We start from the raw sequence: 55,607 nt of genomic DNA, 5'->3' as shown, positions 1-55,607 counted from the left end.
AGCCCGCGCCGAGCCCCGCCGCGCCGCCCGTGCTCTTCAACTGCCCGGCGCCGCCGTCCGGTTTGCCGGAGCCGGCGAAGATCCCCTCCACGCCGGTCGTCACGCCGTCGTCGTGGGAGGTGGCCTGCTGCGCGACGGCCGCGGTGATGTACTCCATGTCCCGGCCGTCGCCCGCCGGGCCGTCGTAACCGCCGTCGCCGAGGCGGTTGATCCTGAACACCGCCCAGTACGGGGTTCTCCGGCCGTCGAACAGCTCGACGGTGACGCCGCCGTCCATGGCGCCGGAGAGCAGACCGGTGCTGCCGTCGCGGTCCAGGACGCGCAGCAGCCGTTGCACGTTGTCGTTGCGGTCGGCCAGTTGCCGCCGGGGCAGCAGGGCGTCGGCGAGGTCCTGCCGGCCGCTCTCCGTGAGACGGGTGCGCAGCCGCGCCAGCAGCGGTACGAAGTTCGGCAGCTCCTCGACCATGCCGAAGCCGAGGGGGAGGGCACGGGCGAAGGAGGGCCCGCTGCGCGGCGCGGCGGAGGTGGAGGTGGAGGTGGCGGAATCGGCGGCGGACTTGGACGGGGGGTGGGTGGCGGACTTGGGCGTGGGGTCGGCGGTGGACGTCGATGTGGGGTCGGTCGCGGACTTGGGCGTGGGGTCGGTGGCGGATCTGCTCGACTCGGCCGGGCCCCTTGCGGAGTCGGTCGCGTCCTTGGCCGACTCGGTCGCCGGCCTCGCGGTCTCGGCCGGAGCCGTGGTGCCCGCCGCCCTTTCCCGAGCCTCGCGTTCCGCCCCGGCCCGCGAGCTTTCGGGCCCTCGGAAGCCTTCGGCCGCCCGCGCGCCCTCCGTCGTCCGTGAACCCTCCGCTGCCCGCGCGCCCTCCGCTGCCCGTGCGCCCTCCGCTGTCCGTGTCTTCTCTCCCGGGTGTTGCCCCGGTCGGGAGGGAGGTGTCATCAGGGGCGGTTCCGGGTCGAGTCCCAGCTGTCTGCGGATCGGTGCCGGAAGCTGCGCCTCCGTCAGCCACACCGCCGCCTCGGCCGGCAGGGTGCGGGCGGCCGTCGCCACGTAGGGGCCGCCGCCGGTGACCTTGACCTCGGCGACCATGGTGACCAGCAGGTCGCACTGGACCAGGTAGAGCGGTGCCTTCTTCGGGGTGTGGGCGTTGCGCTCGACCGTCCCGGCGAGGGCCGTGGACCGGGTGTCGCCGGCGCTGGTGGTGCGGCTCCCGGAGAGGCCCTGGCCGAGCCGCCAGTCGGCGGCGTTCTCGGAGCCGGTGGCACCGAACTGCCAGGTGCTGGTGGTGCCCTGGCCCTCCTGGCCGGCCGCCTGGTGACCGCCGAGCACGAAGGTCTCGGTGCCCGGTCCCGCGCCCCGGTGCAGGAACTTCGGGTTGGTCAGGGTGAGCCGGGTGCCCACGGCCCCGTTCAGCGCGGCGAGCCGCCGCGGGTACCGCAGGTTCTTCACGACCCACCCGGAGGACGCGGCCTGGCGCAGCGCCGCCGTGATCGCCTGCGGCGCGAACCGCTCCTCGACGGCCTGCCGCGGCGCGAGCCCTTCCGCGGCCAGCGCGGGGTCCTCGCGGACGCCCTTGTTGCGGGCGGCGGCCCGGGACAGCAGCTGGAAGGCGAGGTCGCGGACGGCCTGCCCGTCACCGACCGTCTCCACCAGCTGCCAGTCCCGCAGCGGCTGCCCGACGGACGGCCGGGGCACCAGCGTGGCCAGGTCGCCGATGCCCTCGGCGGTGACGGCGTGCTCGGGCCGCGGCGCCTGTGCCCGGCGCCGGTCGCGCACCGCGTCCCGGCGCTGCCTGCCCTCGTCGTCGAGGGTGAACTCGGTCGGGGTGACCAGCCGTACGTCCTGTTCGTCCAGGCGCAGTCCCGCCATCGGGGCCGCCTCCGGAGCGTCCTGGCCCGGGGAGCCGGGGACCAGGGCGCGGCCGAGCTTGCGCTGCCGGGAGGTCATGGTGACGTCGACGTCCAGGCGCAGGGCGGCGCCGAAGGTGGCGGCCTTCTCGGAGCCGTTGGTGAGGACGTCGGTGCGGGTGGTGGGACCGGCCTGGTTGCGGCGGGTGCCGGTGTGGTGCTTCTCGTAGCGGGCCGAGCCGGTCAGGGCGCCGGGGATGATTCTGGCCTGGCCGAGCACCAGACCGCCGATGGAACGCGAACTGCTGCGCCCGCTCTGGGTGTTGCCGGTGACTCCGGCGTGGCTGCGCACCAGCCAGTTGTCGGTGTCGCCGAGGTAGCCGGTCTCGCGGAGGTGCCCCCGGACGCGGAGCTGTACGTCGTGCGCGTGCAGGGTGGTCTTGCGGCGCAGCCGTACCCGGATGCCGGTCGTGGTCAGCTGGTCCTTGTTGACACGCAGGTTGGTCTCGGACAACGCGGCCATCAGCTCCCGGTGGTTGCGCCGCTGGAGCGCGGCCTCCTCCTTGCCCGGCGCCGACGTCACCGCGTCCGTCCCGAAGGCGGACAGGTAGCCGGCCAGCCGGGGGTCGGTCGCGAACAGCTCCCGTACGGCCCGGATCAGGGGGCCGGTGTCGAGTTGGCTGAGGGTGACGCTGGAGCCCATGGCGCCGAAGGGGAGGTGGCGTTCGACGTCGGTCTCGGTCCCGTTCTCGTCGGTCCGCCTGGGCTTCTCGATGAACTCGCCGGCCTCGACGCCGGGCGGCAGCGGCAGCCCGAGCGACCGCGCCTCGTCCGCGCGCAGGCTCATCCACACCCGCATCGAGTGCCGGGCCACCCGGGTGCCGGGGTGCAGGACCATCTCGGCCGAGCGCGGCCCCGTACCCTCCGCGGTGATCTGCACGCTCGCGAGGTAGAGCACCTTGTCGCCGCGCACCTCCGCGCCCTGGCGGCTGGACACGGTCTGTTCGGCCACGGTGAACCGTGCCTTGCGGGCCGCCGCGACCGGCATGGCCGTGCCCCGCAGGACGGCGGCGTTCCCGGCCGCGCCGACGCCGACAGCAGGGCCGAGGCCGCCCGTGACCGCCCGTCCCTTGCCCGCGCTCTCGGTGACGGTGTGCTGGGTCTGCTGGTGGGTGCGCAGCTGGGTGCCGCCGGTGCCCCAGGCGGGCGACATCCCGGTGATCGCGGCGTGCATGCGGTAACTGCCCGTCGTGCTGCCGTCCTTGGACGACAGGTCCTCGCCGGTCACGCCGTCCCGCAGCAGCCGGGGCAGGTCCTCCAGGACGGTCGCGGTGGCCGTCGCCTCGTGGAGCCGGGCGCGGCCGGGGGCGCCGGGGGCGGTGAGCGAGGGGTGCAGCACGGAGGCGACCGCGTCGAAGAGCCCCCCGCCGCCCTGGTGCGGGGCGCCGGTGCCGGTGACCGCGACCGGGGCCAGGGAGTCGGCGAGCGAGACGCGCCGGGCGGTGTCCGCCCCGACGGCGGCCGGGGCCGCGGGCGCCGGGGTGTCCGCCGGGACGAGGTGCTCGGTGGGCACCCGCTGGGTGAGGGTGCCGGAGCCGTGGAAGGTCTGGACGCGCTCGGCGCCGTGCTTCTTGATCCGCACGCCGTAGCGCACCTTGCGGGGTGCCTCGACGGAGCCCTTGTCGCTGCGCAGCACCCGGGGTTCGGCCACGTTCCGCTGGCCGCGCGACTCCCGCGAGGACTGCCAGGGCTGCGCGTTCGCCATCCCGGCACCGCCCAGCCACAGCCCCGGTACGACGGGTGCGAGCCCGAAGGCCATGCCGCCCAGGCCCTTGCTCGACCCGCCGGTCGCGGTGGTCGCGACGGTGGCGGCCGTGTTGTGCTGGACGTCGACCTTGGTGTCCTTGCCCTCGGCCTCGTCGACGGCGGCGAGCGGCGCCCCGTCCGGGTCCGGCACGGTCTTCGCGAGCAGGTTCCCGGGGTGGAAGACGGGCGGCCGGTCGCCGGGGGCGCGGGAGACGGTGACGGTGACGTCGTACCACTCCTTGCCCGTCCTGCCCTGGACCGCGACGGCGCGGCCCTGTCCGTAGTACGCCTCGGGGCGGCCGGCCAGGTCGGCGGCGAGGGCGGCGACCTCGCCGTCGGCGTGGCCGACGACGGCGGCCACGGCGTTGCGCACGAACTCGTGCCCGGTCAGCCCGTAGGCCGTGGACAGTCCGGCGGCCTGGAACTCCATGAGGTACGGCGGCAGGACCAGGCCCGGTGCCGTGTGCTCCTCCTCGATGGGGGCGGGCGGCGCTGACCGGCCGCGTCCCGGCGCCGGACGGGAGACGCCCTTGCCCTTGCCGGTGCCCGTGCCGCCGCGCAGCGCCCGCGTGGTGGCGGTGTTCCCCGCCTTGCCCTGGAGGGCGAGCACGGCGTGTTCCACGGGGCCGGTGGGCCGGGCGCCGACCGGTGCCCGGGAAGGCTCGGGAGAGGCGTCTTTTCCGTTGTCGCCTGCCTGGCGCTGCGTCCGCACGGAGTCAACGTATGCACGGCGGGGACGGCCGCGACGGCTTCCGCCGACTCCGGCCCCAGTTGTCACTCACGCCTCAGCGAGCGGTCAACTCCCGTACACGCAACGGTCGTTCAGCAGCACCGCCGTCGCTCAGGGGAGCCTCGGGAAGCGGGCCTGGAGGGTCCAGACCGCCGGGTTGTCGGCGAGGTCCTCGTGCAGGTCGGTCAGGTCGGCGAGCAGGTCGTGCAGGAAGTCCCGGGCCTCCCGGCGCAGTTCGGCGTGGGAGAAGGTGAGGGGCGGCTCCTCGGCGGGCATCCAGTCGGCCTCGATGTCCACCCAGCCGAAGCGGCGCTCGAAGAGCATGCGGTCGGTGGACTCGGTGAAGTCGAGTTCCGCGTGCTGGGGCCGGGCGGCCCGGGACCCCGCCGGATCCCTGTCCAGCCGTTCCACGATGTCGCACAGCGCCCACGCGAAGTCGAGCACCGGCACCCATCCCCAGGCTGTGGACACCTCCCGGTCCGCCTTGGTGTCGGCGAGGTAGACGTCCCCGCAGAACAGGTCGTGGCGCAGCGCGTGGACGTCCACCCGCCGGTAGTCGGTCTGGGGCGGGTCCGGGAAGCGGTTGGAGAGGGCGTAGCCGATGTCGAGCACGTAGCCGATGGTGTCACGGCCGGAACCATCCGCCTCATCGGCCTGAGGGAACGGCCCCGGCCTCATTAGGATCGCTCGCGTGTCCACACGTGTACGCGTTTTCTCGGTCGCCGCAGGCGCGCTCGCGCTCTCCCTCGCCCTCACGCTCACCGCGAGCGGCGGAGTCCACGGCACCCCCGGTGGCGCGGGCCTCCACGACCCGTACTTCCCGAAGGCGGGGAACGGTGGCTACGACGTGCGCCACTACGGCCTCACCCTCGCCTACGACCCGGGAACCCGGCACCTCACCGGCACCGCCGTCATCACCGCCCGCGCCACCCAGGACCTGACCGCCTTCGACCTCGACCTGAAGGGGCTGGACGTCGACACGGTCACCGTCGGGGGCAAGAAGGCCCGCTGGAACCGCGCCGGCCAGGAGCTGACGATCCGCCCGCACGGCGACCTGAAGAAGGGCGCGACCTTTTCCACCGCCGTGCGCTACTCGGGCAGCCCGGAGACGATCACCGACCCCGACGGTTCCAAGGAGGGCTGGCTGCGCACCGCGGACGGCGCGCTGGCCCTCGGCGAACCCGTCGGCTCCATGGCCTGGTTCCCCGACAACGACCTTCCCTCGGACAAGGCGTCGTACGACATCACGATCACCGTGCCCAAGGGCCTCCAGGCCGTCTCCAACGGCGAGTTGAAGAGCGAGACGACCGACGGCGACCGGACCGCCTTCGTCTGGCACTGCGCGGAGCCGATGGCGAGCTACCTCGCCACGGTCGCCATCGGCCACTTCACGATCACCCGGTCCACCACCTCGGACGGTCTGCCGGTGTACGTCGCCGTGGACCCCACGCAGGCCGCCGCGAGCAAGAGCGTGGTCGCGAGGATCCCCGAGATCATCGAGTGGGAGCAGCACACCTTCGGCCCCTACCCCTTCTCCTCCACCGGCGCGATCGTCGACCGGCCGGGCGACGCCGGGTACGCCCTGGAGACCCAGAACCGGCCCGTCTTCCCCGGCGCTCCGGAACTCCACACCCTCGTCCACGAACTCTCCCACCAGTGGTACGGCGACTCCGTCACCCCGAAGAACTGGCGGGACATGTGGCTCAACGAGGGCTTCGCGACCTACGCCGGGTGGCTGTGGCAGGAGGACCACGGCGGCCAGACCGCGCAGCAGATATTCGACGGGGTCTACGCGACCTCCAAGGACGACGCGACCCTCTGGGGCTTCCCCCCGGCGAAGCCGCCGGGCGCCGCCCACATCTCGGGGCGGCCGGTGTACGAACGGGGCGCGATGGTCCTGCACAAGATCCGGCAGACGGTCGGCGACGACAGGTTCTACGCCATCCTCCGGGGCTGGGCGGCCGCCCACCGCCACGGCAACGCGGACACCGCCGAGTTCACCGCGTACGTGGAGAAGATGGCGCCGGGCAAGAACTTCGACGCGATCTGGAAGGACTGGCTGTACGGCGACGGCAAGCCGGCGCATCCCTAGGGCCCCCGGCGGTCAGCCGTCCACGTCGCCCAGTTCTCGGCGCAGGACGGTGCACGGGCGGCCGTGTTGCCGGTCCGGGCGGTGATCGATCACCTCGTAGCCGAGGGCGGTCCAGAAGGCGAGGCCGTCCGGGTTGTTCTCCAGCACGGCGAGCCGGACCGCCGTACGGCCGGCTTCCCGGAAGCGGTCCTCGACGGCGGTCGCGATTCGGCGGCCGTGCCCCTGCCCCCGCACGCCCGCGTCCACCATCAGCAGCCCGATCCACGGGTCCGGGTCGGCCGGGTCCGGATGCCGGGCGAGGGTGACGGCGACCCCGACCAGCCGCCCCTCGCTGCGGGCGAGCAGCACCTCCGCGTCGGGATGCGCCAGCTCGTCCGCCAGCGCCCGCGCCACCTGCTCGGGCCGCACGTCGTCCGGGTCCGGGAAGTCCCCGCTGAGCGCGTGGAAGGCGCGGTTCGAGGCGTACAGGGCGGTGATCTCGGTGAGCACCGGTCCCGGGATGTCGTCACCGGGCCGCACGCCCAGAGGCTGGAGGATCATGCGGGCAACCTATCCCCGCCCCTGCGGTGATGCGACGCTGAACGCCATCGGCTGAGCCGCCCTGCGCACTAGTGAGCCCAGGGCGGTGCGAGGGTGTTGCCGTCAGCCAGTTCGGCGGTGAGCCCGACGCGTGTGGTGACCCACATGTGGGCGGGCTGATCGGTGGTGTTGACGACCGCCAGTTCGGAGCCTGCAGGTGCCACCGCCGCGTCACCTTCGCGGAGTTCGGCGCTCTCACCGTCGATGGTGAGCCGGAGGCGACCGGAGAGGACGTAGAAGGTCTCCTCGTCGCTGATCGTGTGGGTCGGCCCCACCATTGCGGCCGGGACCTCGACGCGCCAGGCGGCAAGGTCCCGGCTGCCGGTGTCCGGGCGGACGTAGGAAACGAAACGGCCACCGTGAACCTCGTGTACGACGGCCTCGTCACTACGGATGAACGGCATGTCCCAGCCTCCCTATAGACAAGTTGCTTGTCTAGATAGACAAGCAACTTGACGAGTTATAGTCAAGCCCATGGACGACGCCCTGGCCTTCTCCGCGCTCGTGCTGGCACTCTCCGGACAGCTGGTGCAGGAAATCCACACCAGCGTGTCCCAGCAGGGATTCGAGGACCTACGACCCGCACACGGCTTCGCCTTCGCCCGCATCTCCGGAGGCGGCGCCACGACGGCCGACCTGGCCGAGCACCTGGGAGTGACCAAGCAGGCCGCCGCCCAGCTGGTCGAGGAGCTGGTCCGAAAGGGATACGTGGAGCGGCATCCACACCCGCACGATGCCCGCGCCCGCCTCCTGGGACTGACCGAGACCGGCTGGGCCGCCACGCGCGCCGCAGACCAGGCGGCCCGGGCTGCCGTCGCACCGTGGCGAGAAGTACTGGGTCAGGCGCGCTTCAGCGAACTCGTCGCCGACCTGACACGCCTTGCACCGCCGGGACCGATCCGCCCAGCCTGGTGAGCCGATGACCCACCGCCCTGGAGACACCGGTCGTGAACGAACCTGCCCGGTCAGAGCGCTAGGGTCGGTCGGCATGGAGACCACGGGGACCGTCCGTCGCCAGGCGGCGGAGCGCAAGCACGACACTCTCGAACGGCTCGCGACCGAGCGGGACGTATGGGTGTCGACGGCTCATCCCGAGCACGGGCCTCACCAGGTGCCGCTGTGGTTCCTGTGGGACGGGCGAGCGGTGTGGATGTGCACGGGCGCGACGTCCGTGACCGCGCGCAACCTCCGCGAGGAGCCGCGCGTGCGCCTGGCGCTCCCGGACAGCTTCGATGTGGTGCTCATCGAGGGTGTGACGGAATGCTTCCCGGACCGGGAGGTCCCGGCGGCCGCGGCGGACGCGTTCACCGAGAAGTTCGGCTGGGACCCACGCACGGAAGAGGGCTCCTTCCTGTACATACGCGTGACCCCGGGAACGGTGCGTGCCTGGCGCGGTGAGCCGGAACTGCGCGGGAGAGTCATCATGCGCGCCGGGACGTGGCTGGCATGACGGGCGTCATTCGCCGTAGCGGGGCAGGTTGTCCGTCGCGATGGTCCACCCGCCGATGGTGACGTCCTCGCCGACTCCTCGTCGTCCCGCTCCTCGGTTCCCCACGCGTCCAGCATCCGTGGCGGTCTTCGTGCGCCGGGCGGGCCGGTCGGGGGTCTCGGTCGTGGCGGTCCGGTGCCCGGGCTTGTTGCAGGAGACCGTGCGGGTGACGATCCGCCCGTCGGAGATCCGCTCCCGCTCGCGCCGCAGGTAGCCCTCCGCCTCCAGTTCCCGCAGGGCCGCGCCGATACGGTCCCTCCCCTCCGGGAAGCGCAGCGCCAGGCTCTTGATGTCGACCTGGGCGCCCTTGGGGAGCGACTGGATGTGCACCCCGAGGCCGATCGCGAGCGCCGAGAGGGTGGGGTGCTGGGCGAGGTGGTTGCCGATCACCACGAAGTGCGAGGTGTGGCGGGCGTTGTCGTGCAGGAGACCGCCTGACCCCCGGTTCGGGTGCTTCCTGGCGGCAACGCGGGACTCGGCGCACGAGGGCGCGCTAGGGTTTTCGGTATCCATCGGGAAGGGGATCGACTTCCTGGGTGGTCAGGCCCTCGCACTGGGATTGCCGTCCCGGCGGGGGCCGAAGTTTTTCTGCGGTTGGTGCGCTGAGCGTAGGGCAGGCAACCCACCTCAAATCCAGCTGAGTTGGGCATATTCACTCGCGGGAGTGAGTCTGCGCGACGGGCGGGAGGGGTGGGGTTTGGTGGGAGTTCTTTCTCCCGTCGTTCTTTGGTGGTGACGTCCCGTGCACCCGGGGTCCGCGTTTCCGGGCTACGGCGCCATCTCGATCTCGGCCCACACCGTCTTGCGCGGCGACAGCCCCGGTGTCACGCCCCACTTGTCGGCGAGTGCGTCCACGAGGACGAGGCCCCGGCCCGACTCGGCGTCGGGTGCGGAGTGTTGGGGCTGTGGCTGGAGGTCACCTCGCGTGTCCGTGACCTCGATGCGCAGGGTGCTTCCCACGACGTAGAGGAGGAGGCCGAAGTCGCGGCCTGGCACCCGCCCGTGCGTCGCCGCGTTCGCCGCCAGCTCCGCCACGATCTGCGTCGCCGGGTCCAGGGGCAGTCCCCACATGCGGAGTTGCTCGGCGGTCAGCAGGCGCGCCAGGCGTGCGCCCCGTGGAGTGGGGGAGAGGCGCAGGCTCATGTTCCGGAGGGGGGTGGAGATTTCGTCGTTCACGTCACCCAGCGTGGCCGCCCGTGCGTACCGTGAACAGTGATCGAAGCGCTACGTACGGTGACTGTCCGGCGCTTGTCCAGTGCTGTCTGGGCTGTCGGAGGGAGGGGTGGGCGGGATGACCGTGGACGGTGAGGTGGCCGAGCCGGGGTGGGAGGTCGACCCGGACGACGACTGGGGGGTGGCCGTCATCGCCACCGTCGGGCGTCAACTGAAGCTGCGGCGCGAGGCGGTGGGGATGCGCGCTGCTGAGTTCGGGGAGGCCGTCGGCTACGGGGAGGACATGGTCTACAAAGTGGAGGGCGGGAAGCGGATCCCCCGGCAGGAGTACCTGAACCGGGCGGACGAGGTCCTGGGGGCCGGTGGGCTGATCGCGGCGACCTGGGAGGACGTGAAGAGGGTCCGGTATCCCAAGAAGGTGCGGGAGCTGGCAAGGCTGGAGGGGCAAGCCATTGAGATCGGGTTGTATGAGAGCAACATCATCGCCGGGCTGCTCCAGACGCCTGAACACGCACGAGCGGTGATCTCGGCCGCTCAGCCACCCTACTCGCCGGACGACGTGGAGCGCATGGTGACAGCCCGCGTGGCCCGACAGTCGGTCTTCGATCGCGACCCGGCTCCGTCCATCCACTTCGTGCTGGAAGAGGCGCCGTTGCGTCGTCCCATCGGAGGGACGATGGTGTGGCGACGACAGCTTGAACGCCTGTTGGAAATGGGGCGGTTGCACAACGTCACGCTTCAAGTGATGCCGTTGAACTCCGAGGTCCACTCCGGTCTGGACGGACGGATCGAGGTGCTGAAGTTCCCGGACGGCACGGCTGTTGGGCGCTCCGACGGGGCGTTCAACGGCCGAGCGACATCCGACCCGAAACAGCTCCGCATCCTTGAGTTGCGGTATGGCACCATCCGGGCGCAGGCTCTCTCACCACGGGAGTCGCTGGCCCTGATCGAGCAACTACTGGGAGAGACATGATCCGCAAGGCCCCTCCCGGGGACGCCCCCGAACTTGCCTGGTTCAAGAGCAGCTTCAGCGGTGGCAACGACGGCGAGTCCTGCGTGGAAGTCGCCCTCGCCTGGTTCAAGAGCAGCTATAGCAGTGGCAACGACGGCGAATCCTGCCTAGAAATAGCCCCCACCCCCACCACCATCCACATCCGCGACTCCAAGTACCCCCACACACCCCCGCCCGCCGCCCCCGGTCCCCGGCTCGCCCTCGCCCCCTCCGCCTGGGCGGCCTTCGTGTCCTACGCGTCGGCGCACTGATCCGGCGCCGGATCCCCCGGCCGCACCCACACGGCCGGGGGTTGGCGTCCGTCAGACGTTCACGCCGAAGTCCTGGGCGATGCCGACCAGGCCGGAGGCGTAACCCTGGCCCACCGCGCGGAACTTCCACTCCGCGCCGTTGCGGTACAGCTCGCCGAAGACCATGGCCGTCTCCGTCGCCGCGTCCTCGGAGAGGTCGTAGCGGGCGATCTCCGCGCCGCCCGCCTGGTTGACGATGCGGATGTAGGCGTTGCGGACCTGGCCGAAGTTCTGGCTGCGGTTCTCGGCGTCGTAGATCGAGACCGGGAAGACGATCTTGTCGATGTCGGCGGGCAGGGCCGCCAGGTTGACGTTGATCGCCTCGTCGTCGCCGGCGCCCTCACCCGTGCGGTTGTCGCCGGTGTGGACGATCGAGTTGTCCGGGGTGTTCTTGTTGTTGAAGAACACGAAGTGGGCGTCGGAGTAGACCTTGCCCTGCGCGTTGACCGCGATGGCCGAGGCGTCGAGGTCGAAGTCCGTGCCGGTGGTGGTGCGGACGTCCCAGCCGAGGCCCACGGTGACGGCGGTCAGGCCCGGAGCCTCCTTGGTGAGCGAGACGTTGCCACCCTTGGAGAGGCTTACAGCCATGGTCGGGGGTCCTTTCCCTCGTATGCGTACGGCCGTGCGGCGTACGCGCTTGAAGCTACAGCTACCGGTATGAACGCCACGAGGGGTACCGAAGGTTCCAGCTTCCTTTACCTTCTTTGCCAAACGGTTGATGAACTTATTCGCGTGACGTGCGCCGGGCAGGCGCGCGACCATGGGGGCATGTCCGGTCCTTACGTCATCCGCGGCTCCGTCTCGCTCCCCGAGGCCGAGCTCAACTGGCGTTTCTCGCGCTCCTCCGGGCCCGGCGGGCAGCACGTCAACACCAGCGACTCGCAGGTGGAGCTGCGCTTCGACCTGGCGAACACCGCGGCGCTGCCGCAGGTGTGGAAGGAACGGGCGCTGGCGAAGCTGGCGGGGCGGCTCGTGGACGGTGTCGTGACCGTGCGCGCCTCCGAGCACCGCTCCCAGTGGCGCAACCGCGAGACCGCGGCCGTACGCCTGGCCGCCCTCCTCGCCGAGGCCACCGCACCCCCGCCCAAGCCCCGCAGGCCGACCCGCATCCCGCGCGGTATCAACGAACGCCGGCTGCGCGAGAAGAAGCAGCGCTCGGAGACCAAACGGGGGCGGACGGGCCGCGACTGGTAAGCGCGGAAAACCCGACCGCGCGGTCTGTGCCGACGATCACACGGCGGGCGTTCCGGTTCCGCCGGGTCTCCCGTGTGCCGTCGCCAATTCGCAGAAGTCACTTCTGTAAGACGGTGTTCGGCGGTCGGCCGGGGGAATTCCGGAAAACAGACCGCGCGGTTTCATCCCAACTGGCGATACCGGCCCCGGAAATACATCAGCGGTCCGCCTTCCGCGCTCGGGAGTTCCGCGCCGAGGACGCGGCCGATGACGAGGGTGTGGTCGCCCGCGACGACCCGTTGTTCGGTGCGGCACTCCAGGGTCGCCAGCGCGCCGCCGACCAGCGGGGCGCCGGTGACCTCGCCGCGGACGTACGGGATGTCCTCGAAGAGCAGCCGGTCGCTGATGCGGCCCTTCATCGCGAAGCGGCCGGCGATGTGCCGCTGGCTCTCGGTGAGCACGGAGACCGCCCACAGTGGCTGCTCGTCGAGGATGTCGTCCATACGGGCCCCGGTACGCAGGCTGACCAGCACCAACGGCGGATCCAGCGACACCGAGAGGAACGCGGTCGCCGTCATGCCGACGTCCTCGCCCACCGGTGCCATCGGGTCGTCCGGGTCCAGCGGCGGCTCCTGCGCGGTCACCAGGACCACACCGGCGGCCAGCCGGGACATCGCGGCCTTGAACGCTTCGTTGCTCACCCCCACAGCATGCCCGGTGGCTTCTGCGGCGGCGGGAGAGGGAGTCTTCAGCACGCCGGAAACGCTAATGTCGGTCCCCGCGCGACGGCATCGGCCATCGGCCCGAGCCGGGTCCTAGGACCATGGGCCGACAAAGGCTGTGTTCGGTAAACACACAGGGAAAACGCAGAAACTCCACGCAATTGCTCACCTTTCCCTGTGACTTGAGTCACAAGGGGCATTAATTGTTGACCCTGTGTACCGAGTGGGCAGCGCGCTGTGATTCAGTGGCGGGGAAAAGTAGCGCCGAAGCAGACCCTTGATTCGCTGCGAGGTCTCGGGGGGAGGGCGAGCATGGAGACCGAGTCGGAACCCTACGTCCGTCTTGCGTCCCTGCGACAGCTGCACCAGGTCATGGCCGACATGAACACGGCCCGCAGCCTGGCGGACACACTGCAGACCGTCGCGGACGGCGTCATATCCGCTCTTGGCTACGAGATGGCGTGCGTCAACCTCGTGCGCCCCGACGGCGACCTCGTCGTCGCCGCCTTCTCCGGCAACCCGGCTGCCGAGGCCCTGATCACCGGCCGGGTCGGCTCCCGCGACTCCTGGGACCGGCGGCTCGGGATGGGTGAGAAGTGGGGCGACCTCGTCTTCATACCGCACACCGAGGGCTGGGTCCTCGACGACGACGACGTCCCGCAGTGGTACACCGACGGCCCCGCCCCCCGGTTCGAGGACGAGTGGCACCCGTCGGACCGGCTCTTCGCCCCGATGTACACGCCCGGCATATCGGGCAGCTCCTGCGGCGAACTGCTCGGCGTGATCTCCGTGGACCGCCCGCGCAACGGCCGCCACCCCGGCGCCTGGGGCCGCGAGGCCCTCCAGATGTACGCCTTCCAGGCCGCCATCGCGATCAGCAACGCGCGTCTGCGTGCGAACATGCAGCGGGCCCTGGTCCGGCTGGAGCGCGAGCAGCAGGCCCTGCGCGCCAGCGAGGAATCCTTCCGGCAGGCCTTCGAGTACGCCCCCTCGGGCATGGCGATAGCCGAGATGGGCGGCGACCAGCACGGCCGGATACTGCGCTCCAACGACGCCCTGTGCCGCCTCCTGGGCCGCCCCGCCTCCGCGATGCGCCGCTACTCCTTCTCCGACCTGGTCCACCCCGAGGACATCGGCACCCTGCTGCGCACCTCGGCCGAGGGCGGCCGCGCGGAACTGCGCCTGGGCCGCCGCGACGGCACGTACGTCTGGGTGTCCCTGCGCAACAGCGTGGTCGCCGACGCGGCCGACGGCCCCCGCTTCCTGCTCACCCACGTCGAGGACATAGAGGAACGCAAGCGCCGCGAGCTCCAGCTCGCCCACCGCGCCTCCCACGACGCCCTCACCGGCCTGCCGAACTCCGCCGAGCTGCGCTCCCGCCTCACCGCCCGGCTCTGCCGCCGCAGCGGGGAGCCGGAGTCCCTGGACGCGGCCTACGGCCACCCCGCCTACGACGTCAACGGCCACGGCTTCGACTTCGCCGGCGCGACGGGCAGCTCCTCGTCGTCGTACGACGGGTTCGACCACCACGTGCACACCGTCGCCCCCGACGAGAGCCGCGACGACGGCGCCAAGGGGCTCGCGGTGCTCTTCTGCGACCTCGACGGCTTCAAGTCGATCAATGACCGGTTCGGGCACAACGCGGGTGACGCGGTCCTCATCGAGGTCGCCCGGCGCCTCAGCAGGGGTGTCCGCGACGGCGACACCGTGGCCCGGCTCGGCGGCGACGAGTTCGTGATCCTCGCCGACGGACTCGGCCAGGCCGACGCCCAGGACCTCGCCGTACGCCTGCGCAACGAGATCATCCAGCCGATCCGCGCAGAGGGCCGGGCGGTCCGGGTGGGCGCCAGCTTCGGCATCGGCTGGGCGCACTGCGGCATGACGGCGGACGAAGTCCTGAAATCCGCGGACGAGCGGATGTACGTAGAGAAACGATCTCGTCCCAAAGCGCATCGGCGTGCCGGATGATGCGCAGGTCAGCTCGCTGATGCGGTCTGGGTCACCCGTTTGGCTCAGTGAGACCGGGTAGGCTCGACACTCAATACCTGTACCGCATCCGCCCGCACCTGTTGAGGAGTACCAAGGGATGACGCCCGGCGACAACGGCGCGAGCACGCCCGAGGACGACGACCCGTTCGGCTACCTCTACGCCGACGGCCAGGCCCGAGGGGCCCAGCCGCCGTCCGGCTCCGGTGGTTACGGCTACCCGAACGCCGTCAGCAGAGTGCGTCCGGTCGGCGAGCGCACGTACGGCGGGCAGCAGCAGGCGCCGCAGTACGGCGGCCAGACCATCCCGCAGCAGCCGGGGGCAGGGGGCTACGGCCAGCAGCCCACCGCGGCCTACCAGGCCCCGGAGACCTTCCCGGGCGGCGCCCCGGCCTCCCGCCAGGCCCCGCCCGCCCCGGCCCGCGGCCGCGGGCCGAACACCAAGGGCCTCCTCATCGGCGCGATCGCGGTCGTGGCCGCGGTGGTCATAGGCATCAGCGTCGCCATGCTCAACGGCAACGGTGACAAGGACAAGACCAACACCGGCGCCTCCACGACGCCGACCCAGAGCGAGAGCGCGTCCCCGAGCCCGTCCAGCTCCAGCTCGGTGTCGGCGTCCGGTGACATCGCGCCGGTCGACGCCAAGGCCTTCCGGCTGGACGGAGGCGCGAGCCTCGCCTCGGACGTCAAGGGGGCGAGGGCCGAAGGCGGCATCTACGTCACGAACCTCAACCAGACGGGCGCCGGCGTCACCTGGACGGTCAACGGCATTCCGTCGGACGGCCTGTACACCGTCTTCGCGCACTACAGCGCCGTACAGGACGGCAAGATGACGCTGTCCATCAACGGCAAGGCGTTCGGCAGCAAGTTCAGCCTGGACAACTACACGCACCAGAGCGACCCGACCAAGGCCTGGACGACGAGCTACGCCTGGCCGACGCTCACCAAGGGCACCAACACGATCTCCCTGTCCTGCCAGAGCGGCGACAGCTGCGACGTCCTGCTGGACCAGCTGTGGGTGCAGCAGGGCAAGCACACGAACAAGGGCTAAGGGGCCGTCGCCCCACCGGTCACCGTGACCTGGCCCAGTAGTTTCTCGTAGGTCCCGTGGTCGAACTCGCCCGCCGTCGGGGCGCGTACCGTCGCCGCTGACAAGGCCACCGCGCGGGTCAGGCGGGTCGGCCAGGGGAGTTGTTCCACCTGGGCCGACAGGAGGGCGGCGACCGTCGCGTCGCCCGCTCCCGTCGGGTTGCCGTGTTCTCGGGTGGGTGGGAGGGCGCGCCAGCAGCCCTCCGGGGTGAGCGCGAGAAGACCCTGGGGGCCCAGGGAGGCGACCACCGCGCGGGCGCCGCGGCGGCGGGCGTCCTGGGTGGCGCGGGACGGGTCGTGGGAGCCGGTGAGTTCGGCCAGTTCGTATGCGTTCGGCTTGACCAGGTCGGGCCGGGCCGCCACCCCGCGCCGCAGGGCTTCGCCGCTGGTGTCGAGGAGGACGGGGACGCCGGCGGACCGGGCGGTTCTTATCAGCGTGGCGTACGCCCCCACCGGCACCCCCGGTGGCAGGCTCCCGCACAGCGCCACCGCCGAGGCCCCGCGCAGCAGTTCCTCGTAGTGGTCGAGGAAGGCACCCCACTCGGCGGGCGCTATCTGCGGACCCGGCTCGTTCAACTGGGTCGTGTCGCCCGTCCGTTCGTCCACGACGGCGACCGTCCGGCGGGTCGCCCCGGCCACCGGCAGCAGCGCCTCCCGTACGCCCGCCGTCTCCGCGAGCCGCTCCCGTACCACCGCCCCGGTGGCCCCGCCCGCGAACCCGGTCACCGTCGTCTCGTGCCCGAGCGCGGCCAGCACCCGGGCCACGTTCACCCCCTTGCCGCCCGGCCGTTCGGTCACGGCGGCGACGCGGTGCGAGGTGTGCGGGCGCAGCGCGCCGACCCGGTAGGTGATGTCGAGAGCGGTGTTGAGCGTGACGGTGAGGATCACCGGCGACCTCCCTCGCAGACGCGGCCGTGGGGTTCGTTTCGGAGGCTCGATCATGCCAAAGGGACGGCGCCCGGCCTAGGCCGCCGTCCCTCAAACCACGGTCATGGTCAGGGCAGTTCGGGTGCGACCACCCACTCGCCCTTCCTCATCACGCCCTTCAGCGTGAACTCGTCGTCCAGGACCAGGAGATCCGCGTCCTTGCCGGGCTCCAGGGAGCCGACGCGGTCGTAGAGGCCGAGCAGGCGGGCCGGGTTGGCGGACAGCGCGGCGACGGCGTGCTCGACGGGGAGGCGGTCGACGGTCACCGCCCGCCGGAGCGCGCGGTCCAGAGTCAGGGTCGAGCCCGCGATCGCACCGCCCTCCACCAGCCGCGCCACCCCGTCCGTGACCTCGACCTCCAGCGGGCCCAGCAGATAGCGGCCGTCACCGGCGCCCGCCGCGTCCATGGCGTCCGTGATGAACGCGACCCGGTCCGGCCCCGCGTGGTGGAACGCCAGCTGGAGGGAGGCGGGGTGCAGATGGGTACCGTCGTTGATCAGCTCGACCGTCACCCGCTCGTCCTCCAGGAGCGCGGCGATCGGCCCGGGGGTCCGGTGGCCCAGCTGCGGCATCGCGTTGAAGAGGTGGGTGGCGACGGTGGCGCCCGCGTCGATCGCCTCCACCGTCTGCTCGTACGTCGCGTCCGTGTGGCCGACGGCCGCGATCACGCCGTGCTCGGCGAGCAGTCGCACCGACTCGATGCCGCCGGGGAGTTCGGTGGCCAGCGTGACCATCCTCGCCTGCCCGCGCGCCGCGTCGACCAGCTTGCGGACCTCCGCCGGGTCCGGGTCGCGCAGCAGCCCCTCGGAGTGGGCGCCCTTGCGGCACGGGGAGATGAACGGGCCCTCGAAGTGGATGCCGGCGATGTCACCCTGCTCGGCGAGCTCGGAGAGGAGGGCGGCCTGGCGGGCGAGGACGTCCATGTCGTCGGTGACGGTGGAGGCGACCAGGGTGGTGGTGCCGTGCAGGCGGTGGGTGTGGACGCCGGTGAGGATCTGTTCGGCGGTGCCCGAGCTGAAGGAGGCTCCGCCGCCGCCGTGGTTGTGGATGTCGACGAAGCCGGGGATCAGGTAGTGGCCGGTGAGGTCGATGCGCTGGGCGTCCGCCGGGGGGTCGGCGGTGATCGTGGTGCCGTCGACGTTCACCTGGCCCTTTTCGACCAATCCGGTGGGGAGGACTGTCCGGGCGCCGGAGAGGATCAGGCGGTGCGTTCCCGGCTGCGGGTGCGTGGGGGTTGATCGCGCAGTTCCCCGCGCCCCTGAGGGGGCGCTGTCCTCACGCTCGTTGGCAGCCATCAGGGGGTTACCTCCGCAGTAGTCGTCGTAGTCAACAGGTTCTGGGCCAGCAGTCCCGCGCCCAGACAGCCGGCCGTGTCTCCCAGTTCGGCCGGGACGATCGCCGGGAGCTTCTGGAAGGTCACCCGGGTCTGTACCGCCTCCCGCAGCGGGGCGAAGAGCACGTCTCCCGCCTCCGCCAGGCCGCCGCCGATGATCAGGACGCGTGGGTCCAGCAGGGTCAGGGCCGTGACCAGGCCGTCGGCCAGCGCGTCCACCGCCTCCTCCCACACCCGTACGGCGTTCGGGTCGCCGGACGCGACGGCCTTCGCGCAGTCCGCCGCGTCCGCCTCCGGGTCGCCGCAGGCCTTCGCCCACGCCTCGCTCACCGCCGCCGCCGACGCGTACCGCTCCAGACAGCCGCGCTGCCCGCAGGGACAGGGGATGCCCCGCGGCCGTACGACCACGTGGCCGATCTCGCCCGCGAAGCCGTGCGCGCCCGGCTCCACCCGGCCGTCCAGGCCGAAGCCGCCCGCGATACCGGTGCCGAGCGCCACGAAGAAGAAGCGGTCCGCTCCCCGGCCCGCGCCGAGCCTGCCCTCGGCGAGGGCGCCGGTGCGCACGTCGTGGCCGAGGGCGACCGGGACGCCCAGGCGGTCGGAGAGGAGGGCGCGCAGCGGGACGTCGCGCCAGCCGAGGTTGGCCGCGTAGACCGCGGTCCCGGCGCGTTCGTCGACGATGCCCGGCACCGCCACGCCGGCCGCGGCCGCCGGCTCGCCGAGCCGCTGCTCGCCGTGGGCCCGCAGGTCGGCGGCGAAGTCGAGGATGGCGGCGACCACGGCGTCGGGGCCGCGGTCACGGCCGGTCGCCCGGCGGTCCTGGTGGAGCAGCTCGCCGTCCGGGCCGACCAGCGCGGCCTTCATTCCGGTGCCGCCCACGTCCAGGGCGATGACATGTCTCACGAGGACAGTGTGGCCCGCCGACCCGCAAGAGGTCTAGTCCACTCACGTGGTGTAGACCTTATGGGTCCACATGTTGAACGGCGAGACAGTTAGATCGAGGTAGTACAGGTGCGGCGGCGTAAGGCAGGAATGACCGCGGTGGTGTCCGCTCTGGGCATGACGGCGGTCCTCGGTGGCTGTGGGACGACCGGATCCTCGGACGTGACCCTCAGACTCGTCGCCGCGGACTACGGGGACTCCGCCGCCAACAGCTCCCAGAAGTACTGGGACAAGCTGGCCGCGGCGTACGAGGCCACGCACTCCGGCGTGAAGATCGACGTCACCGTCTACTCGTGGAACGACGTCGACCGCAAGGTCAAGGAGATGGTCGCCGCCGACAAGGCCCCCGACCTGGCGCAGATCGGCGCGTACGCCGACTACGCGGCGGCCGGCAAGCTGTACGAGGCCGGTGACCTGCTCTCCATCCCGGTGCAGGCCGACTTCCCGTCCCAGCTCGCCGAGGCGGGCCAGTGGAACCACGCGCAGTACGGCATCCCCTTCGCCGCGTCCACGCGCGTCCTCTTCTACAACAAGACCCTCTTCTCCCAAGCCGGCCTCACCCCGCCCACCACCTGGACGGAACTGGCGTCCGACGCCGAGGCGCTCAAGGCACACGGCGTGAAGTACCCGTACGCGCTGCCGCTCGGCCCCGAGGAGGCGCAGGCGGAGACCATGCAGTGGCTGCTCAGCGGGGGCAGCGGCTACACCGACGACACCGGCACGTACACGATCGACTCCTCGCAGAACATCGACACCCTCACCTGGCTCAAGGACGAGCTGGTCGGCAAGGGGCTGACCGGCCCGACCGCTCCCGGCAGGCTGAATCGCGCGACCGCGTTCGCCGCGTTCGCCGACGGCCAGGTCGGCATGCTCAACGGCCACCCCACCCTGATCAAGCAGGCCGAGAAGAAGGGCGTGAAGTTCGGCACGGTCGCCATGCCGGCCCGCGCCGGCCAGGCCACCCGCACCGCCTCCATGGGCGTCACCGACTGGATGGCGGCGTTCAAGCAGAACGGCCACGCCAAGCAGGTCGGCGACTTCCTGGACTACGTCTACAGCGAGAAGAACGTCCTCGACTTCTCCCGCGAGTACGGCCTGCTGCCCGTCACCACGTCCGCGTCCCAGACGATGACCGACTCCGGCCAGGCCCAGGACAAGCAGCTGCGCCCCTTCCTGGAGCAGCTGCCGACCTCCGAGCTGTACCCGGCGGGCAAGACGTCCTGGGCGGCCGTCAGCGCCGACATCAAGAAGCAGATCGGTACGGCGGTCGGCCCGTCCGGCAACCCGACCAGCGTGCTCACGCAGATCCAGGCCGAGGCGTCCCTCGCGGACAGCCGTACGGCGGCCGCGACCGGCTGAGCGCGTACGGTTCTCGGCATGGACCGGCAAGAACTGGGCGCACGCGAGCTGACGATCCTCGCCCTGGAACGCCGGGGCTTCCCGAGCCCCGGCGCGAAGGAACGGGCGATACGGGAGGAGCTGGATCTGGCGCCGGTGCGCTACTACCAGCTCCTCAACGCCCTGCTCGACGACGAGCGGGCCCTGGCCCACGACCCGGTGACGGTGAACCGGCTGCGCAGAGTGCGCGAGACGCGGCGCGGGGAGCGCTGACGGTCCTGGGGGATCTTCGGGACGCTTGAAACGAGGGCGCTCGGATACTGTCAGCCGTATGGGCAACCACAGCACGGACCCCCACGTCACGGAACCCCTCCCGACGCCCCGCACCGCCGCCGGTCGCGAAGGACTGGAGGCGCTGCTCGCGCGGCCCCGCACCGCCCTCGTCGGACTCGACTTCGACGGGACGCTGGCGCCGATCGTCGCCGACCCCGAGCAGGCGCGGGCCCACCCGGACGCCGCGGCGGCCCTGTCGGCCCTCGCGCCGAAGGTGGCCGCCGTCGCCGTCATCACCGGCCGCCCGGCCGAGGTCGCCGTCCGCAACGGCGGCCTCGCCGAGATCCCCGGCCTGGAGCACCTGGTCGTCCTCGGCCACTACGGCGCCGAACGCTGGGACGCGGCCACCGGCGAACTCACCGCCCCGCCCCCGCACCCCGGCATCGCGGCCGTCCGCGCCGAACTCCCCGCCCTCCTCGACCGCGTCGGCGCCGCGCGCGGCACCTGGATCGAGGACAAGGGGTTCGCGGTGGCCGTCCACACCCGCCGGGCCGACGACCCCCAGGCCACCTTCGAAGCCCTCCGCGCCCCCCTCACCGACCTGGCCACCCGGCACGCCCTGATCGTCGAACCGGGCCGCCTGGTCCTGGAACTGCGCCCCCCGGGCATGGACAAGGGGGTGGCGCTCCGCGAGTTCGCGAGGGAGATCGGCGCGGGCGCGGTCCTCTACGCGGGCGACGACCTGGGCGACATCCCGGCCTTCGCCGCGGTGGAGGAACTCCGCAAGGAGAACGTCCCGGGCCTCCTGGTGTGCAGCGGCAACGAGGAGGTGACCGACCTCGCCGACCGAGCGGACCTGGTGGTGAACGGCCCGGAGGGGGTCGTGCGGCTCCTGCAGACCCTGGCTGCCATGAGCGCCCTTTAGGGGCGCGGGGAACTGCGCGACAAGCCCCCACCGAACCCGCAGTTCCCCACGACGCTCACCCACCCCCGCCCAACGCCCCCAACTGCTCCAGGAACCAGGCCGCAGGAGGCAACGCGGTCGCCGCGGCGGCCAGCCGCTTGCACCGCTCCGCCCGCTCCGCCACCCCCATCGTCAACGCCTCCTGCAACGCGGCCGCGGTCCCCCCGATGTCGTAGGGATTCACCACCACCGCGTCCTCGCCCAGCTCCTCGTACGCCCCCGCCTCCCGCGAGAGCACCAGCGCGCAGCCCTCGTCCGACACCAGCGGGATCTCCTTCGCGACCAGGTTCATGCCGTCCCGGATGGGGTTCACCAGGGCCACGTCGGCCAGCCGGTACGCCGCCAGCGAGCGCGCGAAGTCGTCCTTGACGTGCAGCACCACCGGGGTCCAGCCCGCCGTCCCGTACGCCGAGTTGATCTCGTCCGCGACCCGCTGCACCTCGGCCGTGTAGTCCCGGTAGACGGGGAGGTCCTGCCGCGAGGGGTAGGCGAACGCGACGTGCACCACCCGCTCCCGCCACTCGGGACGGTCGTCGAGCAGCTGCCGGTAGGCGAGCAGCCCGCGCACGATGTTCTTCGACAACTCGGTCCGGTCGACCCGGACGATGGTCTTGCGGCCCTCCCCGATCTCCTCCCGGAGGGCCGCCATCCGCTCGTCCACGTCCCGCTCGTGCGCCCGCTTGCGCAGGAAGTCGGCGTCGGCGCCCAGGCCGTGCACCCCGATCCGGGTGTCCGACGAGGAGGGGATCCCCGGGCCCAGCACCGTGTGGCAGCAGGCCACGAACGCGTCCGCCCAGCGGCGGGTCAGGAACGCCGCGTGGTCGGCGCCGAGGATCCCGGTCAGCAGCTCCGCCGCGATGTCGTCGGGGAGCAGCCGGAAGTAGTCCGGCGGCGCCCACGGCGTGTGCGAGAAGTGGCCGATCCGCAGGTCGGGCCGCAGCTGCCGCAGCATCCGGGGCGCGAGCGCCAGGTGGTAGTCCTGGATCACCACCACCGCGCCGTCGCCGGCCTCCTCGGCCAGCGCCTCGGCGAACGCGCGGTTGTAGGCCCGGTACGACTCCCACTGGCGCCGGAACTCCGCGTCGAAGACCGGCTCCAGCGGGGTCTGGTAGAGCATGTGGTGGACGAACCACAGCACCGAGTTCGCGATGCCGTTGTAGGCGTCCGAGAACACGCCCGGGTCGATGTCGAGCATCCGGACCCGCTGGCCCCCGGTGTCCGCCTCCGGCAGCAGGCCGCCCCCGGCCCGCCGGACCGCCTCGCGGTCACCGTCGCTCAGCGCGGCGCACACCCACACCGCGTTCGCGTCCGGCCCGATCGCCGAGAGCCCCGAGACGAGCCCGCCGCCGCCCCGTTTGGCACGGAGCGCGCCGTCCCCGTCGTCCGGACGGAACTCGTACGAAACCGGGCCGCGGTTCGACGCGACCAGCACCTCTGCACTGCCGGTGGAAGCCATGGGGGAAGCCATACGCCTCAACCTAGCCCGGCTTGTAAACGCTCAAACGTACGGCCACGCCCGACGGGCGAACGTGTACCAGGTCAGGCCACCCGGCGGTCGGCGTACTCCGCGATCTCCACCATCGGCGGGCGTTCCTCCGTGTCCACGGAGTAGGTGCGGGGTTCGAAGCCGTCCTCGCCGCGTTCGAACTGGGTCAGGGACGGGCGGATCAGATGGCCGCGGGCCAGCCGCAGCTGGGCCGTGCGGTAGATCGCGGCGGACATCCGGCCGAGGGCCTGGCCGTCCTGGTGGCGGTGCTTGCGCACCCCGACGTCCACCTGGGCGAGCGCGTCCAGGCCGACCAGGTGCAGGGCGTCCACCAGCATGCCCAGCTCCACGCCGTAGCCGACCGGGAAGGGGAGCTGCTCCAGCAGGGTGCGGCGGGCCGCGTACTCGCCGCCGAGCGGCTGCACGAACCCGGCCAGCTGCGGCCAGTGCATGTTCAGCAGGGGGCGGGCCATCAGCTCGGTGACCCGGCCGCCCTGGCCCGCCGCGCCGGCGAGCGGGCGGTCGTACATCGCCTTGACCAGGTGCACGTCCGGGTCGGTCAGCAGCGGGCCGACGATGCCGGTGACGAAGTCGGAGGAGAAGTCCCTCAGGTCGGCGTCGACGAAGCAGACGACGTCCCCGCCGGTGACGAGCAGGGAGCGCCACAGGACCTCGCCCTTGCCGGGGACGGCGGGGATGCGGGGGAGGATCGTGTCACGGTGGACGACCCGGGCGCCCGCCGCCGCTGCCACCGCCGCGGTGCGGTCGGTGGAGCCCGAGTCGACGACGACGATCTCGTCGACGAGCGGCACCTGCCGCATCAGGTCGTGGCGGATGACCGCGACGATGTCACCGACCGTCTCCTCCTCGTTGAGCGCGGGCAGCACGACGGAGACGGACTGACCGGTGCGCTGCTTGGCGGCGAGTATCCGGTGCAGCGGACGGTCGGTCACGGACCAGGAGCGGGTGGCCAGCCAGCGTTCGGCTTCTTCCAGCACAGTCAGCGGCTCCTCACTGTCACGGTCACACTGCGGGGTGTGATCCATCTCGCGGTACGGACGACTATCTCAACTGTCCTGGCCTTCGGTTACAGTCTTGAACAACGCGCGTGACCATCGCATGTCCTGGCGTCACCGTGCGTTGACAACCGAATACAGCTCATCCAGAGGGGCAGAGGGAAACGGCCCGATGAAGCCCCGGCAACCCTCCAGTCGGTCTCGTGTTGCACAGCGAGGCTCCCGACTAGGGAAGGTGCCAAATCCGTCTCACGGCGAGATGCGTCGTGAGGAAGATGAGGAGAAAGGGCCTCGCCTCACATGGCTGCGCAGACTGTTGCAACCGCTTCCCCGAAGACCGTGGACCTCGGCCCCGCCGCCGCGCTGTCCTGCCGCGAGTGCGGCCACCGCGTGCCGCTCGGCCCGGTGTTCGCCTGCGAGGAGTGTTTCGGCCCGCTGGAGATCGCGTATGACTTCTCGGGCTACGACACCGAGGAGCTCCGCAAGCGGATCGAGGCGGGCCCCGCCAACATCTGGCGCTACGCGCCGCTGCTGCCCGTCCCCGCGGACGTGGCGACCAAGCCGAACATCAACCCGGGCTGGACCAAGCTCGTGCAGGCCGACAACCTGGCCAAGGAGCTCGGCGTCACCGGCGGGCTGTACGTGAAGGACGACTCGGGCAACCCCACGCACTCCTTCAAGGACCGCGTCGTCGCCCAGGCCGTCGAGGCCGCCCGCGCCTTCGGCTACACCACGCTCTCCTGCTCCTCCACCGGCAACCTGGCCGGCGCCGTCGGCGCCGCCGCGGCCCGGGCCGGCTTCCGCTCCTGCGTGTTCATCCCGCACGACCTGGAGCAGGGCAAGGTCGTCATGGCCGCGATCTACGGCGGCGAGCTCGTAGGCATCGAGGGCAACTACGACGACGTGAACCGGTTCTGCTCCGAGCTGATCGGCGACCCGGCCGGCGAGGGCTGGGGCTTCGTCAACGTCAACCTGCGGCCGTACTACGCCGAGGGCTCCAAGACGCTCGCGTACGAGATCTGCGAGCAGCTCGGCTGGCGGCTCCCGGACCAGCTGGTCGTCCCGATCGCCTCCGGCTCCCAGCTCACGAAGATCGACAAGGGGCTGCAGGAGCTGATCAAGCTCGGGCTCGTCGAGGACAAGCCGTACAAGATCTTCGGTGCGCAGGCGGAGGGCTGCTCGCCGGTGTCGACCGCGTACAAGGCGGGTCACGACGTGGTCCGGCCGCAGAAGCCGAACACCATCGCCAAGTCCCTCGCCATCGGCAACCCGGCCGACGGCCCGTACGTCCTCGACATCGCCCGGCGCACCGGCGGCGCGGTGGAGGACGTCGACGACGAGCAGGTCGTCGACGCCATCAAGCTGCTCGCGCGGACCGAGGGCATCTTCGCGGAGACCGCGGGCGGGGTGACGGTCGGGGTCACCAGGAAGCTCATCGAGAACGGGCTCATCGATCCGGCGAAGTCGATCGTCGTCCTCAACACGGGTGACGGACTGAAGACACTGGACGCGGTCGCGGGTACGGGACTCACCGCGACCATCCGCCCGAATCTCGAGTCTTTCCACGAGGCCGGGCTCGCCTGAGCCGACCGCACAGAACCAGGGCGTTGCCCGGACCGGAGGTCTAGACAGTGAGCGTCACCGTTCGCATCCCCACCATCCTGCGCACCTACACCGGCGGCCGGGCCGAGGTCGCCGCGGAAGGCGCCAACCTCGGCGAGGTCATCGCCGACCTGGAGAAGAACCACACCGGGATCGCCGCCCGTGTTCTCGACGACCAGGGCAAGCTGCGCCGGTTCGTCAATGTCTACGTCAATGACGACGACGTGCGATTCGAGCAGGGCCTGGAGACGGTCACGCCGGACGGCGCCGGCGTCTCCATCATCCCGGCCGTCGCCGGTGGCTGAGCCGCCGACCCGCCTGACGTGATGGCCGAATGACCGAACATTACCTTCGGTAACAAACGTCGCCGGTTGTGAATGGGATTGCCCCCTCCGCGAGAGAAGCGGAGGGGGCAATTCTGTGTGGTTGAGCGCGGTACAGTTGGGGAACACGGTCCCGATCACCGGGGCGCGGGCCCTGTTATTGGATACCTCGGGCCTGCCAAGAAGTAGCCAAAGTGTGCGGGTCATATGCGGCTTTCGTGGCTTTTATGGGGCCCGACTTGCCCTGAATTCGACCGAATTCTCGCTACATTCCGGACCCTTCCCGCCCAGAATTCTCGTCCGATTGACCTGTTGCAGACGGCAGTTGGACAGATACATTCAGCCGCGGTCGACGCGTTCCGGCGCACGCCCCCAACCAATGGGGGGTGAGGTCTGACCCGGATCCGCGAAGTGTGGATCTGTGCAAGGGCCAGTAATAGGGGAGTTAGGCATGGCTCAGGGCACCGTCAAATGGTTCAACGCGGAGAAGGGGTACGGCTTCATCGCGGTCGACGGTGGTGCGGACGTGTTCGTCCACTACAGCGCGATTCAGATGGACGGCTACCGCACCCTGGAAGAGGGCCAGCGGGTGGAGTTCGAGATCTCGCAGGGCCAGAAGGGCCCGCAGGCCGACATGGTTCGCGTCACCGCCTGAAACGGCACACACGAGGAAGGGCCCGCTCCCGTCAGGGGGGCGGGCCCTTCGCCGTGTCCCCGGAGGGCGCCGGTCCGGGTCTCCGGAGGGTGCCGCCCGGTGTTCGCGGGCGGCTGAGCGCGCCGCCCGATACCCGGGAGGCGCTTGCACTCGCCTAGGCCGAGTGCTAATCATTGCGTTAGCACTCTGAAGGTGAGAGTGACAAAGAAGGACCGGGTCGGTGAGGCCCGCGGACCGGGTGGGGCAAGGAACCCACGGGTCGGCGAGCCGTCCGTCGCGGGCGCGGGCGCGGTCCTCGAAGACTCACCCCCAGTCCTGGAGGGACCACTTCACATGGCCAAGATCATCGCGTTCGACGAGGAGGCGCGGCGCGGCCTCGAGCGCGGCATGAACCAGCTCGCGGACGCCGTCAAGGTGACGCTCGGCCCCAAGGGCCGCAACGTCGTCCTCGAGAAGAAGTGGGGCGCCCCCACGATCACCAACGATGGTGTCTCCATCGCCAAGGAGATCGAGCTCGAGGACCCGTACGAGAAGATCGGCGCCGAGCTGGTCAAGGAAGTCGCCAAGAAGACGGACGACGTCGCCGGCGACGGTACGACCACCGCGACCGTGCTCGCCCAGGCCCTGGTCAAGGAAGGCCTGCGCAACGTAGCCGCCGGCGCCAACCCGATGGCCCTCAAGCGCGGTATCGAGAAGGCCGTCGAGGCCGTCTCCGGTGCCCTCCTCGAGCAGGCCAAGGATGTCGAGACCAAGGAGCAGATCGCCTCCACGGCCTCCATCTCCGCCGCCGACACCCAGATCGGCGAGCTCATCGCCGAGGCGATGGACAAGGTCGGCAAGGAAGGCGTCATCACCGTCGAGGAGTCCCAGACCTTCGGTCTGGAGCTGGAGCTCACCGAGGGTATGCGCTTCGACAAGGGCTACATCTCGGCGTACTTCGCCACCGACATGGAGCGTATGGAGGCGTCCCTCGACGACCCGTACATCCTGATCGCCAACTCCAAGATCGGCTCCGTCAAGGACCTGCTCCCGCTCCTGGAGAAGGTCATGCAGTCGGGCAAGCCGCTGCTGATCATCGCCGAGGACGTCGAGGGCGAGGCCCTGTCGACCCTGGTCGTCAACAAGATCCGCGGCACCTTCAAGTCCGTCGCCGTCAAGGCCCCGGGCTTCGGCGACCGCCGCAAGGCGATGCTGAACGACATCGCCATCCTCACCGGCGGCGAGGTCATCTCCGAGGAAGTCGGTCTCAAGCTCGAGAACACGACCCTCGACCTGCTGGGCCGCGCCCGCAAGGTCGTCATCACCAAGGACGAGACCACCATCGTCGACGGTGCCGGCTCCACCGAGCAGGTGCAGGGCCGGGTCAACCAGATCCGCGCCGAGATCGAGCAGTCCGACTCGGACTACGACCGCGAGAAGCTCCAGGAGCGCCTGGCCAAGCTCGCCGGTGGCGTCGCCGTCATCAAGGCCGGTGCCGCGACCGAGGTCGAGCTCAAGGAGCGCAAGCACCGCATCGAGGACGCCGTGCGCAACGCGAAGGCGGCCGTCGAGGAGGGCATCGTCGCCGGTGGTGGCGTGGCCCTGCTGCAGGCCTCCCAGGTCTTCGAGAAGCTGGAGCTGGAAGGTGACGAGGCGACCGGCGCGCAGGCCGTGAAGCTCGCCCTGGAGGCCCCGCTCAAGCAGATCGCCGTCAACGCCGGCCTCGAGGGTGGCGTCGTGGTGGAGAAGGTCCGCAACCTCACCCCGGGTCACGGCCTGAACGCCGCGACCGGTGAGTACGTCGACCTGGTCGCCGAGGGCATCATCGACCCGGCGAAGGTGACGCGTTCCGCCCTGCAGAACGCCGCCTCCATCGCCGCGCTGTTCCTCACCACCGAGGCCGTCATCGCCGACAAGCCGGAGAAGGCCGCCGCGGCCGCCCCGGGCGGCATGCCGGGCGGTGACATGGACTTCTGAGCCTGACGGCTCGGCAGCTCCCGCACAGCACGAAGGGCGGTACCCCCTGGTCGACAGGGGGTACCGCCCTTCGCCGCACCCGGGGTCGAACGGCCCCTGGCGGGTGAGGAACGCAACGTCGCGGCGAGTTCGGTGAGCGCCTTCCCGGCCGGAAACTGCGGGACGTCGGTGACCGACGGTGATCCTGCAGGCGGGCCCCGGCTGCCCCTGGCGGGTGGGGGACGGGACCAGCGCGGCGATGAGTTCGGCGGGCGCGTCCAGTGCGTCCGACGGCGAGGCAAGGCGCCGTGGTCGAGCGGCCGCTGCCCGGCGGGCGATCCGGCGGGCGACGCGGTGGGGGCGCCTCCCGGCCGGAGGACGCGGATGGCGATGCCCGACGGGCCGCCGAAGGCGTGCCCCGGCAGCCCCTAGCGGGTGAGGAAGGGGCCCAGTGCCTCGGTGAGTTCGGCCGGTGCGTCCAGGGCGATCAGGTGCGCGGCGGTGGGGAACTCGACCAGGGTGGCGCCGGGGATCCCGGCGGCGTAGCGGCGCCCGATGTCCTGGAAGTCGGGGACGTCGAGCTTGCCGATCCCCACCAGGGTGGGCACGCGGATGCCGGCGAGGTCGCCGGCCGTGGGCCCCTGGGAGTGCTCGCCCACCACGTCCTGGTTCACCAGCGACGTGCGCAGCGGGCCGCGGAGCCGGTCGGACAGTCCGTCGGCGACGTCGTCCCAGCCGCGGGCCGGCCCGCGCAGCCACATGTCGAGGTTCACCCGGACGGCGGTGTCCAGGTCGCCCGCGGCCAGCGCCGCGGTCTCGGCCTCGTCGTACGCGATCATCTCCGCGGACCAGTCGTACCCCGGCCACGGCGGGGCGAGCAGCGCCAGCGAGTGCACCCGGTCCGGGTGGGTGAGCGTGAAGTCCACGGCCACCCGGCCGCCCCAGGACGCGCCCACCAGCCGGACCCGGTCGAGGCCGAGGTGGTCCAGGAGGCGGCGCAGGTCGTCGCTCTCGCCGAACGGTCCGCTCGGCGGCGCGGACTCGCCGAAGCCGCGCAGGTCGTACCGGACGACCGTGTGCCGTTCGGCGAGGGCGGGTGCGACCGCGTCCCACATACGGTGATCCGCCACACCGGCGTGCACGAGTACGACGGGCGGCCCGTCACCGGTGACGGAGTAGGAGAGGTGGCCGAGCTCGTCGGCGAGTGTCTGCATCCGCAGATGCTCCCAGCGCCCCGATGCGCACCGCCACCCGATAAGAGGAGCGGGACGCCAGCCGACAAGAGGCGCGGGGCGTTGGCCGATAAGGGGCGTGGGGTGGGCCCCCGGGGCCGTGGCGGGGGTCACACGGCTTCGTCGGCGGGAGTGGGAATGCGCGTGGGCGGACGGATCGTTGTGCACGACGCGCACTCGATGCGCGTGCACATACCACCCGGTCAACGAGCCGGACCGTACGACCTCGGGCGCCCGGCCTCGGGTACCCGCCCCACTCACGAGGAGCCCCCCACGTGACCGTCACCACGACCCCCGCCTCCCGCGCGGCGGAGATCCTCTCCCGCCCCATCGTCCTGAACGGGCTCACGGTCCCCAACCGGATCGTGATGGCCCCCATGACCCGCCAGTTCAGCCCCGGCGGCATCCCCGGCGAGGACGTGGTCTCGTACTACGCCCGCCGGGCCGCCGCCGGTGTCGGTCTGATCGTCACCGAGGGGACGTACGTCGGCCACGACTCGGCCGGGGACAGCGGCCGTGTCCCGCGGTTCCACGGCGAGGAGCAGCTGGCGGGCTGGGCGAAGGTCGCCGAGGGCGTGCACGCGGCCGGCGGCACGATCGTCCCGCAGCTGTGGCACATCGGCATGGTCCGCAAGCAGGGCCGGCCGCCGTTCGCGGACGCCCCCGCCGTCGGCCCCTCCGGCATCCGCCTGGACGGCACCGAGGGCGAGGGCAAGGAGATGACCCGCCAGGACCTGGACGACGTGATCGCCGCGTTCGCCGAGGCCGCGGCCGCCGCCGAGCGCATCGGCTTCGACGGCGTCGAGCTGCACGGCGCGCACGGCTACCTGCTCGACCAGTTCCTGTGGGCGGGCACCAACCGCCGTGCCGACGCGTACGGCGGCGACCTGGTGGCCCGTACGAAGTTCGCCGCCGAGGTCGTCGCCGCGGTCCGCGCGTCGGTCTCCGCCACCTTCCCGGTCATCTTCCGCTTCTCGCAGTGGAAGTCCGACAACTACGACGCCCGCCTCGCCGAGACCCCCGAGGAGCTGGAGGCGATCCTCACGCCGCTGGCCGCCGCCGGCGTCGACGTCTTCCACGCCTCCACCCGGCGCTACTGGCTCCCCGAGTTCGAGGGCTCCGACCTCAACCTGGCCGGCTGGACCAAGAAGCTCACCGGCAGGCCCACCATCACCGTCGGCTCGGTCGGCCTCGACGGCGACTTCATCAAGGGCTTCATGGGCGAGGGCTCCCCGGTCAGGGGCATCGACGACCTCCTCGACAGCCTGGAGCGCGAGGAGTACGACATGGTCGCCGTCGGCCGCGCCCTCCTCCAGGACCCCGAGTGGGCGTCGAAGGTCCTCGCAGGCAACACCGACGAGCTGAAGCCGTACGACGCGGCGGCCCTGAAGTCGCTGAGCTGAACCGCTTCCGAGCCGAGCCCAGCCGAACGGGCCGGCGGGCGGAGACGTGCGAGATCACCGGAACACGGTCATGACCAGTGCGACCGCTCCCTGCACCGGCAGGGAGAGGACGCCGAAGAGCAGGGCCCAGATCCGCGCCGTCTCCGCCCCCAGGCGCCGCCACCGCGCCCAGCCCCAGCCGCCGACGGCGGCCAGCACGGGGACGAGGGCCGGTACGACGTGACCCGCCACGCACAGCGGCACCACGTCGAGCGCCGACAGCAGCACCAGCCCGGCCCGGACACCGCGTGCCCCGCGCGTCTCGGGCCGCCCGACCCGCATCACGCCGTATATGACTGTGTGCAGGACGGCGACGAGGGCGCAGACGACGGCCACTTCCAGGGCCTTGTCACCCAGCACCGCCGGGAAGTCCCACCGCAGCAGTCCGTCCAGGAGGTCGGAGAGCACGGGGAAGGCCAGCACTGCGAGTGTGACCAGGAGCGAGACACGCAACTGCCTGGCGAGGCCGGTCATCAGTGCTGCTCCGGTCGACGGCTGACGGGGGAACGCGACGTCCAAGCCCGTCGACTGGCTGAAAACCGCCGTACGGGTGGGGTGGATTCTATGCACCGACCGCGGACACCGGCACTTACCCGTGGTGCCGTGCGTTCCACCGGTGACCAGCAGCCGCCGAGGCGAGAGCGAGCGACCATGACCGCCAGTGAAACCCGGCCACCGGCCTCCGCGGCCGCCGAGGGCCCCGTCGTGCGGACGGCCGCCGGTGCCGTGCGCGGACTCCAGGAGGACGGACTGGCGGTCTTCCGGGGCATCCCGTTCGCCGAACCCCCGGTGGGGGAGGCACGGTTCGCGGCGCCCCGGCCGGTCCGCTCCTGGGACGGCACCCGCGAGGCGTACGCCTTCGGTCCGCCGCCCCCGCAGGACCTGGGCATCCAGGGGCGCACGGGCGTACGGGAGGCCCCCGAGGGCGACGACTGGCTGACGGTGAACGTGTGGACGCCCGACCCGGACCCGGCCGCCCGCCGCCCGGTGATGGTGTGGATCTACGGCGGCGCGTACAAGCTGGGCCACTCCGGCAGCCCCGGCTACGACGCGCAGCGCATCGCCCGCCAGGGCGACGTCGTCGTGGTCACCCTCAACTACCGCGTCGGCATGGAGGGTTTCGCCCACATCGAGGGAGCGCCCGCGAACCGCGGCCTGCTGGACCAGGTGGCGGCCCTGGAGTGGGTACGGGACAACGTCACCGCGTTCGGCGGCGACCCCGGCCAGGTCACGGTCTTCGGCGAGTCCGCGGGCGCCGGGTCGGTGGCCTCGCTCCTCGCGATGCCCAGGGCGCGCGGCCTGTTCCGGCGGGCGATCGCGCAGAGCGTCCCGGGCACCTTCTTCTCCGCCGAGCTGGCCGAGGACATCGGCAGGGCCCTCGCGGCCGAGGCCGGCCTGCGCCCCACGGTGGCCGACCTGGCGACGACCGACCCGCGCCGGCTGCCGGAGGCCGGACAGGCGCTGAGCGCCAAGATGGCCCAGTACGTGGACCGTTGGGGCCGGATCGCGCCGACGCTCACTCCGTTCTCCCCGGTGGTCGACGGGGACGTGCTGCCCAGCACCCCCTGGGAGGCGCTCGCCTCCGGCGCCGCCCGCGACGTGGACCTGCTCGTCGGCCACAACCGCGACGAGTTCCGCCTCTTCCTCGTCATGGCCGGCATGCACGGCAGGGTCACGGAGGAGCAGGCGACCGGCGCGCTGCGTCTGTTCGGACCGGGTGGCGAGGCGGGCGAGCGGGCCTACCGCGCGGCCCACCCCGACGCGTCACCCACCGCGCTGTACGCACAGGTGCAGACGGACTGGCTGTTCGCGATGCCGTCCCTGCGCCTCGCGGAGGCCCAGACCGCGGGCGGCGGCCGGGCCCACCTCTACGAACTGACCTGGGGCGCCCCCGGCGCCGGCGGCGTCCTGGGCGCCTGCCACGGCCTGGACATCCCCCTCCTCTTCGGCACCTTCGACGCGGACCTCGCCAACCTCCTCTGGGCGGGCGCCGACGTCACCGCCGAGGCCCAGACCCTCTCCACCCGGTTCCGCACCGCGTGGACGGCGTTCGCGAGGACCGGGGACCCGGGCTGGCCGGCGTTCGACACCCGGACCCGCGCCACCCAGCTCATGGACGCGACCCCGACGGTCACGGCGTACCCGGAGGAGCGGACGAGGCAGCTCTGGGAGGGATACGAGTTCACCCCGTCCCCCCTGCTCGGCTGACCCGCACCGGCCGTCGGCCGGGGTCAGAGGTTGCCGAGGGGTTCGATGTCGACGTGGACGGGGTTGCCCCACACCCGCAGCACCTCGTAGTCGGTGAACTCGTGCACCAGCCGGTAGGCCGCCGCGGGCCGGGAGCCGCGGCGCTGGGCGGCGATGTACAGCTCGGCCTCCCGGCGGTCGCGCCTGGGGGTGCCGCACAGCTGCCACTCCCGCCCGTTCCACGCCTCCGGCAGCCAGCGCTGCTGCGGCTGCGGCCGGTCGGCACGGACCCCGTACCGGGACATGGACGGCCCGGTGGCCTCCCCCGCGTCGGCGGGCCGGGGCCCACCGGCGAACTCCGACCGCCGCGCGGCCCGCCGCCGCGTCTCGCACAGCAGGCACAGATCAGGGGCGCTCTTGTCCACGGGGCCCTGCGGGTGTTCGGGGCACCGCGTGGTGGGGGCGGCGGCGCCGACGCTCTCCTCCAGCAGGTCGAGAGCGCGCCGCAGATCGTCCTTGACCTCGTACAGCTTGGCATCGGGCGTGTCGCCGGTCAGCGCGTCCCCGTGCTCCCCGAGCACGCGAAGGGCCCGGCCGAGGGCGGTGAGCTGGGCGTGGTTCATGGGACCCAGGGTTGCACAGGGCACCGACAACACCGCCGAACGTCCTGACCGGGATGCCGGATGCCGCGACCGTGCGCGGAGCTGGACGCCCGAGCCTCGGCAACCCTTCTCACATCGCCCAGTAGTCGCGCTCGGGCAGTTCGACCCAGTGGTCCGGTGGGCCGATGACCGCGCGGGCGTCGGTGGGGCGCAGACCGGTGCGGGCGAGGCAGTAGGCCACGGCCTTGTACTGGTACAGGTACGAGAGCAGCACCTCCTCCGGGCTGTCCTCGGCGTCCGGGCCGCCGCCAGGGTGCAGGTCCCAGCCCTCGCAGACGCCGTCGCGGTGGATGCTGCCCTGGTTGCCGCTCTTGGGGTTGGCGTAGAGGCCGTAGGAGACGGTGCCCTGGGAAAGACGGGCATGGAGGCCGGGCATGGACGGGCCGTATCCCCAGGGCTGGGTGAGTACACAGCCGCCCGGCACGGTCGTCACGCCGACCAGCAGCAGGGTGTCGTCGAGCTCGTACTCGTAGGGGTCCTCCAGCACGTCTTCAACGCGTTGGGCGTCGGCCGGCATCGCCTCCAGGCGACGTATCGCCTCCTCGGCGTCGATCCCGGCGACGCAGGCGAGCCCCAGGCCCTCGTAGTGGAACTCCCCCAGCGCCGTGAGGAGCCTCCGGCTCTCCTCCGCCATGGCGCGCTCGGTGTCCGTCAGAGGGAGTAGGTCCTCTGATGGTGTGAACAGGTCCGGCTCCGGCCCGGCCAGACTCAGGCGTGCCGGAGTCCAGCCGCCGAACCCCGTCCACAGCGGGTCGGCCCCGGCGGCGGCGAGTGCTCGCGCGTTGCCGGTACGGCCCGCGGCCACCGCGTCCCACAAAGCGGTTGTCCCATTTTCCAGTGCGTCCACATCGGCGACCCGGCGGGCCAGTTCGGCGACGACCTCGGGTGAGCCGAAAACCGCCGCGCGGTGCAGGGGGCGTGAGCCTCCGACACCCCACCTCTCGGGATCGGCCCCGGCATCGAGCCGTCGCGTCACGTCCGCATGGTCCAGCCAGCCCCGGTAGTCCATACCGGCCCAGCCCCCGTCATCCCGCCCCGTCATCCCGCGCCCCCTCCAGCCCCGCTGACCTCTGTGACGCCACCCTCGCAGACGCCACTGACAACGGCTGCCGATCGCCTCCCCGGGGTCACTTCGTCACCGGGCGTTCCCCTTCACGTCCGCCACGATGGGCCGCCCAGGCTGGCTTTGTCCGCGCGAACGGACAGCGAATCTTCTCCACTTCGGGAGGCGCGATCGATTCGAACGGTCGGCAGCCTGGGCCACCTCGGAGGCGCCGCTCTTCTCTGCTCACCTCGGAAACTCGGAACTCTCACCGACGGCGGCAAGAAGTTCGAAGGGAAACTCTCGGTCCCCCTGGCCGATAGTGAGGCCGAGCCAGCGGCCGGCAGACGGCATCCTCCAAACCTGCATGTCCACGGCGACGTTGCACAAGTAGCTCAACGGCTCGGGCGCCTCGTTGCCGGAGTAGACCGGGTCGTCAAGTCCGAGATAGGGCCGCAAGTCGATAGTCTCTGGGGCACCCCAGCGTCCGGTGAGAACGACAGCCAGCGCGGCAAGGTCGGCCTCCAGCTCCCCTTCGGCCGCATCGACGATCTCGGTGCTCCGGTCTTCCCAGAAGTCCTGGCTCTCACGGAGCACCGCCAGGTGAAAGCCGGGCCCGCCCCACTGCCCGTTCGCGTCCGGTCGCCCCTCCTCGTCAGGGAAGGGCCGAAGGATCAAGCCGTCGAGGATCGACAACTGGTCGCCGACGTGGTCTGCGGACGGGTTCTGAGGGGGCATGGCCGAAGGGTAGCTTCGCGGCTCAGCCGCTACGGCCGGACCATCGGGGCAGCTCGACCCACGTCACAAATATCGAACAGAGCCGGGGTCGGCTGCCTTCCGAAGTGGTGAACAGCTTCGGGTCGAGGGGGTTTTCGAGTCTCGGACGGGGGTGAACGAGTGGGAACGGGTGGTGCGAGACCGAGGCGGTAATTCGGTGGCCCTGCGAAGTCGGTGGTCGGGACACTGCCGGCGTGGGTCTTCATGAGGGTGAGATCGCGGTCGACGAAGCGGTGGTGCGGGCGCTGGTGGCGGCTCAGCGTCCTGAGTGGGCGGGGTTGTCCCTGTCGTGGGTGGGGGCGGGTTCGGAGAACACCATGTTCCGGCTGGGGGACGAGCTGGTGGTGCGGCTGCCCCGGACCGTCGAGAAGGGCGCGGCCCTGCGCAAGGAGCACGAGTGGCTGCCGCGCCTGGCGCCCTCCCTCTCGTGCGCAGTGCCCACGCCCGTCCACGCCGGGACGCCCACCGGCGCCTACCCGGCCCGCTGGTCGGTCTACCGCTGGATCGACGGTGCCGAGGCCGGTCCTGCCAGCGTCCGGGACTGGGCCGCCTTCGGCACCGACCTGGCGGCGGTCGTGCGGGAACTGCACGGTGTCGGCCTCATGGGGGCGGTGCGCGCGGACGATCTGAGCTGGTACCGCGGGGGCAGCCTGCGGGAGTGCGACGACTGGGTCGGGGAGTATCTCGCGGACTGCCGCCGGATCGCGGGCGGCGAACTCGACGTCGACACCCTGGAGCGGTTGTGGCGGGCGGCGCTCGCGCTGCCCGACCCGCACGGGCCGCACGTATGGCTGCACGGCGACCTCAGGCCCACCAACCTGCTGGTCCGGCGGGGCAGGCTGCACGCGGTCATCGACTTCGGCGCCCTCTCGGTCGGCCACCCGGACGCCGAGCACGCCGTGCTCTGGGACCTGCCGCAGGAGGCCCGGCAGGCCTACTGGGACGCCCTGGGCCTCGACGAACCGACCTGGGTCCGGGCCCGCGCCTGGGCGATCGCCGTCGGTGTCGCCGGAGTCGCCTACTACTGGGAGACCTTTCCCGCCTTCGTCGCCGAGTGCCTCGCCCGGCTCCGGGCGATCCTCGCCGACGCCGCCACGCGGTGAGGCGTCAGCCGGGGGGCGCCGGGGCGTTGTGACGCCGGGTGCCGGCTCGGCCCGGTTCACCTGGGGGACGGTTCGCCCGCCGTATTCGCGACACGCCGCGTGTCGGCCCTGAACCCGATGTACGTGGCCAGGAAGCCGACCGCGTAACCGGTCAGCAGCCCGCCCGCGTACACCGCCGCCGCCAGGGCCGGTCCCCTGTTGCCCGTGACGAGCGGGAACAGGGCCCAGCCCGACGGTCCGATCGCGGTCGCGCCCACCCGGTCGCCGAGCGTCGCGAAGAACCCGACGAACGCCCCGCCGGCCGCGCCGCCCGCGCAGGCGGTCAGGAAGGGGCGGCCGAGGGGGAGCGAGACGCCGTAGATCAGGGGTTCGCCCACGCCCAGCAGGCCCGCGGGAAGGGCCGATCTGATCGTCGTACGCAGTGAGGTGTCGTGGCGGAGGCGGGCGTAGACGGCGAGGGCCGCGCCGACCTGGCCCGCGCCCGCCATGGCCAGCAGGGGGAGCAGGACGGTGTAGCCCTGCTGCTGGATGAGGGTGGTGTGGATGGGGATCAGGGCCTGGTGCAGGCCCAGCATGACCAGGGGGAGGAAGAGGCCGCCGAGGATCAGTCCGGCGAGGGGGCCGGTGGTGGTGAGGAGCCAGTTCGCGGCGGTGCCGATGGCGGCGGAGACGACACCGGCGACGTACATGAGGCCGTAGAGCGTGGCCAGGCCGGCGGTGAGGACGGTGACGGTGGGGGTGAGGAGGACGTCGAGGGCGGCCGGGACGCGTCCCCGGCACCACTTCTCGACGTACGTCGCGAGCAGGGCGGCGGCCAGCGCGCCGAGGACCCCGCCCTGGCCGGGGGAGAGGGCGACCCCGAAGGCGGTCACCTTCGCGACGCCCGGGTAGACGACGACGGCCGCGACCGCGCCGCCCAGCACCGGTGTCCCACCGAACACCTTCGCCGTGTTGTAGCCGACGAAGACGCTGATCAAAGCCATGAAGCCGGAGGCGACGGCGGCGAGGGCGGGGGTCAGGCCCGGCAGCCAACCGGCGTTGACGAGGAGCCCGCCCAGCCCGGCGAGCATCCCGCACCCGATCAGCGCCGGGATGAGCGGGACGAAGACGTCGGCGACCCGGCGGAGGGCGGTCTTGAAGGGGGTCGCGTTGCGCCGGGCCCGCTCCGCCCGCAACTCGGCACCACGGGCGGCGAGCGCCGGGGCGTCGAGCGCCCGAAGACCACCCTCGACCGAGCCACCGCCCACCGGGGAGCCGGCGGCGCCGGTGCCGCCTGCCGGGGAGCCGTCCGCCGGGGAGCCGCCGAGCGCGGTGCCGCCTGCGGGGGAGTCGCCGAGCGCGGTGCCGCCTGCGGGGGAGTCGCCGAGCGCGGTGCCGCCCACCGGGGAGCCGGCGGCGCCGGTGCCGTCCGCCGGGGAGCCGCCGACCGTGGTGCCGCCTGCCGGGGAGCCGCCGACCGTGGTGCCGCCTGCCGGGGAGTCGTCGAGCGCGGTGCCGTCTGCCGGGGCGCCGCCGAGCGCGAGGCCGCGTGGCCGGGCGTCGTCGAGGACGGGGCTGCCGGGCGGTGGGGCGGGGGTGCCCGGCGTCCCGTCGGTCGCCCCGGCCGCGCCGAGCAGCGCCTCGAACGCCGCGGTCACCGTCACCACCGCGCCCGGTCCGATCACCACCTGGAGGGTGTCCCCGTCGGCCACCACCCCCAGCACCCCGGGCACCGCCCGCACCGCCTGCGCGTCGGCCATGGAGCGGTCGACGAGACCCACCCGCAGCCGGGTCATGCAGTGGGCGACGGAGGTGACGTTCGCGGGGCCGCCCAGGAGGGGGAGCAGCGCGGTGGCGGTGTCGTACGGCGATCTCTGCACCCCCCGAGCGTGCGGGTCAGCCCGCCGCCGTGGTGAGCGCCGCGCGCAGACGGCCGCCGGACTCCTCCAGAAGGCGGGCGGCGGTCGGCCCGTCCACCCCGGCCAGGATCACCAGGACGGCGTTCTTCACCTCGCCGCCGGTCGCGGTGAGGGCGTCCTCGATCTCGGCGTCCGGGGCACCCGTCGCGAGGGCGACGATCCGCCGGGACCGGGCGCGCAGCTTGTCGTTGGAGGCGCGGACGTCGACCATCAGGTTCCCGTAGGTCTTGCCGAGCCGGATCATCGTGATCGTCGACAGCATGTTGAGGACGAGTTTCTGGGCGGTGCCCGCCTTCAGCCGGGTGGAGCCGGTGAGCAGCTCGGGGCCGACGACCACCTCGACCCCGTGCTCGGCGGCGGCCGCGAGCGGACTGCCCTCGTTGCAGGCAAGTCCGACGGTGAGGGCGCCGAGGGCGCGGGCGTGCGCGACGGCGGCGACGGCGTAGGGGGTGCGGCCGGAGGCCGAGATACCGACGACGGTGTCGGCGGCGCCGATACCGAGCGCGTCGAGATCCTGCCGGGCCAGCTCCGCCGAGTCCTCGGCCCCCTCCACCGACGTGACCAGGGCCTCCGGCCCGCCCGCGATGACGCCGACCACCTGTCCGGGGCGGGTGTTGAAGGTGGGCGGACACTCGGACGCGTCGAGGACGCCCAGCCGCCCGGCGGTACCGGCCCCGGCGTACACCAGCCGGCCGCCGTCCGCCATCCGGGCGGCGATGGCGTCGACGGCGGCCGAGATCTCGGGAAGGCGCCGGCCCACGGCAGCCGCGACCTGGGCGTCCTCGCCGTTCATCAGGCGGGCGAGGTCGAGGGTGGGCAGGGTGTCGATGTCGGCGAGTTCGGGGCGGAACGCCTCGGTGGTGAGCGAGTCGAGTTCGGCACGGAGGGCGCGGTGTTCGGTGGTCATGGGCAGACGGCTCTTCTCGACGGGCGCCAGGTCGGCTGACTCAGGGGCGCGGGAACGTGGGGGAGGTGCGGCTACCGGTGCCGATGGGCGAGCGCCTCGTACGACGCCGCCAACGCCGGTGCCGCCGCCTCGTACGTCCGCTGCGCCACCCCCACGAACAGACAATCCACCACCAGCAGCTGACTCGTCCGCGAGGACATGGCCGCGGGCCGAAGTTCACTCTCCCGCGAGGTGGAGGTGGTGAGCACGTGGTCGGCGTACTGCGTCACCGGTGAGTTCGGCCGTCCGGTGACGGCGACCGTCGTCGCCCCCCGTTCGAAGGCGGCCCGCAACGGCTCGATGACGTCCCCGGTGGACCCGGAGTGCGTGATCGCGACGGCCACGTCACCCGCCCTCAGCTGCACGGCGTTGGTGACGGCCAGGTGCGGATCGCCGGGGGCGTGCGCGATCAGCCCTATCCGCAGCAGCTTCTGCGTGAGGTCCTGGGCGACGAGCCCGGACGCCCCGATGCCGTACACATCGGTCCGCCGGGCACCGGCGAGCGCGTCGACGGCCGCCCCGAGCTGCGCCGTGTCGAGGCCGGCGGCCGTGTCCGCGAGGGTCTGCCGTTCCTCGTGGGCGAGTTTCGCGACGACGTCGGCGAGCGGGTCGTCGACGGCGATGTCGGTGGTGAGGGCGGGCGCGCGGCCCGACTGCTGCTGCGCGGCGAGCCCGGCGAGGGCGAGCCGCAGGTCGCGGTAGCCGGGATAGCCGAGCAGCCGGGCGGTGCGCACGACGGTCGCCTCGCTCGTGCCGGTGAGCTGCGCGAGTCCGGTGACCGTGAGGGCCGCGCAGCCCGCGGGGTCGCCGGCGACGGCCTCGGCGACGCGCTGCATGGAGCGGGTCATGGACGGGGCGAGGGTGCGCACCTTGGCGGCGAGCGCGCCCGGGGCGGGTGGCCGCGCGTTTCCCGGGCGGCCCCGGGGCGGAGTGGAACGGTCCTCGGTGAAAGTTTCCTTCACGTCCTCGTTCACTCGTGAAAAGTATTTTCGACTCGGGCTCTCGGTCAAGACCCCGCACAATGGGACCATGGATCCGGTAAGCCCCCTGGAACAGACGTTGCACGCCGCCCGCGCCCTGGTGCTCGCCGATCTCGTCGCGGGCGACGTGGCCCAGGCGGACGTGGTCTCGCTGGTCGAGGACTCGGTCGTACAGCGGCGCTGGTGGGTCGAGCAGTGGCCCGAGGGCGCGGGGTACGTGGCGGGGCTGGTCGCCCAGGACGTGCAGGACGCGCTGCTGGAGCGGTACGGCCGCTGGCCGCTGTGCCCGGTGTGCGGCTCGGGCGACCCGCACGCGCTGGACGTCGAACCCGAACTCGGCCCCGACCCGCACTGGGTGTGCCACAAGGCGGGCGTCAAGGTCGCCTCCATCGGCTCCCTGGGGCACGCCATGGGCGGGGCGACGTCCTCGTGACGGTGTACATCGACCCGCCGAACTGGCCGGGCCACGGCCGGATGTGGTCCCACCTGGTCAGCGACGTCTCCTACGCCGAGCTGCACGTCTTCGCCGAGCACCTGTCCGTCCCGCGCCGCGCCTTCGAACGCGACCACTACGACATCCCCGCGCACCGCTACGCCGACGCGGTGCGCGCCGGTGCCGTGGAGGTCAGCAGCCGCGAGGTGGTGCGGCTGCTGCACGGGGCGGGGCTGCGCAGGCGCAAGAGCGACGCACGCCGGTGACGGTCACCGGCCGGCGCGCAGCTCGAAGGCCGGTCCCTCGCCGTCCTCGCTCACCCGGGTGAATCCGGCGCGGACGAGCACCGCCTGGGAGGCGGTGTTGGCGGGGTCGGTGGTCGCGAACAGCGAGTTCACGTCGGAGCGGGCCAGCGCCCAGTCGGCCAGGGCGCGCAGTGCCTCGGTCGCGTAGCCGTTGCCGCGGGCGGCCTCGACCAGGTCGTAGCCGATCTCGACGCGGCCCTCCTCGTCGGGCGCGGAGTGGAAGCCGAGGCCGCCGATCGCGCGGCCGTCCTCGCGGCGGACCAGGGCGAAGACCCCGAACTCGGGCCGGTGCACGCCTGTTTCGTACGCCTTCAGCAGGAGGCCCGCCGCGTCCCTGGTGCCCTCGTAGGGGCCGCCCTCGATCCACTCGAAGCCGCCGTCGCCGCCCAGGCGCAGGTCGCGGGCCTCGGCGGGGCGGATGCCGACGAGGTCGAGCCGGTCGGCGGGCAGGACGAGGTTGTTGCGCCAGCGCCACTCGGTCACGGGGGCGCGGCCGGGGAGTTCGCCGCGGCCGGTGGCCCACAGCAGGGTCTCCCAGGGCGTCGGGCCGGGCTGGACGTGCGGGAAGAGGAAGGTGAGGACGAACTCGGCGAGTTCCTCGGCGGGGCGGTAGGGGATCTCCAGGCCCTGCGCGATGTCGTGCGTGTGCAGCAGCACCTCGGCGACCCCCATCGCGGCGAACCCCACGCGGTCGGCGCTGCGGAACGGGTACGGGTGGAAGGCGCGGGCCCCGCGCGGCGCGGTGCGCACGGCGGCGGCGAGCAGGGCGCCGGTGGCCCGGACGACGTGCAGGACACCGGAGTTGTCGGTGCCCTCGTCGAGGCTGACCTCGAAGGGCACGTAGTCGTCCTGGGCGTCCCCCGCCAGGTTGGCGGCGTAGCCGATGAGGTCGTCGGCGACATGGACGGCCGTCTCGTGGCAGCTCCACTCCAGGCGCCCCGCCTTCACTCCCTCCCAGTCCCGGTCGACCACCGTCCCCAGGGTCGCCACACAGTCCGCGACGGCCTCCGTCACCTGATCCCCGCCCATTGCACGCATGGGCGGCACCTTAGGACGGCGGATCCCCGGCGGTCGACAGCATTTCCAGCTCGGCGGCGAGGTTGTAGCGGGCGGTCGCCTCCCAGTTGGCGCGTCCGTACGGGGTTCGGAACAGCCGGGGCAGGTCCAGGAGTTGGCGCAGGACGGCGGAACGGCCCGCCCGGAAGGCGTCGTTGGGCACGAAGTGGTATTCCTCGCGCACCTCGGCGGTGTAGGCCGCGTACGCGGCGGGCGGGGCGGCGAGGATCGCCAGGTCGGCGTCGCACAGCACCTCACCGTTGCGGTCGCCGGGGGCGGGGTCGTGGGTGACGGTCAGCCGGACCAGACGCGCCACCTCGGCGGTCGCGGACGCGGACACCCCGGCCTCGGGGAGGGCGCGCTCGGCGAGGCGGGCCGAGCGCTCCTCGTTCTCCGAGCGGTCCGGGGCGTACACCGCGTCGTGGAACCAGGCGGCGAGCCGGACCAGGTCCGGGTCGTCCGCGTACTCCTCCAGCGTGTCGACGTGGTCGAGGACCGCGGTGAGGTGGGTCAACGTGTGGTACCGGCGCTGCGGCTCCTGCCAGCGGTCCAGCAGGGCGTCGGCGTAACGGGAGGGGTCGGGGCGGCGGGCGTCCTCCTCCCCTGTCGTGCGCAGCGCGCGCAGCCAGCGGGAACGCAGGTCGTCGAGATCGGCCATGCGTGCATTCTCCCGCGCGCCGCTGACATCCCCCTAGCGTGGGAGGCATGACTGTTGCCGACGTACGTGATCCCCAGCTGCCCGGACGTCTCCTCACCGTCGAGCGCGACACCCTGATCCCGCTCCTGCGCGCCCGCCCCGACGCGGACTTCGCGCTGCCGACCGCCGCGTGTCCGGGGTGGACGGTGCGGGATGTGCTCGCGCACTGCTCGTCCGCCCTGATGCGGGTGGTGGACGGCCGTTTCGAGGAGGGGGTGTTCTCGCCCGCGTCGAACGACCGGGACATCGCGGAGCGCGCCGACTGGTCCCACGCGCGGGTGCTGGACGAACTGGAGCGTGGCATGACCGAGGCCGGGGAGGTGATCGCGGGGCGGGCGGACGGCGTGCTGGACCGGGTCGCCCTCGGGGAGTGGGTGCACGCCGGTGATGTCCGCGACACCCTCGGGGAGCCGGGGGCGTACGCGGGCGCGGGCCTGCCGGACGCCCTCGCGCTGCTGGCCCAGGTGACCCGGCAGCGGGGACACCTGCGGTTGCAGGCCGACCTGGACGACGTGGACGAGCCCCTGCAACTGGGCGAGCCGAGCGGGACCCGGACCCCGGCCCGTTTCATCGGGGACGCGGCGACGCTCGTACGGCTGTACACCGGACGGTCCGCGGACGGGGCGTCGTACGAGCTGACGGGGGCGGAAGCGAAGGAGCTGAACCTGTACGGGTGAACCTCTCCGGCGCCGGCCCTCTTCGGTCGGGCCGGGCCCGGGAGGCGGTCTCGCGGCCGTCGGTGTTCCCCGCGTACCCTGGATTGGACTAGACCTCCTGTGGTCGGTCGCATGGGTACACGGGGAACACCACGGAAGGGGCCCTATGAGCACGCGTGCAGTCCTGGAGGTGATCGCCCTCGACGTCGAGGACGCGGTCGCCGCCCAGGCCGGAGGCGCGGACCGCCTCGAACTGGTCACCGACATGGCGGCCGACGGGCTGACGCCCCCGCCCGGGACCTTCGCCGCGATCAGGGCCGCCGTCCACCTCGACCTGCGCGTGATGCTGCGGCTGGCGGACGGGTTCGCCGCCGGGGACGTCGGCCGTCTGCTGGACGTGGCCGGGGAACTGCGCACGGCGGGCGCCGACCAGTTCGTGCTCGGGTTCCTCGACGCGGCCGGCGGGGTGGACCTGCGCGCGGTGGAGCGGGTGGCGGAGGCGCTGGCGGGCTGCCGCTGGACCTTCCACCGCGCGATCGACCGGGCCGCCGACCGCGACGCCCTGCGCAAGGAGCTCGCCGACCTGCCCGGCCTGGACACCTACCTCACGGCGGGCGCCGCGCAGGGCGTGGACGAGGGCCTGCCCACGCTGCTGGCGGAGGCCCGCCGGCGCGGCGAACCGGGCTACGAGCAGACCCTCCTGGTGGGCGGCGGGCTACGGCTCGACCACGTCCCCGACCTGCTGGTGGCAGGGATCGACGCCTTCCACATCGGGGGAGCGGCCCGCCCCGGCGGCTGGACCGGCCCGGTGTCGGAGGCGGCGGTGCGGGAGTGGCGCCACGCACTGGACCGCCCGCGAGCGACCCCACCCAGGGTTGCGGCCCCACACTGATCCGCCACTCCGTCACTCAGCCGCGACGTCCCCCGACCCGGCCGTTCACAGACGGCACCCAAGGAGCCCGGCCCCCTCGGCGGGGGTGGGCATCTCTCGGCCAGTCGGGTGGGCCCGGTGCCCGGCAGGCCAGGAGCCGGTGGGGCCTCCCCGTCCTGGTGGGTCGGCGACCCCACGGGCACCCGCAGTCGGCCGCGATCAGCAGACGGCGGCCCGCCGGTCCTGGCTCCCGGCCGGGGTGGGCGTCCCTCGGCCCGGCGGGTCGGCAGCCGGGTGGGGCCCCGGCCCGGCGGGTCGCCAGCCGAACGGGTCGTCGGTTCGGCGGGCCGCCAGTCCGGTCGGCCCCTAGCCGGGCGGGACCCCTGGCCCGGTGGCCCTCTCCAGCCCCGTGGGCGTTCGTGCCGGTCAGGTCAGTTGCGGTGGGAGTGGGGCCGTGTGGGTCACGATCAGTCCGGACACCGCTCGGGTCAGCGCCACGTACAGCCGCCGCAGGCCCGTCCGCTCGTCCGGCTCGCCGTCCACCACCGCCTGCGGCTCGTCGAGGACCACGTAGTCGTACTCCAGACCCTTGGCGAGCGAGGCGGGGACCAGGGTGAGGCGGGTCTCGGCCGTGGTCTCCTCACCGGGGGACAGGTGGCCGACACCGGCCGCCGTCAGCGCCTCGGCGAGCGCGGGCACGCGCGCGTCCGCCGCGATCAGCCCCGTCGAACCCTCGTTGCGCAGCAGCTCCGCGCACGCCGCGACCACGTCGGCGGCCTCGGTGACGGCACGGACGGCGAAGAAACCCGGGTTCTCACGGACCGAGGCGACCGGGGTGAGGCCGGGCGCGATGTGCGGGAGGAGCCGGGAGGCGTAGGTGATCACGTCGGTCGGTACGCGGAAACCCGCCGTCAACTCCTCGATCACGCCGTCCGCCTTGCCGAGGTGGGCCAGCGCCTCGTCCCAGCTCCGGGTGGCCCAGGGCGTGGTGCCCTGCGCCAGGTCGCCGAGGACGGTCGCCGAGCCGGTGGTGCAACGGCGGCCCACCGCGCGGTACTGCATGGGAGAGAGGTCCTGCGCCTCGTCCAGGACGACGTGGCCGAGGGAGTGCGTGCGCTCCACCAGATCCGTCGCCTCGTCGATCAGCACGGCGTCCGCGGGCGACCACCTGGCCGACTTCACCGACCGTACCGGCTTGGCCCACAGGATCGTCTTCTGCTCGTCCTCGGTGAGGATCCCGTCGGCGTGCTCGGCCAGGAAGTCCGCGTCGGTGAGCAGGCGCAGGACCAGTTTCGCGGGGTCGACCGGCGGCCACACCTGCTTCACGGCCGCCTTCACCGCCGCGTTGCGCGCCACCGAGTCCTGCACGCGGTCGTCGGGCGCCTCCCCCGACCGCTCCATCTGCACCAGCACGGCGTGCGCGATGCGCTGCGGCAGGGCCTCGCGCGCGGCGCCGTACCGGATGCCCCGGTCCAGCAACTCACGCACGATGTCCTCCAGTTCGTACGCGGGAACGCGCCAGCGCCGGGAGCCGCGGACCACCACGACCGGCTCGGTGGGCATCGTGACGTGCGCGTAGACGGCCCGGCGCAGGACCTCCGCCATCCGGGCGTCGCCCTTGACGACCGCGGCGGCCGCGTCGTCGCTGCCCCGGAGCTCGACGTGCCGGCCCACCAGGTCGTCCACCGTCGCCTGCTGGACCGTCAGCTCGCCCAGCGCGGGCAGCACCTGCTCGATGTAGTGCAGGAAGGACCGGTTCGGGCCGATGACGAGGGTGCCGGTGCGGGCCAGCCGCTCCCGGTGCGCGTACAGGAGGTAGGCCACCCGGTGCAGGCCGACGGCCGTCTTCCCGGTGCCGGGGCCGCCCTGCACGCACACCGTGCCGCCGAGCCCGCTGCGCACGATCTCGTCCTGCTCCGGCTGGATGGTCGCGACGATGTCGCGCATCGGGCCGACGCGCGGCCGCTCGATCTCCTGCTGGAGCAGCTTGCTGGTACGGGCCGCCTCGCCGGGGTCGGAGAGGTGCTCGTCCTCGTACGCGGTGATCTCGCCGCGGGTGTACCCGAACCGGCGGCGCAGCCCGATGTCCAACGGGTCCTTCTTGGACGCCCGGTAGAACGGCTGCGAGACCGGCGCCCGCCAGTCGATGACCATCGGGTCGCCGTCGTGGTCGTGCACGTGCCGGCGCCCGATGTAGAAGCGCTCCCCGTCCGCGCCCTCGGCCTGGTCGGCGCCGGGGGCGTGCAGGTAGTCGAGGCGGCCGAAGAAGAGCGGGGTGTCGCTGAGGTCGGCCAGCGCCTTGATGCGCTCGTCGATCTGGCGGGCCAGTACCTCGGCGTTGACCCAGTTCGCGGTCACGTCGCGGATGTCCAGTGACTCGACGTCCTCGCGCATGGCGCGCAGGGCCGACCGGGACGCGGCGAGGTGCGCACGCTCACGGGAGAGGGGGTCGGTCGCGGGTGCGGTGGCGGGTGTGGGTGTGGTGGCCGTCGCGGTGGGGCGGTCCGTGAGCGGGTCGTGGGCGGGCGTGGACAAGGGGGTGCCTCCGAGGGCCTGCGGTGGACGGCGCGTGCGGTTGTCGCGCGGGTGGCGATCAGCCGACCGGTTTCCGTCCGGCCGGCGGCACTCCGGGGAGGGAGGCGGGCAAGAGCGGAGATTGTAGTGAGGTGGGGGCGGGGGAGGCCAACGGATTTCCCTCGGCGCTCCTCCCCCTAGGGGAGGCAGCACCCTGAAGGCCGGTCGGAGGTAGGGGTCGGGGTCCATCCCGGGGTGGACGGGAGGAAGCCGGAAATTGGACCCGTGGACCGATGCCGCGCTTATGCCCGAAGTACGACCATTGAGACATGAGCGCAGCAGCCATCACACCAGCCCCCAGCCGTCCGCCGGGCGCCACAGCCGTGGACGGCGCACCCCACCACCGCCTGGGCGACGCCCTGCGAGCCGTCAAGGTCTTCGTCACCGCGGCGTTCAGCGTCGCCATACTCGGCGAGTACGGCGAGGAAGCGGGCATACACCGCAAGTGACGGCATAGGGTCTCCACCGTGCCGAACCGCACGGTGCCGTCACCCTGCCCTCCCCCGCCCCGGTCCCTCTCGTCCCGCCTCCTCCCGTCGCGTCTCCCCCTGTCCGTCTCTCTCCTGTCAGCCTCCCTCACCTCCCTCGCCGCCCTCTGTCTTCTCCTCCACGCTCCGATGGCCGATCTGCTGGTCTACCGGGCGGAGGGCGAGGCGGTGGCGCACGGCGGTGATCTGTACGGCTTCACGGTCACGGAGTGGCGGCTGCCGGCGACGTACCCGCCGTTCGCGGCGGTCCTCTTCGTCCCGACGACCTGGATCCCCGTCCCGGCCCTGAAGGTGGCGTTCCTCGCGGGCAACGCGCTCCTGCTCGCCTGCCTCGTCACCCTCTCCGCCCGGCTGGCCGGCCGCACCGCGCCCCTGCCCGTGCTCTGCGCGGCGACCGCGGGCGCCCTCTGGCTGGAGCCGGTCTTCCAGACCCTCCTCTTCGGCCAGATCAACCTGGCGATCACCTGCCTGGTCCTGTGGGACCTCACCCGCCCGTCCGGCGCCCGCGCCAAGGGCCTGGCCCTGGGCATCGCGACCGGCATCAAACTCACCCCGGCGGTCTTCATCGCCTACCTGTTCCTGACCGCACGCAGAAAGGAGGCGGGCGTTGCGACGGCGTCCTTCACGGGCACGGCACTGCTCAGTGCCCTGCTCCTCCCCTCGGCCACCGCGGACTTCTGGACGCGGCGCCTGTTCGAGACCGGCCGGGTCGGCAGGGCCTGGATCGTCGACAACCAGTCGCTCCAGGGCCTGATCGCCAGGTCGCTGCACACCGAGACACCGGGCCTGACCTGGGCGATCCCGACGGCCGCGGTGGCGGCGGCGGGCCTGTGGCTGGCGTCCCGCGTCCACCGCGGAGGCCGTGAGGCGGGGGACTGCGAGGCGGGGGACCGCTGGGGCATCCTCCTCACCGCGTTCACGGCCCTGCTGATCAGCCCGATCAGCTGGTCCCACCACTGGGTGTGGTGCGTCCCGCTCCTGGCCGTGCTGCTCGCCGCGGGCCGCCCGCGCCTGGCCCTGGCCGCCGGAGCCGTCTTCACCGCCCGCACGATGTGGCTGCTGCCCCACGAGGGCGACCTCGACCTGCGTCTCCCGTGGTGGCAACAGCCTCTCGCGGCGCCGTACCCGCTCGTGGGGCTGGCGCTGCTGGCGGGCGCGGCCCACACCCTGCGCCACGCTCCCCGGCGGCCGGGCCGTGCTCAGCTCTCCGTCAGCAGCTCGTCCGCGTCCACGATCCGGTAGGCGTAGCCCTGCTCCGCCAGGAACCGCTGGCGGTGGGCGGCGAAGTCCTGGTCGATCGTGTCCCGGGCGACGACGGAGTAGAAGTGCGCCTGGTGGCCGTCGGCCTTGGGGCGCAGCACCCGGCCGAGCCGCTGGGCCTCCTCCTGCCTCGACCCGAAGGTGCCCGAGACCTGGATGGCGACCGTCGCCTCCGGCAGGTCGATGGAGAAGTTGGCGACCTTGGAGACCACCAGCACGCTGATCTCGCCCTCGCGGAAGGCGTCGAAGAGCTTCTCGCGCTGGGCGTTGGAGGTCTCGCCCTTGATGACGGGGGCGTTCAGATGCTCGCCGAGTTCGTCGAGCTGGTCGATGTACTGGCCGATGACGAGGATCTGCTGGCCCGCGAAACGCTTCACGATCGCCTCCGTGACCTTCCGCTTGGTCGCGGTGGTCGCACAGAAGCGGTACTTCTCCTCGGTCTCGGCGGTGGCGTAGGCGAGCCGCTCCGAGTCGGTGAGGTTGACCCGCACCTCGACACAGTCGGCCGGTGCGATGTAGCCCTGCGCCTCGATCTCCTTCCAGGGGGCGTCGAAGCGCTTGGGCCCGATCAGGGAGAACACGTCCGATTCCCGGCCGTCCTCGCGCACGAGGGTGGCCGTGAGACCCAGCCGCCGGCGCGCCTGAAGGTCGGCGGTGAACTTGAAGACAGGAGCCGGCAGCAGATGGACCTCGTCGTAGACGATCAGGCCCCAGTCGCGGGAGTCGAAGAGTTCGAGGTGCGGGTAGACACCCTTCCGCTTCGTCGTGAGCACCTGGTACGTGGCGATGGTGACGGGCCGGATCTCCTTGCGCGTCCCGCTGTACTCGCCGATCTCGTCCTCGGTGAGGCTCGTGCGCTTCACCAGCTCGTGCTTCCACTGGCGCGCGGAGACGGTGTTGGTGACGAGGATCAGGGTCGTCGACTTGGCCTGTGCCATGGACCCGGCGCCGACCAGGGTCTTCCCCGCGCCACACGGCAGGACGACGACACCGGACCCGCCGTGCCAGAAGTTCTCCACGGCCTGCTTCTGGTACGGCCGCAGCGCCCAGCCGTCCTCGGCGAGCTCGATCGGGTGCGCCTCGCCGTCCACGTACCCGGCGAGGTCCTCGGCGGGCCAGCCCAGCTTGAGCAGGGTCTGCTTGATCTGCCCGCGCTCGGAGGGGTGCACGGCGACGGTGTCGGGGTCGATGCGGGCCCCGACCAGCGGGGTGATCCGCTTGGAGCGCAGGATCTCCTCCAGCACCGGGCGGTCGGTGGTGGTCAGCACCAGCCCGTGCGCCGGGTGCTTGCTGAGCGTCAGCCGGCCGTAGCGGTCCATGGTCTCGGCGATGTCGACCAGCAGCGCGTGCGGTACCGGGTAGCGGCTGAACTCCACCAGCGCGTCCACGACCTGCTCGGCGTCGTGACCGGCCGCCCGCGCGTTCCACAGGCCCAGCGGGGTCACCCGGTAGGTGTGGATGTGCTCGGGTGCCCGCTCCAGCTCGGCGAAGGGCGCGATGGCCCGACGGCAGTCGTCCGCCCGCTCGTGGTCCACTTCGAGGAGCAGGGTCTTGTCGGACTGGACGATCAACGGACCATTCACGCGCGGCACCCTTTCCCTTCGGTCCATGCGGCCATCGCCATGGCGGCCATCGTCACGGACCAAAGTTCCAGTGTGCCTGAAGCGCGAGCGATCATCTTCGCCGTCGTACGCACTGTGCTCCGCCTGCGCCCGGTGTCCGCGGCTGTCCGATCGTCCTGCGCAACCTTGAGCCGGGCCGGCGGCCGCGGCCCGGACCCACGTCGGCCTGCCGGCGAACGCCCCGGTGCGGGATGGCTGACCGCCCGGCCGGCGCGACAGGCGCGACCGGCCACGACGGTGGCGCGGGCGGTCGACGTCCTGGTGGGGTCCGTCAGAAGGGCCCTAGTCCTCCGCCAGTTCCGCCACGCCGGTCACCCGGTGCAGGGGGTAGGTGCGGACCTCGTCGGCCGTGTGGTCGTACGCCGTGACGAAGCCGCCCTCCACGCGGATCGGGGCGATGACCCGCTGGCTGGCGGTGCCCTCGGCGTTGACGTAGCCGATCCAGAGGGTGCCGCCGGTGAGGACGGCGGCCTGCATGGTGGCGAGGGTCTCGGCCGCCGTGGTGCGCGGGAGCTCCCCGCCCGACACCGTCGTGCCGGTGGGCTTGCGCGGGGTGGTGGCGGCGAGGTCGCCGGCGCGGATCGCGCGGATCGCGGCGGCGAGGAGGGTGGGGTCCGGGGCCGGCGGGCCGTCCGGAACCGGCTCGGGGGCGGTGCGCGGCGGGGTGCGGTGGGCGTGGGCGCGGGTGATCAGGACGTCGCCCTCGGCGGACTCGGCGGCGGGCGCGTAGCCCATCGCGCGCAGGCCCTCCAGGAGGGTCGCGGGGTCCGCCTGGGTGGCGAGGACGGTCGGGGCGAGGCGGCGCAGGCGCAGGGCGGCGGCCCGCTTGTCGGCCATGATCTCGCCCAGCACCGTGTCGTCGTCGCAGCGGACGTACGCCGAGGCCGCCCCGACCCGCAGATGGCCGTGTCTGCGGGCCACGTCGTCGATCAGGTAGGCGAGCGGCTGCGGGACCGGGGTGCGGGAGTGGGTGGTGAGGAAGTCGTGCAGGTCGGCGGCGGTGCGGCCGGCGTCGAGGGCGCGGCGGACGGAGGCGGGCGTGAAGCGGTAGACCGTGGCGCCGCCCTTCGACTCGACGTCGGCGAGGACGCCCAGCGCCTCGGCGAGCGGGCGTCGCAGCGGGCCGGGGGCGACCGCTGTCAGGTCGGCCTGGAGCAGTACGTGGTCGAGGGGCTCGGGAAGCAGCGGGGCGAGGAGCCGGCCGGCGGTCGCGGTGGCGACCGCCTGCTCGGGCGGGGAGAGGGGTTCCCGGGCGGGGACGGGACGGTGATGGTGCACGGGGAGCTTGTCGCCGGGTCCGGAGCCGGGGCCGGCGGGCGGCGGTTCGGCGGCCTTCGCGGGTGCGGGGGCGCCGAGCAGCGCGCGGCCGTGCGCCGACAGCGCCCCGCGTCCGGTCACGCCGAGCAGCTCGGCCTCGGACAGGGTCCAGCGCGCCAGCCGGGTGCGCAGGTCGTCGCCCTGCTGCTGCGGGCCGCGCAGCGGGCGTTCCCAGCGGAGCCTGGCCAGCACCGACTCGGCGCCGGGAGCGGTGCCTTCCGGGAGCCCGGCCAGCAGGGTCAGCACCCGGTGCCGTACCTCCGGTGCGGCGGACCGGTCCAGGCCCGGACCGAGGGCCGACAGGGCGCGGTCCTTGGCGTCCCGGCCGCCGATCAGGCCGGGGGTGCGGGTCGCGGTCAGCCAGGCCTCGGCCAGCTGGGCCCAGCGTTCGGCGGGCGGGCGGTCCAGCCACTCGTCGTAGGCGGGGGTCGCCGCGTAGCGTTCGTCGGCCTCGCCGTCGGAGGCGAGCAGCCCGGCGCCGTACGCCAGCTCGACCCAGAAGGCGGCGACCGGTTCGGGCACGTCCAGGGCCACCGCCGTGCGCTTCAGGTCCCGGACGCTGAGCCCGCCGGCCCGCAGCACGGAAGGGCCGCCCTCGTCCCAGTCCTTCAGCAGCTCCTCGACGGTCGCGAGCGCGGTGTACGCCTGTCCGGCCGCGGTGGCGTCCACCACCTGCGGACGGTGCGTGGCGGCCGGCTCCACGGCGGGCGGCACCGGCTCCGGCGCACGGTGCGCGCGGCCCTCGCGCAGGTGCAGGGCGACCTCGCGGGGCAGGACCACCGTGCCCGGGGAGGTCGGCAGCAGCAGACCGCGGTCGAGGAGCCAGCGCAGATGGGCCGCCGGTTCGGGGGTGACCTGGCCGTACGGCGGCCCCCAGACCAGCCGGCCCAGCACCTCACGCGACTCCGCGGGCGCGGCGGCGAGCAGCCTGGCCATCTTCCTGCGGTGGCCGAACAGCTTGGTGAGCGCGTCCACCGCGGACACCGGGTCATGGGTGGAGGGCAGCCCGGCGGTGGTCAGGATCTCCTGGATCCGGCCCGGGGACATCCCCGAGGTGGCCTCCCGCACGGTCGGGCCGAGACCGGTCGGGGACGGGTGCTGCGGGGACGGCGCGAGCACCTCCCGCGCGGTCCGCACCAGCCGCAGCCGCTCGTCGTCGCCCCACACGAGGGCCTGGTCCCGGAGCGCACCGAGAGCGGCCGGCAGGGCGGCGGTCACGGCCGGGTCGCCGTCGTCGCCGGCCATCAGCCGCAGCAGCTCCGGGTACGGCGCCGGATCACCGGCAACCGCCAGCGCCTCCGCGGTCTGCAGGGCGAAGCGGTCCAGCCGCTCCAGGGCGCGCAGCACCGAGGCGCGGGTGCCCGCCCGGGTGGCCAGCTGGGTGAGGTCGGTGGGGACGGGGGTGATGAGGTCGGGGCGGGCGCGCAGCAGTACGGCCAGGGAGGCGTCGTCCCTGGCGCGGAGCGCCTCCGCGAGGGAGCGCGGCGGTGTGGCCGGGTTGCTCATCGGACCCACGGTAGCGGGTACGACGTCGGGACCGGCATCAGCTGTCCGGGCCACGCCACCTCCGGCGACACCCGCACGCACCGCCCGCCGACGGCCGGTGCCGTACCGACATCGGCCGTGGCCTGCGCTACCGTCGTTGCGGGTCATTCAACGCATAGGCCCCGGAGGGGACTTCGTGGGTATCGAGAGCGATCAGGTCGTCTACGAGTATCTGAGCCGGGTCGGGGACATCGCGCACCAGCGCCAGTTGTCGTCGGCGGAACGCATGCGGCTGGTGTCCGGGCTGCGCAACGAGATCGACCGGCACCGGTCGAAGGCGACCGTCGACAGCCCCGCCGCCGTACGCCGCATCCTGGACCGGCTGGGCACGCCCGACGAGGTCGTCGAGGCGGCGGGCGGTACGACGGACGGTGCGCCGCAGCCGGCGCCGGCCGCGGTGCCGGTCCAACCGGACGGGGGCCCGCCGACGGGCGCGTCCGGGCCGTCGGGCGCGTCGGGTGCGGCGGGCGCGTCCAAGGCGTCGGGCTCGTCCGGTGAGTCACGGCGGGTCGTACCGCGGCCCCGGCCCGCCGAGCCGGGCGGGCCCGGGCAGGGGGGCGCTCCCACCGACTGGTGGCGGGTGGACAGCAGTCCGTTCGGGGACGTCGACAGTGTGCCCGGGTTCGTCGGCGGTGTGGAGATCCCGGAGATGCTCCGCAGGCCGGGCTTCCAGAAGGAGGAGCCGGGGGACGGCTCCGGTGGGGCCGCCGAGCCCGCGGAGGCGGCCCCCGTGGTCGAGGCCGCGGCGGCGCCGCGCCGGGGGATCCGCTTCGTCCCCCGCCCGGCGGCCGGCTGGACCAACCCGCTGCTCCTGCTCGCCGCGGCGGCCCTGGTGGTGGGCGCGGTGCTCGGCAACTGGTTCGCGCTGATCCTGGGCTGGCTCATCGCCTACGGTTCCCGGCGCCTCACCCCGGCGGAGACCAAGCTGGCGGTGATGTGGGTGCCGGGGTTGTCGGTGGCGGCGGGGCTGGTGTGGCTGTGGGGGCGCAGTGCGGGGCGCTGGGGGGCGCCGATCGCCGAGGGGCACATGAGCGGGGCGGTGGCGGAGACGTGGCCGTGGGTCGTGCGGGGGGCGGCGGTGGGGTCGGCGCTGTTCCTGGTGTGGAGGTCGCAGCGGGCGCGGCCCTAGGGGAGGAGGGCGGCCGTCGTACGGCGGCTGCGGGCCGGTCGGGGCTGATCGCGCAGTTCCCCGCGCCCCTGACGGGTCACGGCACAATGGCCGGTATGACTTCTTGGCCGCTTACCGTCGGGTTCGATCTCGACATGACGCTCATCGACTCCCGGCCCGGTATCCATGCCACCTACACGGCGCTCGCCGAGCGGACGGGGACGTTCATCGACGCCGATCTGGCGGTCACCCGGCTGGGGCCGCCGCTCGCCGAGGAACTGGTCCACTGGTTCCCGGCCGAGCGGATCGCGGAGATGAGTGATCTGTACCGGGCCATGTACCCGGAGATCGCGATCACGGCGACGCCCGCCATGCCCGGCGCCCGGGAGGCGATCGCCGCCGTGCGGGACGCCGGCGGGAAGACGCTCGTGGTGACCGCCAAGTACGAGCCCAACGCGAAGCTGCACCTCGGCCACCTCGGCATCGTCCCGGACGCGGTGGTCGGCGACCTGTGGGCCGAGCAGAAGGCCGTGGCGCTGCGCGAGCACGGCGCGGGCGTGTACGTGGGCGACCACGTCGGGGACGTGCGGGGAGCCCGTACGGCGGGTGCGCTGTCGGTGGCCGTG

General features: G+C 72.6%; 51 protein-coding genes, 1 pseudogene and 1 riboswitch (2 of these 53 cut by a window edge). Of the genes and pseudogenes, 26 read left to right on the top strand and 26 right to left on the bottom strand.

From position 1 onward, the window contains the following. Window positions 1–4,363 carry the 5' portion of a hypothetical protein gene (locus tag AB0G52_RS10775; RefSeq protein ID WP_361335728.1) on the bottom strand. 1,091 nt of this gene lie to the left of the window's left edge, so the window shows 4,363 of its 5,454 coding nt (coding positions 1–4,363); the start codon lies at window positions 4,361–4,363; its stop codon lies beyond the left edge, outside the window. 129 nt (window positions 4,364–4,492) lie between these two features. Continuing rightward, on the bottom strand, window positions 4,493–4,993 hold the full coding sequence (locus AB0G52_RS10770) for a hypothetical protein (RefSeq protein WP_132892023.1): 501 nt from the start codon (window positions 4,991–4,993) through the stop codon (window positions 4,493–4,495). Window positions 4,994–5,072: 79 nt separating this feature from the next. On the opposite strand from AB0G52_RS10770, the gene AB0G52_RS10765 reads away from it, so the two are divergent. Next, window positions 5,073–6,473, top strand: coding sequence for a M1 family metallopeptidase (locus tag AB0G52_RS10765; protein WP_132892022.1), 1,401 nt, complete (start codon window positions 5,073–5,075; stop codon window positions 6,471–6,473). 12 nt (window positions 6,474–6,485) lie between these two features. Here the strand turns inward: AB0G52_RS10765 and AB0G52_RS10760 are convergent, their stop codons facing one another. Both AB0G52_RS10760 and AB0G52_RS10755 read right to left on the bottom strand, forming a co-directional pair. Next, window positions 6,486–7,013: a GNAT family N-acetyltransferase gene (locus AB0G52_RS10760; RefSeq protein WP_361335724.1), complete on the bottom strand. Its 528-nt coding sequence runs from the start codon at window positions 7,011–7,013 to the stop codon at window positions 6,486–6,488. A 68-nt stretch (window positions 7,014–7,081) separates the two neighbouring features. Then, window positions 7,082–7,456, bottom strand: a complete 375-nt coding sequence (locus tag AB0G52_RS10755; protein ID WP_361335721.1) for a cupin domain-containing protein — start codon at window positions 7,454–7,456, stop codon at window positions 7,082–7,084. A 70-nt stretch (window positions 7,457–7,526) separates the two neighbouring features. Between AB0G52_RS10755 and AB0G52_RS10750 the strand changes: the two genes are divergently transcribed. Together AB0G52_RS10750 and AB0G52_RS10745 are read left to right on the top strand one after the other, a co-directional pair. Further along, complete coding sequence (locus tag AB0G52_RS10750; RefSeq protein WP_132892019.1) at window positions 7,527–7,967, top strand: MarR family winged helix-turn-helix transcriptional regulator; 441 nt, start codon at window positions 7,527–7,529, stop codon at window positions 7,965–7,967. A 73-nt stretch (window positions 7,968–8,040) separates the two neighbouring features. Then, the gene (locus tag AB0G52_RS10745; protein ID WP_361335718.1) at window positions 8,041–8,502 is read left to right on the top strand and encodes a pyridoxamine 5'-phosphate oxidase family protein; all 462 of its coding nucleotides are present in this window, start codon (window positions 8,041–8,043) and stop codon (window positions 8,500–8,502) included. Between the two features lie 177 nt (window positions 8,503–8,679). On the opposite strand, the pseudogene AB0G52_RS10740 reads toward AB0G52_RS10745, so the two are convergent. Both AB0G52_RS10740 and AB0G52_RS10735 read right to left on the bottom strand, forming a co-directional pair. Then, a pseudogene (locus AB0G52_RS10740) lies at window positions 8,680–9,054 on the bottom strand (helix-turn-helix domain-containing protein); the annotation flags it as partial. Window positions 9,055–9,309: 255 nt separating this feature from the next. Further along, on the bottom strand, window positions 9,310–9,684 hold the full coding sequence (locus AB0G52_RS10735) for an ATP-binding protein (protein WP_132892142.1): 375 nt from the start codon (window positions 9,682–9,684) through the stop codon (window positions 9,310–9,312). 148 nt (window positions 9,685–9,832) lie between these two features. Between AB0G52_RS10735 and AB0G52_RS10730 the strand changes: the two genes are divergently transcribed. Further along, entirely contained in the window at window positions 9,833–10,687 is an 855-nt protein-coding gene (locus AB0G52_RS10730) for a Scr1 family TA system antitoxin-like transcriptional regulator (RefSeq protein WP_132892017.1), read from the top strand. Further along, window positions 10,684–10,977, top strand: coding sequence for a DUF397 domain-containing protein (locus AB0G52_RS10725; RefSeq protein WP_132892016.1), 294 nt, complete (start codon window positions 10,684–10,686; stop codon window positions 10,975–10,977). The genes AB0G52_RS10730 and AB0G52_RS10725 overlap by 4 nt, the downstream gene beginning before the upstream one ends. A 51-nt stretch (window positions 10,978–11,028) precedes the next feature. On the opposite strand, the gene AB0G52_RS10720 is transcribed toward AB0G52_RS10725, so the two are convergent. Then, window positions 11,029–11,604 carry a TerD family protein gene (locus AB0G52_RS10720; RefSeq protein WP_132892015.1) on the bottom strand — a complete coding sequence of 192 codons (576 nt, stop codon included), beginning with the start codon at window positions 11,602–11,604 and terminating at the stop codon, window positions 11,029–11,031. Window positions 11,605–11,784: 180 nt separating this feature from the next. On the opposite strand from AB0G52_RS10720, the gene arfB reads away from it, so the two are divergent. Beyond that, entirely contained in the window at window positions 11,785–12,210 is a 426-nt protein-coding gene (arfB, locus tag AB0G52_RS10715; protein WP_132892014.1) for an alternative ribosome rescue aminoacyl-tRNA hydrolase ArfB, read from the top strand. Between the two features lie 161 nt (window positions 12,211–12,371). On the opposite strand, the gene AB0G52_RS10710 is transcribed toward arfB, so the two are convergent. Further along, a complete protein-coding gene (locus AB0G52_RS10710; RefSeq protein ID WP_165939504.1) occupies window positions 12,372–12,890 on the bottom strand; it encodes a flavin reductase family protein in 519 nt (172 codons plus the stop codon). A 333-nt stretch (window positions 12,891–13,223) separates the two neighbouring features. Between AB0G52_RS10710 and cdgB the strand changes: the two genes are divergently transcribed. Further along, entirely contained in the window at window positions 13,224–14,879 is a 1,656-nt protein-coding gene (cdgB, locus tag AB0G52_RS10705; protein WP_361335713.1) for a diguanylate cyclase CdgB, read from the top strand. A 118-nt stretch (window positions 14,880–14,997) separates the two neighbouring features. Next, window positions 14,998–15,948, top strand: coding sequence for a carbohydrate-binding protein (locus AB0G52_RS10700; protein WP_132892012.1), 951 nt, complete (start codon window positions 14,998–15,000; stop codon window positions 15,946–15,948). Here the strand turns inward: AB0G52_RS10700 and AB0G52_RS10695 are convergent. From AB0G52_RS10695 to AB0G52_RS10685, 3 genes are all read right to left on the bottom strand, one after another. Next, window positions 15,945–16,874, bottom strand: coding sequence for a 1-phosphofructokinase family hexose kinase (locus AB0G52_RS10695; RefSeq protein ID WP_361335710.1), 930 nt, complete (start codon window positions 16,872–16,874; stop codon window positions 15,945–15,947). The genes AB0G52_RS10700 and AB0G52_RS10695 overlap by 4 nt on opposite strands. A gap of 107 nt (window positions 16,875–16,981) precedes the next feature. Next, entirely contained in the window at window positions 16,982–18,112 is a 1,131-nt protein-coding gene (nagA, locus tag AB0G52_RS10690; RefSeq protein ID WP_361335817.1) for an N-acetylglucosamine-6-phosphate deacetylase, read from the bottom strand. A 95-nt stretch (window positions 18,113–18,207) separates the two neighbouring features. Further along, complete coding sequence (locus AB0G52_RS10685) at window positions 18,208–19,149, bottom strand: ROK family protein (protein WP_132892010.1); 942 nt, start codon at window positions 19,147–19,149, stop codon at window positions 18,208–18,210. 129 nt (window positions 19,150–19,278) lie between these two features. Between AB0G52_RS10685 and AB0G52_RS10680 the strand changes: the two genes are divergently transcribed. Genes AB0G52_RS10680 through otsB form a run of 3 tightly spaced genes read left to right on the top strand, consistent with a single transcriptional unit; the run spans window position 19,279 to window position 21,724 of the window. Next, window positions 19,279–20,547, top strand: coding sequence for an extracellular solute-binding protein (locus AB0G52_RS10680; protein WP_207921872.1), 1,269 nt, complete (start codon window positions 19,279–19,281; stop codon window positions 20,545–20,547). Window positions 20,548–20,565: 18 nt separating this feature from the next. After that, a complete protein-coding gene (locus AB0G52_RS10675) occupies window positions 20,566–20,799 on the top strand; it encodes a DUF3263 domain-containing protein (RefSeq protein WP_132892008.1) in 234 nt (77 codons plus the stop codon). 58 nt (window positions 20,800–20,857) lie between these two features. After that, entirely contained in the window at window positions 20,858–21,724 is an 867-nt protein-coding gene (gene otsB, locus AB0G52_RS10670) for a trehalose-phosphatase (RefSeq protein WP_361335705.1), read from the top strand. A 55-nt stretch (window positions 21,725–21,779) separates the two neighbouring features. Here otsB and AB0G52_RS10665 read toward each other — a convergent pair whose 3' ends face one another. Continuing rightward, a complete protein-coding gene (locus AB0G52_RS10665; protein WP_132892139.1) occupies window positions 21,780–23,219 on the bottom strand; it encodes a trehalose-6-phosphate synthase in 1,440 nt (479 codons plus the stop codon). 83 nt (window positions 23,220–23,302) lie between these two features. Further along, window positions 23,303–24,247, bottom strand: a complete 945-nt coding sequence (locus AB0G52_RS10660; RefSeq protein WP_132892006.1) for a glucosyl-3-phosphoglycerate synthase — start codon at window positions 24,245–24,247, stop codon at window positions 23,303–23,305. A 157-nt stretch (window positions 24,248–24,404) separates the two neighbouring features. Beyond that, window positions 24,405–24,547: riboswitch (SAM riboswitch) on the top strand. An 18-nt stretch (window positions 24,548–24,565) separates the two neighbouring features. Between AB0G52_RS10660 and thrC the strand changes: the two genes are divergently transcribed. From thrC to groL, 4 genes are all read left to right on the top strand, one after another. Further along, the gene (thrC, locus tag AB0G52_RS10655) at window positions 24,566–25,849 is read left to right on the top strand and encodes a threonine synthase (protein ID WP_358974354.1); all 1,284 of its coding nucleotides are present in this window, start codon (window positions 24,566–24,568) and stop codon (window positions 25,847–25,849) included. 47 nt (window positions 25,850–25,896) lie between these two features. After that, window positions 25,897–26,172 carry a MoaD/ThiS family protein gene (locus AB0G52_RS10650; protein ID WP_132892004.1) on the top strand — a complete coding sequence of 92 codons (276 nt, stop codon included), beginning with the start codon at window positions 25,897–25,899 and terminating at the stop codon, window positions 26,170–26,172. 469 nt (window positions 26,173–26,641) lie between these two features. Next, a complete protein-coding gene (locus AB0G52_RS10645) occupies window positions 26,642–26,845 on the top strand; it encodes a cold-shock protein (protein ID WP_004986573.1) in 204 nt (67 codons plus the stop codon). Between the two features lie 333 nt (window positions 26,846–27,178). After that, window positions 27,179–28,801, top strand: coding sequence for a chaperonin GroEL (gene groL, locus AB0G52_RS10640; protein ID WP_046730948.1), 1,623 nt, complete (start codon window positions 27,179–27,181; stop codon window positions 28,799–28,801). Window positions 28,802–29,208: 407 nt separating this feature from the next. Here the strand turns inward: groL and AB0G52_RS10635 are convergent, their stop codons facing one another. Further along, window positions 29,209–29,994 carry an alpha/beta fold hydrolase gene (locus AB0G52_RS10635; protein WP_361335700.1) on the bottom strand — a complete coding sequence of 262 codons (786 nt, stop codon included), beginning with the start codon at window positions 29,992–29,994 and terminating at the stop codon, window positions 29,209–29,211. 293 nt (window positions 29,995–30,287) lie between these two features. Between AB0G52_RS10635 and AB0G52_RS10630 the strand changes: the two genes are divergently transcribed. After that, window positions 30,288–31,415, top strand: coding sequence for an NADH:flavin oxidoreductase (locus AB0G52_RS10630; protein ID WP_132892002.1), 1,128 nt, complete (start codon window positions 30,288–30,290; stop codon window positions 31,413–31,415). A 54-nt stretch (window positions 31,416–31,469) separates the two neighbouring features. Here AB0G52_RS10630 and AB0G52_RS10625 read toward each other — a convergent pair whose 3' ends face one another. Further along, complete coding sequence (locus AB0G52_RS10625) at window positions 31,470–31,928, bottom strand: hypothetical protein (RefSeq protein WP_361335697.1); 459 nt, start codon at window positions 31,926–31,928, stop codon at window positions 31,470–31,472. Window positions 31,929–32,105: 177 nt separating this feature from the next. Here AB0G52_RS10625 and AB0G52_RS10620 point away from each other — a divergent pair, with 177 nt between their 5' ends. Then, on the top strand, window positions 32,106–33,662 hold the full coding sequence (locus tag AB0G52_RS10620; protein ID WP_361335694.1) for a carboxylesterase family protein: 1,557 nt from the start codon (window positions 32,106–32,108) through the stop codon (window positions 33,660–33,662). A gap of 23 nt (window positions 33,663–33,685) precedes the next feature. On the opposite strand, the gene AB0G52_RS10615 is transcribed toward AB0G52_RS10620, so the two are convergent. The 3 genes from AB0G52_RS10615 to AB0G52_RS10605 all read right to left on the bottom strand — a co-directional run bounded on the left by AB0G52_RS10615 (window position 33,686) and on the right by AB0G52_RS10605 (window position 36,083). Then, window positions 33,686–34,264 carry a hypothetical protein gene (locus AB0G52_RS10615; RefSeq protein WP_132891999.1) on the bottom strand — a complete coding sequence of 193 codons (579 nt, stop codon included), beginning with the start codon at window positions 34,262–34,264 and terminating at the stop codon, window positions 33,686–33,688. Window positions 34,265–34,373: 109 nt separating this feature from the next. Then, a complete protein-coding gene (locus AB0G52_RS10610; protein ID WP_361335691.1) occupies window positions 34,374–35,345 on the bottom strand; it encodes an ankyrin repeat domain-containing protein in 972 nt (323 codons plus the stop codon). 246 nt (window positions 35,346–35,591) lie between these two features. Beyond that, window positions 35,592–36,083 (bottom strand): hypothetical protein, encoded by a 492-nt coding sequence (locus AB0G52_RS10605; RefSeq protein ID WP_361335688.1) that lies wholly within the window; start codon window positions 36,081–36,083, stop codon window positions 35,592–35,594. 233 nt (window positions 36,084–36,316) lie between these two features. Here AB0G52_RS10605 and AB0G52_RS10600 point away from each other — a divergent pair, with 233 nt between their 5' ends. Beyond that, window positions 36,317–37,225, top strand: a complete 909-nt coding sequence (locus AB0G52_RS10600) for an aminoglycoside phosphotransferase family protein (protein ID WP_361335685.1) — start codon at window positions 36,317–36,319, stop codon at window positions 37,223–37,225. A 56-nt stretch (window positions 37,226–37,281) separates the two neighbouring features. Here AB0G52_RS10600 and AB0G52_RS10595 read toward each other — a convergent pair whose 3' ends face one another. From AB0G52_RS10595 to AB0G52_RS10585, 3 genes are all read right to left on the bottom strand, one after another. Continuing rightward, on the bottom strand, window positions 37,282–39,084 hold the full coding sequence (locus AB0G52_RS10595) for a PTS transporter subunit EIIC (RefSeq protein WP_361335683.1): 1,803 nt from the start codon (window positions 39,082–39,084) through the stop codon (window positions 37,282–37,284). 16 nt (window positions 39,085–39,100) lie between these two features. After that, entirely contained in the window at window positions 39,101–40,030 is a 930-nt protein-coding gene (murQ, locus tag AB0G52_RS10590; protein ID WP_361335680.1) for an N-acetylmuramic acid 6-phosphate etherase, read from the bottom strand. A 71-nt stretch (window positions 40,031–40,101) separates the two neighbouring features. Continuing rightward, a complete protein-coding gene (locus AB0G52_RS10585) occupies window positions 40,102–41,043 on the bottom strand; it encodes a MurR/RpiR family transcriptional regulator (protein WP_361335677.1) in 942 nt (313 codons plus the stop codon). Between the two features lie 55 nt (window positions 41,044–41,098). Between AB0G52_RS10585 and AB0G52_RS10580 the strand changes: the two genes are divergently transcribed. Together AB0G52_RS10580 and AB0G52_RS10575 are read left to right on the top strand one after the other, a co-directional pair. Beyond that, window positions 41,099–41,482: a hypothetical protein gene (locus AB0G52_RS10580; protein ID WP_132891993.1), complete on the top strand. Its 384-nt coding sequence runs from the start codon at window positions 41,099–41,101 to the stop codon at window positions 41,480–41,482. Continuing rightward, window positions 41,479–41,748, top strand: coding sequence for a DUF4031 domain-containing protein (locus tag AB0G52_RS10575; protein ID WP_361335674.1), 270 nt, complete (start codon window positions 41,479–41,481; stop codon window positions 41,746–41,748). The genes AB0G52_RS10580 and AB0G52_RS10575 overlap by 4 nt, the downstream gene beginning before the upstream one ends. 3 nt (window positions 41,749–41,751) lie before the next feature. On the opposite strand, the gene AB0G52_RS10570 is transcribed toward AB0G52_RS10575, so the two are convergent. Both AB0G52_RS10570 and AB0G52_RS10565 read right to left on the bottom strand, forming a co-directional pair. Beyond that, a complete protein-coding gene (locus AB0G52_RS10570; protein ID WP_361335813.1) occupies window positions 41,752–42,816 on the bottom strand; it encodes a GNAT family N-acetyltransferase in 1,065 nt (354 codons plus the stop codon). 19 nt (window positions 42,817–42,835) lie between these two features. After that, the gene (locus tag AB0G52_RS10565) at window positions 42,836–43,501 is read right to left on the bottom strand and encodes a hypothetical protein (protein WP_361335671.1); all 666 of its coding nucleotides are present in this window, start codon (window positions 43,499–43,501) and stop codon (window positions 42,836–42,838) included. Window positions 43,502–43,548: 47 nt separating this feature from the next. Here AB0G52_RS10565 and AB0G52_RS10560 point away from each other — a divergent pair, with 47 nt between their 5' ends. Continuing rightward, a complete protein-coding gene (locus AB0G52_RS10560; protein WP_132891989.1) occupies window positions 43,549–44,217 on the top strand; it encodes a maleylpyruvate isomerase family mycothiol-dependent enzyme in 669 nt (222 codons plus the stop codon). 145 nt (window positions 44,218–44,362) lie between these two features. After that, a complete protein-coding gene (locus AB0G52_RS10555) occupies window positions 44,363–45,088 on the top strand; it encodes a copper homeostasis protein CutC (protein ID WP_361335668.1) in 726 nt (241 codons plus the stop codon). A gap of 405 nt (window positions 45,089–45,493) precedes the next feature. On the opposite strand, the gene AB0G52_RS10550 is transcribed toward AB0G52_RS10555, so the two are convergent. Further along, window positions 45,494–47,461 (bottom strand): UvrD-helicase domain-containing protein, encoded by a 1,968-nt coding sequence (locus AB0G52_RS10550; protein WP_361335810.1) that lies wholly within the window; start codon window positions 47,459–47,461, stop codon window positions 45,494–45,496. Between the two features lie 449 nt (window positions 47,462–47,910). Here AB0G52_RS10550 and AB0G52_RS10545 point away from each other — a divergent pair, with 449 nt between their 5' ends. Beyond that, on the top strand, window positions 47,911–48,090 hold the full coding sequence (locus AB0G52_RS10545) for a hypothetical protein (RefSeq protein WP_132891986.1): 180 nt from the start codon (window positions 47,911–47,913) through the stop codon (window positions 48,088–48,090). A gap of 168 nt (window positions 48,091–48,258) precedes the next feature. After that, on the top strand, window positions 48,259–49,371 hold the full coding sequence (locus AB0G52_RS10540) for a glycosyltransferase 87 family protein (RefSeq protein ID WP_361335665.1): 1,113 nt from the start codon (window positions 48,259–48,261) through the stop codon (window positions 49,369–49,371). On the opposite strand, the gene AB0G52_RS10535 is transcribed toward AB0G52_RS10540, so the two are convergent. Together AB0G52_RS10535 and AB0G52_RS10530 are read right to left on the bottom strand one after the other, a co-directional pair. Then, on the bottom strand, window positions 49,329–50,972 hold the full coding sequence (locus AB0G52_RS10535) for a DNA repair helicase XPB (RefSeq protein WP_132891984.1): 1,644 nt from the start codon (window positions 50,970–50,972) through the stop codon (window positions 49,329–49,331). The two genes, AB0G52_RS10540 and AB0G52_RS10535, sit on opposite strands and share 43 nt — an antisense overlap. 321 nt (window positions 50,973–51,293) lie before the next feature. Continuing rightward, window positions 51,294–53,834: a helicase-associated domain-containing protein gene (locus tag AB0G52_RS10530; protein ID WP_361335661.1), complete on the bottom strand. Its 2,541-nt coding sequence runs from the start codon at window positions 53,832–53,834 to the stop codon at window positions 51,294–51,296. Between the two features lie 175 nt (window positions 53,835–54,009). On the opposite strand from AB0G52_RS10530, the gene AB0G52_RS10525 reads away from it, so the two are divergent. After that, window positions 54,010–55,002, top strand: a complete 993-nt coding sequence (locus AB0G52_RS10525) for a hypothetical protein (protein ID WP_361335658.1) — start codon at window positions 54,010–54,012, stop codon at window positions 55,000–55,002. Between the two features lie 86 nt (window positions 55,003–55,088). Further along, window positions 55,089–55,607, top strand: partial view of an HAD family hydrolase gene (locus tag AB0G52_RS10520; protein WP_361335808.1) — the 5' portion only. The gene runs 150 nt beyond the window's last position; the window shows 519 of its 669 coding nt (coding positions 1–519); its start codon is at window positions 55,089–55,091; its stop codon lies off the right edge, out of view.

This window comes from Streptomyces sp. NPDC021562, assembly GCF_040640875.1.
Lineage (GTDB): Bacteria > Actinomycetota > Actinomycetes > Streptomycetales > Streptomycetaceae > Streptomyces.
This window is presented reverse-complemented; position numbering and strand designations above follow the sequence as displayed.

Bases quoted from the DNA above. Each gene is read 5' to 3' on its own strand.
- AB0G52_RS10760 (WP_361335724.1), bottom strand. From the start codon at position 7,013: ATGATCCTCCAGCCTCTGGGCGTGCGGCCCGGTGACGACATCCCGGGA.
- AB0G52_RS10755 (WP_361335721.1), bottom strand. From the start codon at position 7,456: ATGCCGTTCATCCGTAGTGACGAGGCCGTCGTACACGAGGTTCACGGT.
- AB0G52_RS10750 (WP_132892019.1), top strand. From the start codon at position 7,527: ATGGACGACGCCCTGGCCTTCTCCGCGCTCGTGCTGGCACTCTCCGGA.
- AB0G52_RS10745 (WP_361335718.1), top strand. From the start codon at position 8,041: ATGGAGACCACGGGGACCGTCCGTCGCCAGGCGGCGGAGCGCAAGCAC.
- AB0G52_RS10735 (WP_132892142.1), bottom strand. From the start codon at position 9,684: ATGAGCCTGCGCCTCTCCCCCACTCCACGGGGCGCACGCCTGGCGCGC.
- AB0G52_RS10730 (WP_132892017.1), top strand. From the start codon at position 9,833: ATGACCGTGGACGGTGAGGTGGCCGAGCCGGGGTGGGAGGTCGACCCG.
- AB0G52_RS10725 (WP_132892016.1), top strand. From the start codon at position 10,684: ATGATCCGCAAGGCCCCTCCCGGGGACGCCCCCGAACTTGCCTGGTTC.
- AB0G52_RS10720 (WP_132892015.1), bottom strand. From the start codon at position 11,604: ATGGCTGTAAGCCTCTCCAAGGGTGGCAACGTCTCGCTCACCAAGGAG.
- arfB (WP_132892014.1), top strand. From the start codon at position 11,785: ATGTCCGGTCCTTACGTCATCCGCGGCTCCGTCTCGCTCCCCGAGGCC.
- cdgB (WP_361335713.1), top strand. From the start codon at position 13,224: ATGGAGACCGAGTCGGAACCCTACGTCCGTCTTGCGTCCCTGCGACAG.
- AB0G52_RS10700 (WP_132892012.1), top strand. From the start codon at position 14,998: ATGACGCCCGGCGACAACGGCGCGAGCACGCCCGAGGACGACGACCCG.
- AB0G52_RS10680 (WP_207921872.1), top strand. From the start codon at position 19,279: ATGACCGCGGTGGTGTCCGCTCTGGGCATGACGGCGGTCCTCGGTGGC.
- AB0G52_RS10675 (WP_132892008.1), top strand. From the start codon at position 20,566: ATGGACCGGCAAGAACTGGGCGCACGCGAGCTGACGATCCTCGCCCTG.
- otsB (WP_361335705.1), top strand. From the start codon at position 20,858: ATGGGCAACCACAGCACGGACCCCCACGTCACGGAACCCCTCCCGACG.
- AB0G52_RS10665 (WP_132892139.1), bottom strand. From the start codon at position 23,219: ATGGCTTCCACCGGCAGTGCAGAGGTGCTGGTCGCGTCGAACCGCGGC.
- thrC (WP_358974354.1), top strand. From the start codon at position 24,566: ATGGCTGCGCAGACTGTTGCAACCGCTTCCCCGAAGACCGTGGACCTC.
- AB0G52_RS10645 (WP_004986573.1), top strand. From the start codon at position 26,642: ATGGCTCAGGGCACCGTCAAATGGTTCAACGCGGAGAAGGGGTACGGC.
- groL (WP_046730948.1), top strand. From the start codon at position 27,179: ATGGCCAAGATCATCGCGTTCGACGAGGAGGCGCGGCGCGGCCTCGAG.
- AB0G52_RS10635 (WP_361335700.1), bottom strand. From the start codon at position 29,994: ATGCAGACACTCGCCGACGAGCTCGGCCACCTCTCCTACTCCGTCACC.
- AB0G52_RS10625 (WP_361335697.1), bottom strand. From the start codon at position 31,928: ATGACCGGCCTCGCCAGGCAGTTGCGTGTCTCGCTCCTGGTCACACTC.
- AB0G52_RS10620 (WP_361335694.1), top strand. From the start codon at position 32,106: ATGACCGCCAGTGAAACCCGGCCACCGGCCTCCGCGGCCGCCGAGGGC.
- AB0G52_RS10615 (WP_132891999.1), bottom strand. From the start codon at position 34,264: ATGAACCACGCCCAGCTCACCGCCCTCGGCCGGGCCCTTCGCGTGCTC.
- AB0G52_RS10610 (WP_361335691.1), bottom strand. From the start codon at position 35,345: ATGACGGGGCGGGATGACGGGGGCTGGGCCGGTATGGACTACCGGGGC.
- AB0G52_RS10605 (WP_361335688.1), bottom strand. From the start codon at position 36,083: ATGCCCCCTCAGAACCCGTCCGCAGACCACGTCGGCGACCAGTTGTCG.
- murQ (WP_361335680.1), bottom strand. From the start codon at position 40,030: ATGACCACCGAACACCGCGCCCTCCGTGCCGAACTCGACTCGCTCACC.
- AB0G52_RS10580 (WP_132891993.1), top strand. From the start codon at position 41,099: ATGGATCCGGTAAGCCCCCTGGAACAGACGTTGCACGCCGCCCGCGCC.
- AB0G52_RS10570 (WP_361335813.1), bottom strand. From the start codon at position 42,816: ATGGGCGGGGATCAGGTGACGGAGGCCGTCGCGGACTGTGTGGCGACC.
- AB0G52_RS10565 (WP_361335671.1), bottom strand. From the start codon at position 43,501: ATGGCCGATCTCGACGACCTGCGTTCCCGCTGGCTGCGCGCGCTGCGC.
- AB0G52_RS10560 (WP_132891989.1), top strand. From the start codon at position 43,549: ATGACTGTTGCCGACGTACGTGATCCCCAGCTGCCCGGACGTCTCCTC.
- AB0G52_RS10555 (WP_361335668.1), top strand. From the start codon at position 44,363: ATGAGCACGCGTGCAGTCCTGGAGGTGATCGCCCTCGACGTCGAGGAC.
- AB0G52_RS10550 (WP_361335810.1), bottom strand. From the start codon at position 47,461: ATGCGCGAGGACGTCGAGTCACTGGACATCCGCGACGTGACCGCGAAC.
- AB0G52_RS10545 (WP_132891986.1), top strand. From the start codon at position 47,911: ATGAGCGCAGCAGCCATCACACCAGCCCCCAGCCGTCCGCCGGGCGCC.
- AB0G52_RS10540 (WP_361335665.1), top strand. From the start codon at position 48,259: ATGGCCGATCTGCTGGTCTACCGGGCGGAGGGCGAGGCGGTGGCGCAC.
- AB0G52_RS10530 (WP_361335661.1), bottom strand. From the start codon at position 53,834: ATGAGCAACCCGGCCACACCGCCGCGCTCCCTCGCGGAGGCGCTCCGC.